The 55,582-nt window shown below is 73.8% G+C and carries 55 protein-coding genes and 2 riboswitches (2 of these 57 running past the window's edge); of the genes, 26 read left to right on the forward strand and 29 right to left on the reverse strand.

Annotated features, from left to right (window positions below):
• Together ABD297_RS08925 and ABD297_RS08930 are read right to left on the reverse strand one after the other, a co-directional pair.
• Positions 1-343 carry the 5' end (the start) of an alkaline phosphatase D family protein gene (locus tag ABD297_RS08925; protein WP_344254531.1) on the reverse strand. Its footprint begins 1,415 nt before the window's first position, so the window shows 343 of its 1,758 coding nt (coding positions 1-343); it begins with the start codon at positions 341-343; the stop codon falls past the left edge of the window.
• Positions 343-1,083 (reverse strand): dienelactone hydrolase family protein, encoded by a 741-nt coding sequence (locus ABD297_RS08930; RefSeq protein ID WP_344254533.1) that lies wholly within the window; start codon positions 1,081-1,083, stop codon positions 343-345. The genes ABD297_RS08925 and ABD297_RS08930 overlap by 1 nt, the downstream gene beginning before the upstream one ends.
• Before the next feature lie 52 nt (positions 1,084-1,135).
• Between ABD297_RS08930 and ABD297_RS08935 the strand changes: the two genes are divergently transcribed.
• A complete protein-coding gene (locus ABD297_RS08935; RefSeq protein ID WP_344254534.1) occupies positions 1,136-2,059 on the forward strand; it encodes a DUF3626 domain-containing protein in 924 nt (307 codons plus the stop codon).
• Here ABD297_RS08935 and ABD297_RS08940 read toward each other — a convergent pair.
• Entirely contained in the window at positions 2,037-2,639 is a 603-nt protein-coding gene (locus tag ABD297_RS08940) for a hypothetical protein (RefSeq protein WP_344254535.1), read from the reverse strand. The genes ABD297_RS08935 and ABD297_RS08940 overlap by 23 nt on opposite strands.
• Positions 2,640-2,653: 14 nt before the next feature.
• Positions 2,654-4,354 (reverse strand): alpha/beta hydrolase, encoded by a 1,701-nt coding sequence (locus tag ABD297_RS08945; protein ID WP_344254536.1) that lies wholly within the window; start codon positions 4,352-4,354, stop codon positions 2,654-2,656.
• A 103-nt stretch (positions 4,355-4,457) separates the two neighbouring features.
• Here ABD297_RS08945 and ABD297_RS08950 point away from each other — a divergent pair, with 103 nt between their 5' ends.
• The 5 genes from ABD297_RS08950 to ABD297_RS08970 all read left to right on the forward strand — a co-directional run bounded on the left by ABD297_RS08950 (position 4,458) and on the right by ABD297_RS08970 (position 8,282).
• A complete protein-coding gene (locus ABD297_RS08950; RefSeq protein ID WP_344254537.1) occupies positions 4,458-5,297 on the forward strand; it encodes an alpha/beta hydrolase in 840 nt (279 codons plus the stop codon).
• Positions 5,298-5,382: 85 nt separating this feature from the next.
• Positions 5,383-6,099 carry a DsbA family oxidoreductase gene (locus ABD297_RS08955; RefSeq protein ID WP_344254538.1) on the forward strand — a complete coding sequence of 239 codons (717 nt, stop codon included), beginning with the start codon at positions 5,383-5,385 and terminating at the stop codon, positions 6,097-6,099.
• 60 nt (positions 6,100-6,159) lie between these two features.
• On the forward strand, positions 6,160-6,567 hold the full coding sequence (locus tag ABD297_RS08960) for an MmcQ/YjbR family DNA-binding protein (RefSeq protein WP_344254539.1): 408 nt from the start codon (positions 6,160-6,162) through the stop codon (positions 6,565-6,567).
• A 75-nt stretch (positions 6,568-6,642) separates the two neighbouring features.
• Positions 6,643-7,431 carry a CAP domain-containing protein gene (locus tag ABD297_RS08965; protein ID WP_344254540.1) on the forward strand — a complete coding sequence of 263 codons (789 nt, stop codon included), beginning with the start codon at positions 6,643-6,645 and terminating at the stop codon, positions 7,429-7,431.
• A 20-nt stretch (positions 7,432-7,451) separates the two neighbouring features.
• Positions 7,452-8,282: a 2-phosphosulfolactate phosphatase gene (locus tag ABD297_RS08970; RefSeq protein WP_344254541.1), complete on the forward strand. Its 831-nt coding sequence runs from the start codon at positions 7,452-7,454 to the stop codon at positions 8,280-8,282.
• 39 nt (positions 8,283-8,321) lie between these two features.
• Here the strand turns inward: ABD297_RS08970 and ABD297_RS08975 are convergent, their stop codons facing one another.
• The 4 genes from ABD297_RS08975 to ABD297_RS08990 form a co-directional block, all read right to left on the reverse strand.
• Positions 8,322-8,735, reverse strand: a complete 414-nt coding sequence (locus ABD297_RS08975; protein ID WP_344254542.1) for an NUDIX domain-containing protein — start codon at positions 8,733-8,735, stop codon at positions 8,322-8,324.
• A 29-nt stretch (positions 8,736-8,764) separates the two neighbouring features.
• A complete protein-coding gene (locus ABD297_RS08980) occupies positions 8,765-8,971 on the reverse strand; it encodes a mycothiol transferase (RefSeq protein ID WP_344254543.1) in 207 nt (68 codons plus the stop codon).
• Positions 8,972-9,174: 203 nt separating this feature from the next.
• On the reverse strand, positions 9,175-9,873 hold the full coding sequence (locus ABD297_RS08985) for a Type 1 glutamine amidotransferase-like domain-containing protein (protein WP_344254544.1): 699 nt from the start codon (positions 9,871-9,873) through the stop codon (positions 9,175-9,177).
• Between the two features lie 222 nt (positions 9,874-10,095).
• On the reverse strand, positions 10,096-11,478 hold the full coding sequence (locus tag ABD297_RS08990) for an NAD(P)/FAD-dependent oxidoreductase (RefSeq protein ID WP_344254545.1): 1,383 nt from the start codon (positions 11,476-11,478) through the stop codon (positions 10,096-10,098).
• 152 nt (positions 11,479-11,630) lie between these two features.
• Here ABD297_RS08990 and ABD297_RS08995 point away from each other — a divergent pair, with 152 nt between their 5' ends.
• Complete coding sequence (locus ABD297_RS08995; RefSeq protein WP_344254546.1) at positions 11,631-12,986, forward strand: aspartate aminotransferase family protein; 1,356 nt, start codon at positions 11,631-11,633, stop codon at positions 12,984-12,986.
• Between the two features lie 124 nt (positions 12,987-13,110).
• On the opposite strand, the gene ABD297_RS09000 is transcribed toward ABD297_RS08995, so the two are convergent.
• Entirely contained in the window at positions 13,111-13,869 is a 759-nt protein-coding gene (locus ABD297_RS09000) for a YqjF family protein (protein ID WP_344254547.1), read from the reverse strand.
• Between the two features lie 95 nt (positions 13,870-13,964).
• Between ABD297_RS09000 and ABD297_RS09005 the strand changes: the two genes are divergently transcribed.
• From ABD297_RS09005 to ABD297_RS09020, 4 genes are all read left to right on the forward strand, one after another.
• Positions 13,965-14,948 (forward strand): L-lactate dehydrogenase, encoded by a 984-nt coding sequence (locus tag ABD297_RS09005; protein WP_344254548.1) that lies wholly within the window; start codon positions 13,965-13,967, stop codon positions 14,946-14,948.
• Positions 14,949-15,013: 65 nt separating this feature from the next.
• Positions 15,014-15,808, forward strand: coding sequence for a TetR/AcrR family transcriptional regulator (locus tag ABD297_RS09010; protein ID WP_344254550.1), 795 nt, complete (start codon positions 15,014-15,016; stop codon positions 15,806-15,808).
• Positions 15,809-15,812: 4 nt separating this feature from the next.
• Entirely contained in the window at positions 15,813-16,637 is an 825-nt protein-coding gene (locus ABD297_RS09015) for a thioesterase family protein (RefSeq protein WP_344254552.1), read from the forward strand.
• Positions 16,638-16,840: 203 nt separating this feature from the next.
• Positions 16,841-18,247, forward strand: coding sequence for a L,D-transpeptidase family protein (locus ABD297_RS09020; RefSeq protein WP_344254553.1), 1,407 nt, complete (start codon positions 16,841-16,843; stop codon positions 18,245-18,247).
• Positions 18,248-18,351: 104 nt separating this feature from the next.
• Here ABD297_RS09020 and ABD297_RS09025 read toward each other — a convergent pair whose 3' ends face one another.
• The 6 genes from ABD297_RS09025 to ABD297_RS09050 form a co-directional block, all read right to left on the reverse strand.
• A complete protein-coding gene (locus tag ABD297_RS09025; protein ID WP_344254554.1) occupies positions 18,352-18,804 on the reverse strand; it encodes an OsmC family protein in 453 nt (150 codons plus the stop codon).
• Positions 18,805-18,853: 49 nt separating this feature from the next.
• Complete coding sequence (locus ABD297_RS09030; RefSeq protein WP_344254555.1) at positions 18,854-19,867, reverse strand: LLM class flavin-dependent oxidoreductase; 1,014 nt, start codon at positions 19,865-19,867, stop codon at positions 18,854-18,856.
• A 94-nt stretch (positions 19,868-19,961) separates the two neighbouring features.
• On the reverse strand, positions 19,962-20,342 hold the full coding sequence (locus ABD297_RS09035) for a fluoride efflux transporter FluC (RefSeq protein ID WP_344254556.1): 381 nt from the start codon (positions 20,340-20,342) through the stop codon (positions 19,962-19,964).
• Entirely contained in the window at positions 20,339-20,848 is a 510-nt protein-coding gene (locus ABD297_RS09040) for a CrcB family protein (protein ID WP_344254557.1), read from the reverse strand. Before ABD297_RS09040 ends, ABD297_RS09035 begins: the two co-directional genes overlap by 4 nt.
• A complete protein-coding gene (locus ABD297_RS09045; protein WP_344254558.1) occupies positions 20,839-21,381 on the reverse strand; it encodes a universal stress protein in 543 nt (180 codons plus the stop codon). Before ABD297_RS09045 ends, ABD297_RS09040 begins: the two co-directional genes overlap by 10 nt.
• A gap of 69 nt (positions 21,382-21,450) precedes the next feature.
• A riboswitch (Fluoride riboswitch) is annotated at positions 21,451-21,527 on the reverse strand.
• A gap of 75 nt (positions 21,528-21,602) precedes the next feature.
• Positions 21,603-22,049 (reverse strand): hypothetical protein, encoded by a 447-nt coding sequence (locus ABD297_RS09050; protein WP_344254559.1) that lies wholly within the window; start codon positions 22,047-22,049, stop codon positions 21,603-21,605.
• A gap of 15 nt (positions 22,050-22,064) precedes the next feature.
• Between ABD297_RS09050 and ABD297_RS09055 the strand changes: the two genes are divergently transcribed.
• Positions 22,065-22,349, forward strand: coding sequence for a hypothetical protein (locus ABD297_RS09055; RefSeq protein WP_344254560.1), 285 nt, complete (start codon positions 22,065-22,067; stop codon positions 22,347-22,349).
• A 13-nt stretch (positions 22,350-22,362) separates the two neighbouring features.
• On the opposite strand, the gene ABD297_RS09060 is transcribed toward ABD297_RS09055, so the two are convergent.
• The 7 genes from ABD297_RS09060 to ABD297_RS09090 form a co-directional block, all read right to left on the reverse strand.
• The gene (locus tag ABD297_RS09060; protein ID WP_344254716.1) at positions 22,363-23,577 is read right to left on the reverse strand and encodes a pyridoxal phosphate-dependent aminotransferase; all 1,215 of its coding nucleotides are present in this window, start codon (positions 23,575-23,577) and stop codon (positions 22,363-22,365) included.
• Positions 23,578-23,719: 142 nt separating this feature from the next.
• Positions 23,720-24,298, reverse strand: a complete 579-nt coding sequence (locus ABD297_RS09065; protein WP_344254561.1) for a hypothetical protein — start codon at positions 24,296-24,298, stop codon at positions 23,720-23,722.
• A gap of 117 nt (positions 24,299-24,415) precedes the next feature.
• Positions 24,416-26,029 carry a polyprenol phosphomannose-dependent alpha 1,6 mannosyltransferase MptB gene (gene mptB / locus ABD297_RS09070; RefSeq protein WP_344254562.1) on the reverse strand — a complete coding sequence of 538 codons (1,614 nt, stop codon included), beginning with the start codon at positions 26,027-26,029 and terminating at the stop codon, positions 24,416-24,418.
• Positions 26,022-26,654 (reverse strand): histidine phosphatase family protein, encoded by a 633-nt coding sequence (locus tag ABD297_RS09075; protein WP_344254563.1) that lies wholly within the window; start codon positions 26,652-26,654, stop codon positions 26,022-26,024. Before ABD297_RS09075 ends, mptB begins: the two co-directional genes overlap by 8 nt.
• Entirely contained in the window at positions 26,621-27,154 is a 534-nt protein-coding gene (locus tag ABD297_RS09080) for a hypothetical protein (RefSeq protein ID WP_344254564.1), read from the reverse strand. Before ABD297_RS09080 ends, ABD297_RS09075 begins: the two co-directional genes overlap by 34 nt.
• Before the next feature lie 55 nt (positions 27,155-27,209).
• Entirely contained in the window at positions 27,210-29,585 is a 2,376-nt protein-coding gene (locus ABD297_RS09085) for an ATP-binding cassette domain-containing protein (RefSeq protein WP_344254565.1), read from the reverse strand.
• A gap of 28 nt (positions 29,586-29,613) precedes the next feature.
• The gene (locus tag ABD297_RS09090) at positions 29,614-30,240 is read right to left on the reverse strand and encodes an ECF transporter S component (protein WP_344254566.1); all 627 of its coding nucleotides are present in this window, start codon (positions 30,238-30,240) and stop codon (positions 29,614-29,616) included.
• A gap of 97 nt (positions 30,241-30,337) precedes the next feature.
• Positions 30,338-30,454: riboswitch (TPP riboswitch) on the reverse strand.
• Positions 30,455-30,528: 74 nt separating this feature from the next.
• On the opposite strand from ABD297_RS09090, the gene ABD297_RS09095 reads away from it, so the two are divergent.
• Positions 30,529-30,993 (forward strand): DUF4235 domain-containing protein, encoded by a 465-nt coding sequence (locus tag ABD297_RS09095; protein ID WP_344254567.1) that lies wholly within the window; start codon positions 30,529-30,531, stop codon positions 30,991-30,993.
• 59 nt (positions 30,994-31,052) lie between these two features.
• Here ABD297_RS09095 and ABD297_RS09100 read toward each other — a convergent pair whose 3' ends face one another.
• The gene (locus ABD297_RS09100; RefSeq protein ID WP_344254568.1) at positions 31,053-33,755 is read right to left on the reverse strand and encodes a cation-translocating P-type ATPase; all 2,703 of its coding nucleotides are present in this window, start codon (positions 33,753-33,755) and stop codon (positions 31,053-31,055) included.
• A gap of 196 nt (positions 33,756-33,951) precedes the next feature.
• Between ABD297_RS09100 and ppdK the strand changes: the two genes are divergently transcribed.
• Positions 33,952-36,678, forward strand: a complete 2,727-nt coding sequence (gene ppdK / locus ABD297_RS09105; RefSeq protein ID WP_344254569.1) for a pyruvate, phosphate dikinase — start codon at positions 33,952-33,954, stop codon at positions 36,676-36,678.
• Positions 36,679-36,846: 168 nt separating this feature from the next.
• On the opposite strand, the gene ABD297_RS09110 is transcribed toward ppdK, so the two are convergent.
• Positions 36,847-37,857 (reverse strand): zinc-dependent alcohol dehydrogenase family protein, encoded by a 1,011-nt coding sequence (locus ABD297_RS09110; protein ID WP_344254570.1) that lies wholly within the window; start codon positions 37,855-37,857, stop codon positions 36,847-36,849.
• Between the two features lie 190 nt (positions 37,858-38,047).
• Between ABD297_RS09110 and ABD297_RS09115 the strand changes: the two genes are divergently transcribed.
• The 3 genes from ABD297_RS09115 to ABD297_RS09125 all read left to right on the forward strand — a co-directional run bounded on the left by ABD297_RS09115 (position 38,048) and on the right by ABD297_RS09125 (position 40,427).
• A complete protein-coding gene (locus tag ABD297_RS09115) occupies positions 38,048-38,566 on the forward strand; it encodes a DUF1918 domain-containing protein (protein WP_344254571.1) in 519 nt (172 codons plus the stop codon).
• Positions 38,567-38,667: 101 nt separating this feature from the next.
• Positions 38,668-40,125 carry an MBL fold metallo-hydrolase RNA specificity domain-containing protein gene (locus ABD297_RS09120; RefSeq protein WP_344254572.1) on the forward strand — a complete coding sequence of 486 codons (1,458 nt, stop codon included), beginning with the start codon at positions 38,668-38,670 and terminating at the stop codon, positions 40,123-40,125.
• 92 nt (positions 40,126-40,217) lie between these two features.
• The gene (locus ABD297_RS09125; RefSeq protein ID WP_344254574.1) at positions 40,218-40,427 is read left to right on the forward strand and encodes a DUF1918 domain-containing protein; all 210 of its coding nucleotides are present in this window, start codon (positions 40,218-40,220) and stop codon (positions 40,425-40,427) included.
• On the opposite strand, the gene hutI is transcribed toward ABD297_RS09125, so the two are convergent.
• From hutI to ABD297_RS09140, 3 genes are read right to left on the reverse strand one after another with little or no spacing between them, the layout of a single operon-like run.
• Positions 40,424-41,620, reverse strand: coding sequence for an imidazolonepropionase (hutI, locus tag ABD297_RS09130; protein ID WP_344254575.1), 1,197 nt, complete (start codon positions 41,618-41,620; stop codon positions 40,424-40,426). The genes ABD297_RS09125 and hutI overlap by 4 nt on opposite strands.
• A complete protein-coding gene (locus ABD297_RS09135) occupies positions 41,617-42,951 on the reverse strand; it encodes a formimidoylglutamate deiminase (RefSeq protein ID WP_344254576.1) in 1,335 nt (444 codons plus the stop codon). The genes hutI and ABD297_RS09135 overlap by 4 nt, the downstream gene beginning before the upstream one ends.
• Complete coding sequence (locus ABD297_RS09140) at positions 42,948-44,210, reverse strand: allantoate amidohydrolase (RefSeq protein ID WP_425581151.1); 1,263 nt, start codon at positions 44,208-44,210, stop codon at positions 42,948-42,950. Before ABD297_RS09140 ends, ABD297_RS09135 begins: the two co-directional genes overlap by 4 nt.
• 53 nt (positions 44,211-44,263) lie before the next feature.
• Between ABD297_RS09140 and ABD297_RS09145 the strand changes: the two genes are divergently transcribed.
• Positions 44,264-44,788 carry an aminoacyl-tRNA deacylase gene (locus tag ABD297_RS09145; protein ID WP_344254577.1) on the forward strand — a complete coding sequence of 175 codons (525 nt, stop codon included), beginning with the start codon at positions 44,264-44,266 and terminating at the stop codon, positions 44,786-44,788.
• Positions 44,789-44,951: 163 nt separating this feature from the next.
• Positions 44,952-45,329, forward strand: coding sequence for a DUF3253 domain-containing protein (locus tag ABD297_RS09150; protein ID WP_344254578.1), 378 nt, complete (start codon positions 44,952-44,954; stop codon positions 45,327-45,329).
• Positions 45,330-45,450: 121 nt separating this feature from the next.
• Here ABD297_RS09150 and hutU read toward each other — a convergent pair whose 3' ends face one another.
• Entirely contained in the window at positions 45,451-47,106 is a 1,656-nt protein-coding gene (gene hutU / locus ABD297_RS09155) for a urocanate hydratase (RefSeq protein WP_344254579.1), read from the reverse strand.
• A gap of 186 nt (positions 47,107-47,292) precedes the next feature.
• On the reverse strand, positions 47,293-48,882 hold the full coding sequence (gene hutH / locus ABD297_RS09160) for a histidine ammonia-lyase (protein WP_344254580.1): 1,590 nt from the start codon (positions 48,880-48,882) through the stop codon (positions 47,293-47,295).
• A 102-nt stretch (positions 48,883-48,984) separates the two neighbouring features.
• On the opposite strand from hutH, the gene ABD297_RS09165 reads away from it, so the two are divergent.
• The 7 genes from ABD297_RS09165 to ABD297_RS09195 all read left to right on the forward strand — a co-directional run.
• A complete protein-coding gene (locus tag ABD297_RS09165) occupies positions 48,985-49,755 on the forward strand; it encodes an IclR family transcriptional regulator (protein WP_344254581.1) in 771 nt (256 codons plus the stop codon).
• 37 nt (positions 49,756-49,792) lie between these two features.
• On the forward strand, positions 49,793-50,509 hold the full coding sequence (locus ABD297_RS09170) for a Type 1 glutamine amidotransferase-like domain-containing protein (protein WP_344254583.1): 717 nt from the start codon (positions 49,793-49,795) through the stop codon (positions 50,507-50,509).
• A 9-nt stretch (positions 50,510-50,518) separates the two neighbouring features.
• Entirely contained in the window at positions 50,519-51,502 is a 984-nt protein-coding gene (locus ABD297_RS09175) for an NAD(P)H-quinone oxidoreductase (RefSeq protein WP_344254584.1), read from the forward strand.
• A 228-nt stretch (positions 51,503-51,730) separates the two neighbouring features.
• Entirely contained in the window at positions 51,731-52,342 is a 612-nt protein-coding gene (locus ABD297_RS09180) for a hypothetical protein (protein WP_344254586.1), read from the forward strand.
• An 86-nt stretch (positions 52,343-52,428) separates the two neighbouring features.
• Positions 52,429-53,055 (forward strand): PadR family transcriptional regulator, encoded by a 627-nt coding sequence (locus tag ABD297_RS09185; RefSeq protein ID WP_344254587.1) that lies wholly within the window; start codon positions 52,429-52,431, stop codon positions 53,053-53,055.
• Complete coding sequence (locus tag ABD297_RS09190; RefSeq protein ID WP_425581152.1) at positions 53,052-53,789, forward strand: ABC transporter ATP-binding protein; 738 nt, start codon at positions 53,052-53,054, stop codon at positions 53,787-53,789. The genes ABD297_RS09185 and ABD297_RS09190 overlap by 4 nt, the downstream gene beginning before the upstream one ends.
• 1 nt (position 53,790) lies before the next feature.
• Positions 53,791-55,582, forward strand: the 5' portion of a protein-coding gene (locus tag ABD297_RS09195; RefSeq protein WP_344254589.1) for an FtsX-like permease family protein. 1,091 nt of this gene lie beyond the right edge of the window; 1,792 of the gene's 2,883 nt are visible here — the first part of the coding sequence; the start codon lies at positions 53,791-53,793; the stop codon falls past the right edge of the window.

Consider the following 55,582-nt stretch of genomic DNA (forward strand, 5'->3'; position numbering starts at 1 on the left):
GGGGCGGCGGGAACGCGCTGTCCGGCTCGGGCCACACCTGCACGCCGTCGATGCTGACGGCATAGTCCCAGGCGCCGCCCGGCTCGAGCCCGTCGACGACGACGAGCGCGTAGTGGTGGCCCTTCACGGCGAAGGTCGGCGCCGTCCAGTCGCGCCCGTCCACGTGGACGGTGACGGCGGCGGACGCTGCGGCCTCGACCCACACGGTCGCGTCGGTCTCGCCGATGTAGCGCAGCATCGGGCCCAGCACGAGCGGCCCGATGGCGTCGGGCGGGGAGTCCTGCGCCGACTCCACCACCGACTCCGGCGCCGACTCCTGCGCGGACTGCTGGGCCGGATCCATCAGCGCACCAGGTGCTCGTCAAAGAACGCCAACGTCCGGTCCCAGGCGTCGGCCGCGACCTCGGCGTTGTACTTCGAGGGCGAGGTGTCGTTGAAGAAGGCGTGACCGACGCCGTGGTAGACCCGGGCCGAGAAGTCGACGCCGGCCTGCTCCATGCGCGACTCGAGCTCGGGGACGCCGTCGGTGATGCCGTGGTCCTCCTCGCCGTAGAAGGCGAGCACGGGGCAGGCGATGGTTGCAAGGTCGGCGTTCTCGGGGAAGTTGCCGTAGAAGGGGACGGCCGCACGCACCCGTGGGTCGGCGGCGGCGAGGGCGAACGCATACGTCCCCCCGAAGCAGAAGCCGACGGCGCCCACGCGACCGTCGACGCCCTCCTCCTCGACGAGCGCGTCGACGACGGCCCGCAGGGCCGGGACCGCCCACGAGGCGAACTCGGGCTGGCGCGCTGGCGTCGTGGCCGCGCGCATCTGCGGCTGCGCCGCGAGCCGGTCCTCCTCGGACGCGCTGAACATCAGCTCGAAGATGCGGGCGCCGACCTCGGGGGTGAGTCCGACGTGGCCGAGCAGGTCGGGCGCCACGGCGACGTAGCCCTGGGCCGCGATGCGGTCGGTGACGTCCTTGATGTGGTCGGCCAGGCCCCAGATCTCCTGGATGACGATGACCGCGCCGCGCGGCTCTCCGGTCGGGTCGGCGCGGTACGCGGTGAGGTCGTGCTCGGGGAAGTCGATCATCGTGCCCATTCCCCTTTCCTACCCCCTCCGGCTGGGCGCCCGACGATGTGAGGATGTGCCCATGGGCCACGGACCGTCACCAGCCGCTCCGCGTCGACGTGCCGCCCCGCTCCCGTATGCCGTCCGCCGCGCTCTCGCACACGTGCGTGCCCTCTCGGTGGGGCCGCCGCTCGACCCGACGCTGCGGGTCACGCTGAACTTCCACCCCGACCGGCTCGTGCGCGGCGAGCCGATCCTCGCGGTCATGGCCCGGGACGGGCTCTACCGGTCCCAGTTCGAGACCGGCACGAGCAACGGCGGGCTGACGGCACGTCCGGGCGGTGACCGGTGGCGGTGGGAGAGTCGGATCTTCGGGGGCGCCTACGACGACGCCGAGCCCGGGCTGCGACCGAAGTACGGCGCGCTCGACCTGCACCGTCGTCCGCACGGCGCGGCGCCGCGCTTCGGCTCGGCCCACGTGCGGCTCGCGGCGCACACGCTGGAGCGGACGACGTTCTGCTTCCCCGACAGCGTCTTCGAGCCTGAGCACTTCGGCAGCTCAACGGGATTCGCGCTCGCCGAGCTCGCAGCCGCCACCGACCACGACCTGCTCGACGACTACGTCGAGGCCCACGTGCACGGCGAGCTGCACCTCGTCGACGACGTGGAGGCCCTCGTCCTCGATCCCGGCTACCGAGGCACCGACGTCGAGGGCGACGCGCTGCGGCTGGGGGTCCCGGTCGAGTGGCACGCGGGCTACCGCCTCGACGTGGCGACGCTGCGGGCGCACCCGGACTACCGCGGACCCGAGTTCGTCGCCCTCGGTGAGTCGCTGGCCGTCGACGGCGTCGTGACCCCGCAGGTCATCGGCGCGGCCGCCCGCGCGGGCCGGCACGACGAGCAGTCGCTCAAGCGGGTCTGGCACCACGTCGCACGCTTCGGGGCCCTCGGAGGCACGACGCCTCCCGTCCCCGAGGCTGCGGTCAGGCGGTCACCACCGTCGTGACCACCGTGGTCACGGAGGGGCGCGCGGGTGTCGAGGAGAACCCGAACCGGCAGGGCGGGTCGACGGCGGCCAACGCCCCGAGCGGTGCACCCTCGAAGGCGCCGTCCAGCGACGTCACCGCATGCAGGTCGGTGGCGCCGTAGTACTCCCTCCGGCCGGCCAACGCCGTGCCGCGAGTTCGCACGCCCCGCAAGGCGACTCGCGCCACCGGGTCGACCATGGTCGCCCACGCCGGGCTCGACGCGACGCGCGCGGGGACGGCGCGCAGGAGCCGGCCGAGCGGCAGACGGCCACCGACCCGCAGGTCGAGCTCGAGGGACGGCGACTCGACGTGCCACCGGTAGCGGCCTGAGGACACCGTGACCGGCTCGAGCCGGACCTCGTCGAAGGCGTAGGTCGCCTCGATGAAGGCGGCCACCTCGGCGGTCGGCGCGAGGAGCACGCGGTGCCCGTCCGCCGTCTCGACCATGGCGTCGCCGAACGACCCGAGCGGCGTGCGCTCCCACGAGCCGACGACGACCCGCATGCCAGAGGCGGAGCCGACGCCGGCGATCTGTCCGTGGAAACGCTGTGCTGGCACGGCTCGAGCGTAGGTCAGGCGACCCGGTTGACCGTCTTCTCGATGCCGGCGACGACCTTGGTGTAGTCGTCGGTCGGCGAGCCCCCGAGCACCGACCCCCAGGCGGGCACGAGCTCGGGACCGTAGCGGTGGCCGTAGCCGTCGGGCGGGTCGTGCCCGACGGCCATGTCGGTGGTCAGCTGCCAGAACGTCACGAACGGGATCCACGTGACGTCGGGGTTGACGTCGTGGCCGCGCGGCTCGCGCAGCCAGTCCGGCTCGGCACCGAGCAGCGCCGGGTTCCACCACACGACAGGGTCGGACGCGTGCTGGGCGTAGACGAAGCGGGGGAAGTCCCAGGTGCCGTAGTCGCGGCCGTAGTAGTCGTGGGTGAGCTGGTCGCCGCTCGCCGCGAACCGGATGTGGAGGCCGGCGTCGACGACCGGCACGATCTCGGGCGAGCCCTCGTTGCGCCGCGCCGTCAGCGACTGCCAGATGCCGGTGAAGCTCGGGGTGCCGACCCACACCCCGCCCTGGGCGCGGGCGACCATGTCGTCGGCGTCGGCGAACGCGGCCTGGCCGCCGTAGGACCCGAGCGACTCGCCCCCGACGACGAGCTGCGGACGGTGGTCGGCCGGCAGCGTGCGCCACACGGCATACACCTTGTCGAAGAGCGCCTTGCCCGCCTCGCGGGGGGTGTCGCGGTCGGTCATCATCGACATCGCGCTCGGCAGGTAGGAGTACTGCATGGCGGCGATGGCGCTGTCGCCGTTGCTGAGGTACTCGACCGACTGCGCCGACCAGTCGTCGACCCAGCCGGTGCCCGTGGTCGTGAAGACGGCGAGGACGCGGCGCTGGAAGGCGTTGGTGCGCTTGAGCTCCGCGACGACGGCGTCGGCGACGTCGTCGACCGACCGGTCCGGCGTGCGACCGGCATAGACCCGGATCGGCTCGATGGCGCCGCGGTCGGTGGCGGCGGTGATCTGCGCGGGCGTCGGGGCGCTCGTGACGAACATCTGACCCTGGTAGCCGAGGCTGTCCCACGACTCGAGCGACCCCGGGCCGCCCGAGCGCAGCGGCGACGTCGGCGCCGCGCGACCCGTCGGCGCGGTGTTGACCTGGGCGGCGACACCGGCGAAGGCCTGCATGCCGCGGTGGAAGAGCACGCTGTCGGTGACCCACGCCGTCGCCAGCGCGACGACGAGGACGGCGATGACAGTCGCGATCGTCTTGGGCAGCACGTGGCCCGCGGCCTGGGCCAGCTGGTGCGTCGCGCCGCGCAGTCCCCGTGCGATGGCGAGGAAGAGCACCGCGATGAGGGCGGCGAGCGCCAGCGCCAGCGCCCAGTCGACGGGGTCGAGCGGCGCGAGCCGGACGACGGCGGCGGTGCGCGCCTGGGCCCGCACGTTGGCGACGGTCAGGCCGAGCACGGCGACCGCACCGAAGACGGGCGCGGCGACGAGCAGCCAGTGCCTCGCCTCGCCGCTGACCGTGACGTTGAGGTCGATGAGCCGGGAGACGCGACGCACGACCCAGGCGACGAGGACACCGAGCCCGTAGCCGACCGCGGCGCACAGCCCGCTGATGAGGCCCTGGTAGTACCACGTGCGCGGCAGCAGGCTCGGCGCCATCGACGTGAGGAAGTAGGCGGCGCCGAAGAAGAGACCGGTCCGCGACAGGTGCCACCACGCGCGGCCCGTGCCGGGGTGGCCGGGCGGGGCGGACGCGTCGGACATGCTCCCAACCCTAGGTCGGCGTGCCGGGGCCGCGCGTCCGGACGACCCCCTACGGGTCCTCCCTGACCCGACCGGGTGCCCGGGGCGGGGCAGGATGGGACCCATGGCACCGCTCGACGAACGGATCACGACCTTCAGCCGCGACGGACTGCGCTTCGACGTGACCGACGAGGGGCCGCTCGGCGGCGACGTCGTCGTGCTGCTGCACGGCTTCCCCACCGACCGGACGAGCTGGGACCGCGTCGCGGCCCGGCTGCACGAGGCAGGGCTGCGCACGCTGGCACCCGACCAGCGGGGCTACTCCCCCGGAGCCCGCCCGTCCGGCGAGGACGCCTACCGCCTCGACGAGCTCGTCGCCGACGTTGTCGCGCTCGTCGACGCGTCCGGACGCGACCGGGTCCACCTCGTCGGGCACGACTGGGGCGGCGCGCTCGCCTGGCTCGTCGCGGGCAACCACCCGGAGCGCATCGCCTCGCTGACCGTCCTGTCCACGCCGCACCCGGCCGCGATGTCGCGCGCCTGGCGCACGGGCCTCGACCAGAAGCGCCGGTCCTGGTACATGGCGGCCTTCCAGCTGCCGTGGGTGCCCGAGCACGCCGTCGCGGCCGGCTTCCACTCGCTCATGGCACGCTCCGGCCTCCCCGCCGAGGACAGCAGGAGGTATGCCGACCGCCTGGCCCGCGCGGACGCCCTCACCGGGCCGGTCAACTGGTACCGCGCCGCCCGGCACTCCAGGGTCGGGGCGCACCGGGTCGAGGTGCCCACGACGTACGTGTGGGGCTCGAAGGACCCGTTCCTCGGCCGCACCGCCGCCGAGCTGACCCGCGAGCACGTCGGCGCCGACTACGAGCTCGTCGAGCTCGACGCAGGCCACTGGCTCCCCGAGACCCGCGACGCGGAGTCCGCCGCCGCGATCCTGCACCGGGTCGCCCGAGCGCGCTGAACGGCATACGCCCTCTCACCCGGAGGGTGACGGACGCCTCGCCCGATGCGGGGAACACGACCACGCGCCGGTAGGTTGCACGACCGTGAAGATCGACATCTGGTCCGACATCGTGTGCCCGTTCTGCTACCTCGGCAAGCGTCGCCTCGAGGCTGCCCTGGCTCAGTTCGAGCACGCCGACGAGGTCGAGGTGCAGTGGCACAGCTTCGAGCTGGACCGCGGCGCCGCTCCCGTGGCGGACCGCGACCTCGTCGACCTCGTCGCCGCGAAGTACGGCACGACGCGCGAGCAGGCCGTCGCGCAGCACCGCTCGATGGCGGCAGCGGCCGCCGAGCTGGGCCTGACCTTCAACTGGGAGCAGGCGCGCTACGGCAACACCTTCGACGCGCACCGCGTCGTGCACCTCGCCGCCGAGCAGGGCCTGGCCGACGCCGCCCACGAGCGGCTGATGCGCGCCTACTTCACCGACGGCCTCGCGGTCGGCGACCGCGACGTGCTCGTCCGGCTCGCCGTCGAGATCGGCCTCGACGAGGGCGCCGTGCGCGACATGCTCGAGTCCGACGACTACGGCAACCACGTGCGCAGCGACGAGGCCACTGCCAAGATGCTCGGCATCGAGTCCGTGCCCTTCTTCGTGCTCGACCGCAAGTACGGCGTGTCCGGGGCCCAGCCGGTCGAGGTCTTCACCCAGGCGCTCGAGACGGCGTGGGAGCACCGCCACGAGGTGCTCGAGCCGGTCGCCGCGGGCGGCTGCGGCGGTGGCTGCGGCGCCGGCGGCTGCGGAGGGGCCTGCGGCGCCTGATCCGCACGACCACCGCTCTACGGGTCTGACCGGGCCCCGCTGGGCCTAGCGTGGGTGGGCATGTCCCACCCCCAGATGTTCGACACCGGCGACCCCTACCTCCGGCGCCTGCGCGAGATCTGTCTCGCGCTGCCCGGCGCCGACGAGAAGGTCTCGCACGGCCGCCCCAACTTCTTCACCCGGAAGGTCTTCGCCATCTACGGCGGCGTCGTCAAGGGCGACCACGACCCGGAGCCCTACCGCCACGCCCTCATCGTGCAGCCCGACGAGGCCGACCGCGCGGCGCTGCTCGAGGACCCGCGGTTCGTCGTGCCCGGCTACTACGGCCCGTACGGCTGGCTCATGCTCGACCTGCGCAACGACCGGGCCGCCGACGGGATCGACTGGGACGAGGTGGCCGAGCTCGTCGACGCGTCGTACCGCCGCACGGCACCCGTCCGTCTCGTGCGCGGGCTCGACGCGCACTGATCGGTCCACGCTCATCCGGCCCCTGACCCGTCGGGGCGCGTAAGGTACCGGTCGCTGGGTCGACGAAAGGCGTACATGGGACGGCACACCGATCCCGCGATCATCGGGTCGCGGCGGGCCGCGGTCGTGACGCTGGTGGTGTCGGCGCTGCTCGTGATCGGCGGTTTCGCGATCCTCAACCAGGCCGGCGACCTGCGGCTCCGCCCGACCCAACCCCCGACGAGCCCTGCGTCCGTCTCGCCGACGGGCCGTGTCGACGGCGTCGAGCAGCCGGGCCCGACGGCGTCCACCTCGGTGACCGGCGTCCCGTCGCCGACGACCGCCCCGCCGAGCCTCACCGGCTCGCCCTCGCCCAGCCCGTCGCTCACCACCCGGGCGCCGGCCCCTCTCCGGACGGCCGTCCCGGCGGGCACCCCGAGCGTGACGCCCGACGCCTCCCCGTCCACGACGGGTCCGGCCGCGCCCTCCGCCGCACCGCCTCGCGCCGGGGTGGCCCACCAGGTGCTGGCCCTCGTCAACGTCGAGCGCAACCGCGCCGGCTGCGGTCCCGTGTCCGCGAACGCCGCGCTGCAGAGTGCGGCCCAGGGACACAGTGACGACATGGCCGCCCGCGACTACTTCTCCCACACGAGCCCCGACGGGTCGACCTTCGCCGACCGCATCCGCGCCGCCGGCTACCGCGGTGGAGCGATCGCCGAGAACATCGCCGCCGGGCAGGCGAGCGCCAAGGACGTCATGCGGGCCTGGATGGCCAGCCCCGGCCACCGGGCCAACATCCTCAACTGCACCTACCGCGACATCGGCGTGGGCTACGCGACCGGCGGCAGCTACGGCACGTACTGGACCCAGACGTTCGGCGGCTGAGCGACCGTAGGTTGGGGACCATGGAGCCAGCGGCAGCGGTGCACTCGCAGGACCGTCACGTCGTCCGCCTCGACTGGGGACCCGTCGCGGCCGAGGCACTGACGCGGTATGCCGTCGCGTCCGGTGCGCCCGTGTGCGCCGTCGTCGTCGACGTGCTCAGCTTCACCACGTGCGTCTCGGTGGCCGTCGACACCGGCATCCGGGTGCACCCCTACCGCTGGCAGGACGAGTCGGCGCAGGCCTACGCCGACGAGCGGGGCGCGGTGCTCGCCGGGCCGAGGTCGGCCACACGAGCCGAGGGCGCGGTCAGCCTGTCCCCGGCCTCGATCCGGTCCGCGGGCGAACGCGGTGGCCTCGACGACCTCGTGCTCCCGTCACCGAACGGCTCGACGATCAGCGCCCTGCTGGCTGACGCGGGTGCCGACGTCGTGGCGGCCTCGCTGCGCAACAGCGGTGCGGTCGCGGCCTGGCTCGTCGACTGGCTCCAGGCGTCGAGCGGCTCGCGGGCGCAGCCCGCCGTGGTCGTCGTGCCGGGCGGCGAGCGGTGGCCCGACGGGTCGCTGCGCCCGGCGGTCGAGGACCTCTGGGGCGCCGGCGCCGTGGTCGCGGCGCTGGCCGCCCGGCTCGAGCACCGCGGCGGTCCGCTGCTGCTGAGCCCGGAGGCGGAGGCGGCCGGTGCGGCGTGGCTCGCGGTCGAGGACCGGCCCGTCGAGGCGCTGGTCGCCTGCTCGAGCGGGCGGGAGCTGGTCGAGCAGGGATGGCCCGACGACGTGACGATCGCGGCCGAGGTGAACTCCTCGGACGTGGTGCCGGTGCTGACCGACGGCGTCTACACACGGCATACGGCCTAGGCCCGTCGGCGAGGGAGCTGCTCGGCGAGCGCGCCGCGGTCAGCCGGTGGTGGCGAGCCGCACGGCGTCCATGATGCTGGACCTTGCCGCGGGGTGCGCCAGCTGGAGGTCCCCGAGCTCGCTCGGCCGGAACCAGCGGAAGTCGTCGTGCTCCTCGGGTGCGGCGTTGGCGGGCTCGCCGTCCCAGCGCGTGACGAGGAAGGCGTGCAGCTCGAGGGTCGGGTCGCTGATCGTCATCGGGAACGGCACGGGGTCGTGGACGTGGACCCCGAGCTCCTCGAGACACTCGCGCCGGACCGCCTGCCGTGGCAGCTCGCCCGGCTCGACGTGACCGCCGACGAGGTCCCAGCAGTCGGGGTACCACCGACGCGAGGGATGGCGGTGCACCAGGAGCACGAGGCCGTCGCGGACGAGGGCCGCGACCGCGATCGGGGTCGGAGTCCTGGTGGCCATGGCAGCACCCTAGGCGTGTGGCCTCCGGGCTACTGGCCCGTCCGGCCGTCGACGCACTCGCGCAGCAGGTCGCCATGCCCGCAGTGGCGGGCGTACTCCTCGATGAGGTGGACGACGACGCCGCGCACCGCACACGGCTCGCCCGGGACGAAGCCCTCACCCGGGTCGTCGTAACGGGCGTAGACCTCGCGCGTGTGCGCCACCTCGTGGCGCCACGACGCCCACGCCTCGGCCACGCAGCTCTCGGTGCCCGTCGCACTTCATCTCGAAGGTCGTCCGGTAGTGCTCGAGGTAGTGGGCCAGCGTCTCGGTCTCGCCCACAGGGTTCTCGGCGAGGTTGCGCGGGTCGACGTCGGGGTCGACCCAGAAGGCGCGGCGGGCGGCGGTGAGGTTCGACGCGCTCACCCCAGCCTGCCCAGCGGAAGACTCCGCGATGCCGTCACTCACGGGCGGCCGTGGCGGTCCGGTCGCCGTTCATGAGGTGCCACGTCCCCTCGGAGACGACCTCGACGGCGCCGTCGACGACGGCGATGGCCGTCTGCCCGTCGATCAGGTAGGCCGGGCGGTTGATGCCCTCGAGCCAGCTCTCCGCCTCGGCCATGGAGTTGCCGGGCATGCCGTCGGGAGCGAGGTGCGGGAAGATCGAGAAGTCGACGAGGCCCAGGGTGCTGACGTCGCCGATCGGCGGCCGCCACTGGATGAAGTCCTCTCCGACCTCGGGCGTCATCACCATGCTGCCGGCGCTCAGCCCCACCCAGACCGTGTCGTCCAGCGACGGCAGCAGGTCGGCCAGCCCCGACTCCCGCATCCAGTGCGCGAGGTAGAGCACGTCCCCGCCGGCGACGAGCAGGACGTCCGCCTCCTCGACGAGGGGCACCCAGCGCTCCGCATCGATGCTGGGGAGGGCGGTGAGCTCGAGCACGCCCACGGACTCCCAGCCCAGCCCCACCATGGGGTTCTGGGAGGTCCCGCTGATGAACTGCCACGCCTTGGTGCCCGGGCCGCCCATGGGGTGCCCGTACATCGCGGTCGGGATGCACAGGGCCCGCGACTCGGCGATCGGCTTGCCGAGCATCCCGACGAGTGCTGCCTGGATGCTCGGGTTGGTGATGCCGCTGTCCGTGAGCAAGAGCTTCATGGGTCCGGTCCTCTGGGTCTCGGTGGTGCGTGGTCACTGGGACCACGAACGGCAACGGGCGAATACGACACGTTCCCGACCAAGGATGGGACATCACGGCGCGCAGTGGGGGCCGGCGGCCGCCCGCGACCCGCATGACCCGCGTGACCCGCCCAGGAGGACACCGCGGCCAGGGTGACGGGCCGGACGGCATACGCCATCGGTGCCCGAGCGCGGGGACGCCTACTGGCCCAGGGCCGCCCAGAAGGCGGAGGCGGCACGGGAGGGCCTGCCCGAGCGACGTTCGGACCAGTCGGCCGACGTCATGAGGGCGGTGACGGCGTTGACGCCCAGCCAGCGCAGCGGCTCGGGCTCCCAGTCCCGGGAGGTGCGCCCCGCCCACGGCAGCGAGGCGAGGTCGTCGGGGTCGTCGCCGCGGATCATGGCCGCGAGCGTGCGCCCGGCCAGCGCCGACGTGGCGACGCCGTCGCCGACGTAGCCTCCGGCGAAGGCGAGCCCGGTGTGGCGGTCGTGGCGCACCGAGGGGAACCAGTCGCGCGGGACACCGAGGTTGCCGCCCCAGGCGTGGGTGAAGGTGACCCCGTCGAGGACGGGGAAGAGCTCGACGAGGATCCGGCGCAGGGCCGCGTGGACCCGGTCGTCGCGGTCGTAGATCGGCGAGACCTTGGAGGCGTAGTGGTAGGGAGCACCCCTGCCACCGAAGGCGATCCGTCCGTCGCGGGTGCGCTGGCCGTAGATCGTCAGGTGGCGGTTGTCGGCGAACGTCGTGCGGTTCTCGAGGCCGATCTGCGCCCACAGGTCGTCGGACAGGGGCTCGGTCGCCGTCATGAGCGAGTAGATGGGCGCGATGGCCCGACGCCGGCCGGCGACGGTGGGCGTGTAGCCCTCGGTGGCGAGCACGACGTGGTCGGCACGCACGGTGCCGTGCGCCGTGACGACCCGGTGGCTGCGCACGTCGACGGCTGCGGTGCGCTCGTGGATGACGACGCCGCGCCGCTCGACGGCCTCGGCGAGGCCGCGCACGAGCCGGGCGGGGTGGATCGCCGCGCAGTGCGGCGTGAACGAGCCGCCGAGGGCCTCGCTCACCCCGGCGACGGCCGTGACCTCGTGGGCGTCGAGGAGACGGTGGTCCTCCTCGCCGAAACCCCACTCACGGTGCTCGGCGACCTCGTCGCGCACCCGCTCGAGCTGGGCGGGGTTGCGCGCGACCGAGAGGTAGCCGCCCTGGTCGAAGTGGCAGTCGATGCCCTCCGCGTCGGCGATCCGGCCGACGTCGGCCACCGTGTCGTGAAGCAGGTGCTGCATCCGCACCGCGGCGTCGCGACCGCGCTCGGAGGCCATCCGGCGCAGGGAGGCGGGGAAGAGCGCCGAGCACCAGCCGCCGTTGCGGCCCGAGGCGCCGTAGCCGGCGACCTCCTTCTCGATGACCGCCACCCGGATCGAGGGGTCGGCCGTGACGAGGTGGTATGCCGTCCACAGCCCCGTGTAGCCGGCCCCCACGATCGCGACGTCGACCTCGAGGTCGGTGATGAGGGAGGGGCGCGGCTCGATGTCGTCGATCGTGTCGTGCCAGAGGCTGAGGCCGCGGTAACCGCTGGAGGGCATGGCCGGGATCATGCCACCTCCAGAGCCCTCGAAACGGACATGGAACCTGTGCCTTTTCGCTTGAATCCCCTTCCAACACCTACGGAATCCGTGGTGTGACGCAGGGTGGGCCATGACTTCCGCCGTCGGCGGCCTCACGGCATGATGCGGGCATGAGCACCCTCGACCGCTCCCGCCTCGCCGACCTGCACGCCCGTGAGCGCGCCGCCTTCTCCGATGCCCGCCCGAGGTCGCGCGCCCTCGCCGACCGGGCGGCCGCGCACATGCCCGGCGGCGTGCCGATGAGCTGGATGGTCAAGTGGCCCGGCACCTTCCCGGTCTTCGTCGAGCACGCCGAAGGTGCCCACTTCACGTGCGTCGACGGCATCGACCACGTCGACCTGTGCCTCGGCGACACGGGCGCCATGATGGGCCACTCCCCTGCCCCGACGATCGAGGCCGTGACCCGCCAGCTGTCGCGCGGCATCACGACGATGCTGCCCACAGAGGACGCGATCGCGGTCTCCACCGGCCTCGCCGAGCGCTTCGGCCTGCCCTCCTGGCAGTTCACGCTCACGGCCACCGACGCCAACCGCCACGCGATCCGCTACGCCCGCCACCTCACCGGCCGGAGCAAGGTCGTCGTGCACAACTGGTGCTACCACGGGTCCGTCGACGAGGCCTTCGCGACGCTGGGCACCGACGGCTCGACGGTCAACCGGCGCAGCAACATCGGCGCCCCCGTCGACACCGCCGAGACGACCCGCGTCGTCGAGTTCAACGACCTCGAGGCGCTCGAGCGGGCGCTGGCCCACGGCGACGTCGCCGCGATCCTCGTCGAGCCGGCCCTGACCAACATCGGCATCGTCCTGCCCGACCCCGGGTACAACGAGGGCGTGCGTGAGCTGGCGACCCGCTACGGCGCCCTGCTCATCAACGACGAGACCCACACCATCTGCGCCGGCCCCGGCGGCTACACCGGCACGCACGGCCTCCAGCCCGACATGCTCGTCATCGGCAAGTCCATCGGCGGCGGGATCCCGTGCGGCACCTTCGGATTCAGTCAGGACATCGCCGACCGCATCGCGCGCTCCATCGAGCTCGAGGACATCGACGTGGGCGGCATCGGCGGCACCCTCGCCGGCAACGGGCTGTCCATGGCGGCGATGAAGGCGACGCTCGAGCAAGTCATGACGACCGAGGCCTTCGAGCACATGGTGCCGCTCGCCGACGCCTGGGCCGACGGCGTGCAGGCCGGCATCGACGCGGTCGGCGCCGACTGGCACGTGACCCGGCTCGGCGCCCGGGCGGAGTACAACTTCTCCGGTCGCCCCTCGCACGACGGCCAGGAGGCCCACGACGCGGACGACTTCGAGCTGCAGCAGTACCTCCACCTCTACGCCCTCAACCGCGGCATCCTGCTGACGCCGTTCCACAACATGGCGCTGATGAGCCCGGCCACGACGGCCGCCGACGTCGACGCCCACACGACGATGTTCGGGGAGTGCCTGCGCGAGCTCTACGCCTGACCCCGCCCGCACGACCCTGCCCGCCTGCCTGCCCGAGCCGACGGGGCGACGTGACGACCGGCTGGCAGGCCACGACCCGGCATACGCCCGCTGTGCGGTGGGCGCGCCTGCTGCCAGCCGGTCGTCACGCCACGCGGGAAGGACGGCCGAAGCGGGTGGCCACCCCCGGTGACCACAGCGCCCGCAGCCGCGGCCCGGCGACCGTGACCCCGCTCGCCCCGAGGAGGTCGTCGGCCAGCTCGACGACGTCGGCGGAGTGCAGCGGCCACGGCTCGTGCTCGTTGGGCACCCAGAGCGTGCGACCGGCGACGCGCGTGTGGGCGCCCCAGCGCGCCGTCAGCCACGTCTCGAGAGGCGTCGGCTCGACCCTCTCGCCGACGCGCACGGTCAGCAGGCTCCGCAGCCCGCGGGACGGGGCACGCCGCCGGCTCTCGTACGTCACGAGGTCACCGTCGCGGCGAAGGCGCATGCGGGCCCACGTGTAGGGGATCCCGAGCCCGGCGCGCGCCGCCGCCACGACGAGCGCGCGCTCGGTCTCGAGCGACCGGAAGAGCACGCCGTGACGACCCGCGTCGTCGACCGAGTAGAGACGGATGTTCGTCTCGAGGAAGCTGCCCACCCACGGCAGCCGGGGTGAGGGCGCCCGACCGAGCCGTATGCCGTCCATGACGAAGGGGACGAGGGCGACGTAGGTCAGTCCGTCCGCGAAGACGTCGGGCCGCGTGCCGACGGGGAAGAGGTGGCGCACCGACTCCGCCTCGACCGGCCAGTGCACGAAGGTCAGGTCACGCCACACCTGGTCGAAGACGACGGGCGGGCGCAGGGGCGGCGGCGTCACCGGGTAGGCGCGCAGCAGGTCGCGAGCGTCGACGGACCGGTCCACCACCCCATCGTCACACGATCCCGCGGAGCAACCTTCGACACCGCCCGCCCCCGCTAGCGTGGTGCCAGCACCCGACGAGCCGAGGAGCACCGACCATGACCGCGCAGGCACCCGGAGACGGCGCGCGTCGACGCCGCACGACCAAGCTGGGCATCGTCGGTGCCGGCGCCGTCGGCGCCACGCTGGCGTATGCCGCGTTGATGCGTGGCGTCGCCCAGAACGTCGCGCTCTTCGACGTCAACGCCGCCAAGGTGCACGCCGAGGCCCTCGACCTCAGCCACGGGATCCAGTTCGTCCCCATGGCACACGTCGACGGCTCCGACGACATCGAGGTCCTCGCCGACAGCGACGTCATCGTCTTCACGGCCGGCGCCAAGCAGAAGCCCGGTCAGTCGCGGCTCGACCTCGCCGAGTCGACGATCGGGATCATGCGGGCGATCCTGCCGCGCCTCGTCGAGGTCGCGCCCGACGCCGTGCACGTCATGGTGACCAACCCCGTCGACGTCGTGACGTATGCCGCGCTCCAGGTCTCGGGCCTGCCGCCGGAGCGCCTCTTCGGGTCGGGCACCGTGCTCGACTCGTCGCGGCTGCGCTTCCTGCTCGCCGAGCACACCGGGGTCGCGGCCCAGAGCGTGCACGCCTACGTCATCGGCGAGCACGGCGACTCCGAGCTGCCGCTGTGGTCGTCGGCCTCCATCGGCTCCGTGCCGCTGCTCCAGTGGCGCACCCCGGACGGGCGCATCGCCCTCGACGAGGAGGCCCGCGACCGCATCGCGACCGACGTCGTGCAGTCGGCCTACCGCGTCATCGAGGGCAAGGGCGCGACGAACTACGCCATCGGCCTCGCCGCCACCCGCATCATCGAGGCGGTGCTCTACGACGAGCGGCGCATCCTGCCCGTCTCCTCGCTGCTCGAGGACTACTACGGCATCAGCGACGTCTGCCTGTCGGTGCCGGCGATCCTGCACGCCGGGGGCGTCGGCGGCCGGGTCGAGGTGCCGATGACCGACGCCGAGCTCGCCGGGCTGCGGGCCTCCGCCGAGGCCGTCCGGCAGACGGCGCGGCGCTTCGGGTTCTGAGGCCTCGGGCGTCCATCCCTTCGACGGGTGACGCCTGCCGGGACGCGCCGGAGCATGATGGGGCCGTGAGCCCGTCCGCCGCCTTCGACGCCGACCCGTCGGCGAGCCCTGCCTCCGGGGGGCCGCAGGGTTCCCGGCAGGCGCGGGCGTCTCGGGAGTCCCCGGACGCCGGCGCACCCGCTGCGCGCGCGACCTACCACCACGGCGACCTGCGGCGGGCGCTGCTCGACGCCGGCACCGACCTCGCCCGCGAGGGCGGCCCCGACAAGGTCGTCCTGCGCGAGGCGACGCGCCGCGTCGGGGTCTCGGCCAACGCCGCATACCGCCACTTCGCGGACCGCGACGCCCTCCTCGGCGAGGTCGTCTCGCGGGCGCAGGCCAGGGCCGCCGACGTCATCAGCGCGACCATGGACGCGGTCCCCACCGGGCTCGACGCGGGCCGGCGGGCCAGGGCGCGCTTCCGGGCCGTCGGCGTCGGCTACCTGCGCTTCGCCATGGACGAGCCGGGACTCTTCCGCGCCGCCTTCGCCGTGCCCGTCGACCTCAGCCGCGCCGCCTCCTCCGACGCCGCGGGCGCCGCGGGCCGGACCCCCTTCCAGCTGCTCTCCGACTCGCTCGACGCCATGGTCGACGCCGGCGTGATGTCGGACGACGAGCGACCCGGCGCCGAGCTGCTCGCCTGGTCGGCCGTGCACGGCATGGCGATGCTCGCCCTCGAGGGGCCGCTGCGCGACCTGCCGCGCGGGGCTGTCGACGAGCTCGCCCCGCGCCTGGTCCGGATGGTCGACCTCGGCCTCGGCCTGTCGGACGGCGTCGCCCCGGACCCCTCGGAGGACGGCGCCGACGCCCGCCTAGGGTGAACGGGTGACCAGCGAGACCCGCGACAGCGCCAGCTTCGAGCTCGACCGGGAGACGCCGGCCTTCTACCGCCGGCTCGGCCCCGGGCTCTACGCGCCGACCGTCCACGTGCAGGGTGCGTGGCGCGACGACGAGCAGCACATGGCGCCGGTCAGCGGCATCCTCGCCCACGAGATCGACCTGCACGAGCCGCGCGAGGGCATGCAGCTCGCCCGCATCTCCTTCGACATCCTCGGCATGATCCCGGCCCTCCCGAGCCGCGTCGAGGTGCGCACGACGCGGCCCGGCCGCACCATCGAGCTCGTCGAGGCCACGATGCTCGTCGACGACCGGGCCGTGGTGCGCGCACACGCGTGGCGCCTCGCGGCCCACGACTCCGAGCCGGTGGCCGGGGTCGAGCTCGAGCCGATCCCGGGACCCGACGCGATGCAGCCCTGGACCGGCGCCGACACGTGGGAGGGCGGCTACATCCAGGGCCTCGAGTTCCGCGTCGACCCGGAGCGTCGCCCGGGCCGCACCCGTGCCTGGATCAGAGCCACCAACCCTCTCGTCGACGGTGAGTCCTGTTCTCCCACAGCCGATCTCGTGCGACTGGCCGACACGGCCAACGGCATCGCCGTCCGGGTGTCACCGCGCGAGTGGATGTTTCCCAACGTCGACCTCAGCGTGCACCTCTTCCGCGAGCCCGTCCGAGGCTGGGTCGGTTTCGACACCCGCGTGACCATGGGGCCCACCGGCCTCGGCCTCACCTCCACCACCCTCCACGACGAGCGCGGCCCCGTCGGCCGCGCCGAGCAGATCCTCACCGTCCGACGCATGCCGGAGGCCTGAGCCCGGCACGCGGCGGTCCGACCAGACGGGCCGTCGCAGACCGGCTCCGGGACGCCGCTCGCACTCGGACCACCTTTCCGCCCGGCAGCGCGTCGAGAGGGTGACGGCATACCACCCCAAACGGGGCGCGGCCTGCCACAATGAGGGGCGCGACCGCGCCGACTCACACCCGCCGCCACGCGGTCAGGACACAGGGGAACACCATGAGGACCATCCGCATGGACAGGAAGCGCGCCACGGGCACCGTCGCCGCCGCACTCGCTGTCGTCGCGCTCACCGCCACCGCACCGGCCGCCCTCGCCGACGGCCTGACGGGCACGCCCACGCCCACGGGCTCGTCGAGCACGACGGGAGCGACCGGGAGCACGGTGGCCGACACGACGACGACCACCGACACCACCACGACGACCACCACGACGACCACGACCTCGGCGACCTCGGCGACCTCGGCGACCACGGGCGCCACCGGCACCGCCACGTCGACGACCACGACTCCGGCCGCGACCACGACGACCACGGCCCCCGCCCCGGCAGCCCCGGCCGTCATCAGCCGCACGTCCCCGGTCGCCGTGGTCAAGGACCTCCAGGTCCGCCTCAAGCTCGTCGGTCGCTTCGCCTACGCGATCACCGGCGTCTACTGGTCGGCCGTCGACCAGTCGGTGCTCGGTTTCCAGCAGGCCCAGGGCCTCCCGCAGAGCGGCGTCGTCGACCAGGGCACGTGGGACCGGCTCCGTGCCCTGACCGTCAGCCCGACCGCGATCCCCCGCACCGCCCCGGCCACCACCGTCAAGGACCTGCAGGCCCGTCTCAAGCTCGCGGGCCGCTTCGCCTACGCCGTCACCGGCGTCTACTGGTCGGCCGTCGACCGTTCGGTGCTGTCGTTCCAGCAGGTCCAGAACCTCCCGCAGAGCGGCGTCGTCGACCAGCGCACGTGGGACCGCCTGCGGGCCGTGACCGCGAGCCCGACGGCCATCGGCCGCACCGCCTCGGCAGCCCAGGTGCGCGAGGTGCAGCTGCGCCTGCGGGCCGTGGGAAGCTGGCCGTATGCCGTGAGCGGCGTCTACTGGTCGGCGCTCGACCGCGCCGTGCTGGGCTTCCAGCAGTCGCGCGGCCTCCCGCAGTCGGGCGTCCTCGACGTGCGCACGTGGAGCCGGCTGGTGTCCGACACCTACCGCCCGGGCACCTTCGACACCTACCGTTTCACGGCCGCCCTGCAGCCGGTCATGCCGAAGGCGGCCTCCCTCGACAGGCGCTGCCTCACCGGTCGGGTCATGTGTGTCGACAAGGGCACCCGCACCCTGACGTGGGTCGTCGACGGCAAGCCGCTCATGGTGATGTGGGCCCGTTTCGGCGGGCCGGGCCGTGAGACCCGCGAGGGCACCTTCAGCGTGTCCCGCAAGTACGAGTACGTCATCTCGAACCTCTACTTCACGCCGATGCCCTACTCGATGTTCTTCTCGGGCGGCCAGGCCGTGCACTACTCGTCGAACTTCGCGCGGCTCGGCTACGCCAGCTCGAGCCACGGCTGCGTCAACATCGCCGACCACGACCAGGTCAAGGCGCTCTTCTTCAAGGTGCGCGTCGGCGACAAGGTCGTCGTCTACCCCTGACCCGGCCAAGCCGAAATCGCGGTCACGGCCGGGCGACCTCGTCGCCCGGCCGAACCCATGTCCTCAGACTGGAGCGGACCCGCCGCCAAAGGTCGGCAGGCGGGTCACTCGACGGTCGTCGTGACCTTCTGGCCGAGCTCGACCGTGCGGCTGACCGTGCACCACTCGTCGTGCGAGCGCCGCACGAGCTTGGGCAGCATCTCGCGGGCGGCGTCGCCGGCCTCACCGCCGGGGAAGCGGACGCGGAAGCGCACCTCGATGTCCTGCAGGTGGTTGCCGTGCTCGTCCTTGACCTTGTCGGCGGTCACCTCGATCTCGAACTGCTCCGGCTCGGCGCGTCGCGTCGTCACGGTGTCGACGTCGACGGCGGTGCAGCCGGCGATCCCGGCCAGGAGCAGCTCGACCGGCGAGAGCTCGTCGGTGCCGGAGCTCAGGCTGATCGAGCCGCCCCGGTCGTTGCGGGCCGTGTAGCGCCCGACGCTGTCGCGGGTCAGGGTGACGCGGCGCAGGTCCTTCGGGTCCCGCTCGGGGGTGCTTGCGGTCGTGCTCTCGCTCATGGGTGCAGCCTCTCAGAGGTCGGGGTCCGGCCGGCGGCAGGTCCGTGGGTCAGCTCCACGCGTCGGCGAGCAGCTCGTAGGAGCGCAGCCGGTCCTCGTGGTCGTGGGCGCCGCACGTGACGATGACCTCGTCGACGCCCGTCGCCTCGACGAAGCCGGCCAGCCCGTCACGGACCTCGTCCGGGGTGCCGACGAGCGACACTCGCGTCATCTCGCTCACGGCCTGGCGCTCCGCCGGCGACCACGTGCCCATGAGGCTCGCGATGTCGCCCTGCGGCTCGGGCAGGCCGGCGCGGCGCCCGGTGACGATGCCGTGGAAGCGCTGGAGCACGCTCGTGAAGAGGCGCTCGGCCTCAGCGGTCGTGTCGGCGACCATGACGTTGACGCCGGCCATCGTGCGCGGGGCGTCGAGTCCGCCGGGCTCGGTGGAAGGGGTGAAGCGCGACCGGTAGACCTCGAGCGCGCTCATGAGCGCGGCCGGGGCGAAGTGCGAGGCGAAGGAGTAGGGCAGGCCGAGCGCGGCCGCGACCTGCGCCCCGCCGTGGCTGGAGCCGAGGATCCAGATCGGCACGTGCGTGCCCTCGCCCGGGATGGCGCGCACCTTGGCGTCGGGGTCCGGGTCGCCGAGGTAGCCGATGAGCTCCTCGACCTCGCCCGCGAAGTTCATCGCGGCGGCCTCGTTGCGCCGCAGCGCCCGGGTCGTGAAGGGGTCGGTGCCGGGGGCGCGGCCGAGACCGAGGTCGATGCGGCCCGGGTGGATCGTGGCGAGCGTGCCGAACTGCTCGGCCACGACATAGGGCGCGTGGTTGGGCAGCATGATGCCGCCGGCGCCGACCCGGATCGTCTCCGTCTGGTCGGCCACGTGGCCGATGAGGACCGCCGTCGAGCTCGAGGCCACGCCGCGCATGTTGTGGTGCTCGGCCATCCAGTAGCGCTGGTAGCCCCACTTCTCCGCGTGGCGGGCGATGTCGACCGTCGAGGCGATCGCCTCACCGGCCGTGCCGCCGTCGAGGACGGGCACGAGGTCGAGGATGTTCAGCTGGGCTTTCGGGGCAGGACTCACGTGGGTGGCAACAGGCCGTGTGGGGCGCGGTATTCCGAGGCCGTGCGCAGGGTGCGTCCCTGCCGCTGCCACGGCAGGGCGGGCCGCCGCGGCCTCACCCGAGCAGTCGGCCGATCCACATCCCGGCGGCGGCTGCCGCGACGCCGAGCACGAGAGTGGTCGCGGCGTAGCCGATGCCGGCGCCCCGTCCCTCGGCGAGCCAGAGACGCATCGACTCGACCGACGCCGTGCTGAAGGTCGTGTAACCCCCGCAGAAGCCGGTGCCGACGACCGCCTTGACCATGGCGCCGGAGGAGTCGGCCGACGACAGCGCGAAGAGTCCGGTCAGCAGCCCGAGCAGGAACGAGCCCGTCACGTTGATGACGACGGTGCCGACCGGCATACGCAGGCGGTTGCGGCGGGCGATGGCACCGTCCGTGAGGAAGCGGGTCAGGGCGCCGGCGCCACCGGCGAGGGCGACCAGCAGCGTCGTCATCGGGTCGGCTCCCCTGCGCCGTGGCCGAAGACGCGGCGCGCTAGGCGGTAGCCGACCGCGGCGGCCGCCACGCCGAGCACGACGCTGCCCACGGCATACGACAGCCCGACGACGAGGCTCTGCAGGCCGAGCCGGTCGACCGTCTCGACCGCGAAGGTGCTGTAGGTGGTGAAGCCGCCGAGGACGCCGGTGCCGAGGCCCAGGCGGGCGACGCGTCGGTTGCCCTCGTCCGGGCCGGTGCGGGTGAGCGACTCGAGCAGCAGCCCGAGCAGGAAGGACCCGACGACGTTGATGACCAGGGTCGTCCACGGCACCTCCCCCGGACGTGCCGGCGCGGCCTGCTCGAGCAGCGAGCGCACCGACGTGCCGATGGCGCCACCGACGAAGATGACCACCCCGAGCAGCGGCGAGCGGCGCAGCGCTCCCCCGCCGGGGCGCACGGGCGGCCTTGCGCCAGAGGGCGACCCGGGGTGAGGGTCGAGGTCGCGGTCGTCACTCACTCCCACGGCGCCCGGCCCTCCCAGTCCACGACCTCGACCGGCACGACGAGCACCGGCCGGTGCTGGTGGTGCGAGAGGTGCAGGGCGGTCGAGCCGTTGACGAAGTCCTTGAGGCGACGGTGTCGCCCGACGTGGCTCCCGACGACGAAGCCGGCCGCGTCGACGGCCCGGGCCAGGTGCGTCAGTGCCCGGTCGACCCGCCCTGCTAGGTAGCGGAAGTGCCACGGGACGTCCTGACCCTCCATCCACCCGGCCACGAGACGGGTCAGCTCCTCCTCGCGCCGCGGCCACGTCTCGTCGTCGATGTCCGGGTCGATCGACAGGTGCCGCACGGTGCCGTCGGGGTGCTCCTCGTCGGCGTAGCGCGAGGTGTCGACGTAGGCGAAGTACAGCGCCGAGGAGCCGGTGGCGCGCGCCAGGTTGACCGCGGTCAGCGCGACGAGGGCCGGCTGCTCCGGCAGCACGGCGACCACGAGCGGGTGACCGGCGAAGTCGGTGATGCGCGACGGGTGCGGCTGCGGTGGGACTCTCTCGCCCATCGGTGACTCCCTGGGACTCGTCGACGGGCCGGCACGCGCCTGCCCATCGCAGCGGTCCCGAAGGCCCGCCGATGAACAGGAACCATCAGCCGGCCGGCGGTTCGGGTGTCGGTGACGCCCGGGCGGGATCCATCGCCCACGGTCACCCTACCGACAACCCGGGCGTCCGGGACGGCGCGGTCGGCGCGCGTCGAGGCGCGTCGAGGCGCTTCCGCGCTGCGTCAGGGCAGCTTGAGCTGGGGCACCTGGTTGTCGTAGTCGGGGCAGAAGGTCTGCACCCCGGCCGCCATGAGCTGCTTGGTGCGCAGCGCGTCGCCGGTGTCGGGCAGCGGCTTGCCGTTGTCGTCGACGGCGATCTGCGCGAGGTCGACGCCGCCGTTCTTCAGGGCCCAGCACGTCGTCGTGCCCGTCTGGAGGTCGTCGTCGACGGTGTCGCCCGTGATGCTGGCGCCGAGCTTCTCGGCAGCGAGGACGAAGCTCGCCTCCTCGGCGGAGATGCTCGGGCGCGCGCTCGCCACGTCCGCGGGCAGGTCCGCGAGGGTCGGCTCGGACGCGCTGCACGCACCGAGCGCCAGCAGGGCGGCGACGCCGACCACACCGACCAGGCCCGCGCGCACGGCGAGCCGGCGCCGCGGAGGCCGGCGGACGGCATACGTGCTCTCGTTCATCGTTACCCTGAACGCGTGAGCGAGCCCGATCGTCCCCGCGACGCCGCTTCGGCCCGGCTGGCCGCAGAGGCCCCGCTCGCCCGCGGCGCGCTCGTCGCGTCGGTGTCGGCGGTGGTGTTCGGCTTCGTCCTCTTCCTGCCCCAGCTGCTCGGCCTCGCCCTCGCCGGGCTGAGCCTCGCCCGCCGGGAGCCCGGTGGGCGCCGGCCCGCGCTGCTCGCCATCGGAGCCAGCCTGCTGCTCACCGTGGTCTGGGGCGTCGTGCTCGGCCTGCTGCTCAAGTGGTGGGCCACCTCTCGCTGAGCGCCCGAGCCTGCTACTGCGAGTAGGTCGAGAGGAACTTCTCGAGCCGGCCGACGGCGTCCTCGAGGTCCTCGACGCGCGGGAGGAAGACGAGGCGGAAGTGGTCGGGGCTCGCCCAGTTGAAGCCCGTGCCGTGCACGACGAGCATCTTCTGGTCACGCAGCAGGTCGAGGGCGAAGCGCTCGTCGTCGCGGATGTCGTGGACCTTGGGGTCGAGGCGCGGGAAGAGGTAGAGCGCACCCTCCGGCCTGGTGACCGAGACGCCCGGGATCTGGTTGAGCATCTCCCACGCGACGTTGCGCTGCTCGAGCAGCCGGCCGCCGGGAAGGATCAGCTCGTTGATCGACTGGTAGCCCCCGAGCGCGACCTGGATCGCGTGCTGCGCCGGCACGTTGGCGCACAGGCGCATGTTGGCGAGGATGTCGAGGCCCTCGAGGTAGTTGCGCGCGTGCTCCTTGGGCCCGGTGATGACGAGCCAGCCGGAGCGGAAGCCGGCCACGCGGTAGGCCTTGGACAGGCCGTTGAAGGTCAGGCACAGCAGGTCCGGCGCGAGCGAGGCGATCGAGGTGTGCGTTGCGCCGTCGTAGAGGATCTTGTCGTAGATCTCGTCGGCCATGATGATCAGCTCGTGCTCGCGGGCGAGCTGGGCGATGCCCTCGAGCACCTCACGCGGGTAGACGGCGCCGGTCGGGTTGTTGGGGTTGATGACGACGATGGCGCGCGTGCGGTCGGTGATCTTGCTGCGGATGTCGTCGAGGTCGGGTGCCCAGCCGGCCTGCTCGTCGCAGACGTAGTGCACGGCCGTGCCGCCGGCGAGGCTCGCGGCCGCCGTCCACAGGGGGTAGTCGGGGGCGGGGATGAGCACCTCGTCGCCGTTGTCGAGCAGCCCCTGCATCGCCATGACGATGAGCTCGCTGACGCCGTTGCCGAGGTAGATGTCCTCGACCCCGACGGGCGGGAAGTCGCGCACCTCGTAGTGCTGCTTGACGGCGCGGCGTGCCGACAGGATGCCCTTGCTGTCGCTGTAGCCCTGCGCGGTCGGCAGCTCCTGGATGACGTCGACGAGGATGTCCTCGGGCGCCTCGAAGCCGAACGGGGCCGGGTTGCCGATGTTGAGCTTGAGGATGCGGTGCCCCTCGTCCTCGAGCCGCTTGGCCTCGGCGAGCACGGGTCCCCGGATCTCGTAACAGACGTTCTGCAGCTTCTTGCTCTGGGTGACCGCGCGCATGTGGTCCAGCGTCCCACCGGCGTATGCCGTGGGCCGCGTCATTCCCACGATGTGGCCCATGTCGTGGCTCACTCGCGGGCAGACCCGCCCGGGACGCGGGTGACGACGGGGCCAACCGAGGGTGGGGGCGGGGTTGGGACGGTCAGTGCAGGAGGCAGCCGAAGCTGCTGCCCGGGCTGCGGGCGCTCAGCGACCCCACGAACGAGGTGTCGCTGGGAACGAGCACGTCGGCCGTGAGCACGTGGTCCCCGACCGTGCGGGTCAGGTGGGCATAGACGGGGAGGTCCGAGTCCTGCCGCACCCAGCCGGCCTGCACGAGGTAGGTGACGAGCTGCTCCGCGTCCGGCCCCGTCGACGGCGGGTAGCTGCGCGTGACGGCGCCGTCCGGCGCCTCCCGGCAGGGCGGGACCTCGCTGTGCCCGAGCGGCGTCAGGTTGCGGTCGAGCAGCTCGACCTCGCGCGCCAGCGACTCGTAGGCCGCGACGTCACCGGCGTGCACCCGGCTCGACCACGCCCAGGCACCGAAGGCGAGGAGACCGACGACGAGCGCGACGAAGCCGGCCGTCCCGAAGCCGGGACGTGGCCGGCGCCGTGCTCGGGCAGCGGGTTCGGGAGGCGCCGACGGTTCGGCGTGCCGGTCCGTGTGCCGCGGCACGCGCCCGGGGCGTGACGGCCGCCCGCCGCCGGAGGGGGCCTCGTCGACGAAGCCGGAGTCGCTCACCGGGACAGTGTGGGACACCCGCACGGGCCCCGGGAGCCGGAGCGCCAAGTGTCGCCGATCCGTGACCGCCACGGCTGCCGGTTCGAGGTGGTGCCGGCAGACACGGGGGCGGCGCGATCACCTCGACCGGGAGGCGGGGCCCGTGGTGGCGGCGCTGCCGGGCCGCAGGACCAGGGGACGGTCGAGGTCGAGCAGGTGGCGCCAGTCGGTGCGACGGGCGGTGCGCAGCCCCCGCCGGAGGAGCAGCACGAGGACGACGAGCGCGATCGGCACGCCGACGACGGTCGTGGTGAGTCCGAGACTGTAGCCCTCGGGGAGCGTGGCGAAGCAGACGACGGTGGCGACGACGGCGAGCGGCCGCTCGAGCCGTGCCTGCCAGAGGTCCCCGAGGGAGACCGCGAAGAGCGGCAGCATCCAGAGGAAGTACCAGCCGAGGAAGACCGGCGCGAGCGAGACGACGGCGAGCATGGCCCAGGCGATGCCCCGGACCGGCCGCAGCCGCGCCTCGGACGCCACGGACGGATCGTCCGCGTCGGCGCCCGGGCTGTCGGCGGGCTTCACCGCGGCGACCCAGACGAGCACGAGCAGCAGCGCCAGGACGACGAGGGCGACGGCCCGGGCGGTCGCGATGCCGATCTCGCGCCAGTCGTCGTGCCCGAGCACGTGCCCCACCGCTCCCACGGCGATGCCGACCGCGGTCGGGAGCGAGGTCCACTGCTCGTTCTTGCCGGGAGTGCCGGTGGGGTTGAGCCACGAGAATCCGAGGCCGGTCACGACCCCGCCGAGGGCCATGGGCACCCCTGCGCCGAGCAACGTGAGCGCGCCCGCCCGCACCACGTCACCCCAGCGGACGTATGCCGTCCCGTCCGTCCCCGCCCTGCGCGCGGCGCCGAGGTGGCGGGCCCAGAGGATCGCGAGGAACGGCAGGGCGATGACGGCGGTGACCTTGACCATCGCGCCGAGCGCGATGACCACGCAGGCGAGGACGAACCGCCGGCGCAGCGCGAGGGCGAGGCCGGCGAGGACCGCCCCCACCATGAGCGCGTCGTTGTGGGCGCCGCCGACGAAGTGGGCGCCGACGAGCGGCACGGCGACCCCGAGCCACGTCGCCCGCACCGGCGACCAGCCGAGCCGGCCGGCCACGTCGGGCACGGCCCACGCCATGACGACGATGCCCATCACGGCGAGGAGGCGGAGCAGCAGCAGGGCCACCCACAGCTCGCCCGAGACCGAGGCGACGGCGCGGGCCAGGAGCAGCCAGACGGGGCCGTACGGGGTCGTGCTGTCGAGCCACGTCGGGGCCGTCGACGCCCGCCACGGCGAGTCGAGCTCACGGACGACGTGCTCGTAGGGGCTGAGCCCCTGGTCCCAGAGCAGGCCCTGGGCGGCATACGAGTAGAGGTCCCGGCTGTAGAGCGGCATGGCCGCGACGAGCGGGGCGAACCACAGCGCGACGGTGACCCACCACCACCGCACCGAGACGTCCGCATCGCGCAGGCGCCACCAGGCGAGCACGAGCAGCGCCATCGCCAGCACCGAGACCGTCGCGAGCGCCGGCGACCCGCCGCTGGGCGACCACGCGGCCACCCCGGGCCACAGCACGTGGCGGTTGGGGTGCGGCAGCGCGGCCGCGCCCCACGAGGCGGCCGCGAGGACGACCCCGGCCAGGCAGCCGGCCCAACGTGCCTGCGACACCCGGGTCGGCGCGCCGGCGGACCGGGGCTCAGCCATGCGTGACCGGTTCGTCACCCCATGCGAGCAGGCGCCAGCCGGACCGGGGGTCGCCCTCCATCGTGACGACGTGGGCGTTGTCGAGTCGGCGTCCGTCGAAGAAGTCGGCCTCGAGCCCGAGCGACGCCGAGCACCAGACCCGCATGGCCGCACCGTGGCTCACGGCGACCGCCGACTCGTGCCCGTCGGACGCGATGCTGGCGATCGCCTCGTCGTAGCGCTCCATGAAGGCGGCGCCGCTGTCGCCGCCGGGGATCGTGTGCCCCGGGTCGTGGCGCCAGCGGACCACCGCGTCGATGTAGGGCTGCCAATCGGTCGACATCTCGTAGTCGCCGGCCTGGATCTCGCGCAGGCCCGGCAGCACGACCAGGTCGAGACCGAGCAGCTCGGCGAGAGGCGCAGCGGTCTGCTGGGTGCGCACGAGGTCGGAGGTGTAGATGGCGCCGAGGTCCTCACCGCCCAGCCGGTCGGCGAGCGCCCGCGCCTGCGCCCGGCCCTCGTCGGTGAGGTCGAGGCCCGGCACCGCCGTGTCGAGCTGGCGGGCGACGTTGGCGTGGGTCTGGCCGTGCCGCACGAGGAAGAGGCGCACCGTCAGGAGCCCTTCACCGTGACGCCGCTCAGGCACTCGACACCCTTGGTCGGCCCGGTGTGGAAGTTCTTGATCGACACCGGCGTCGCCGCGCCGGCGGCGAGCTTGATGTCGACCTCCTTGCCGGCCACGTCGGAGCTGTCGGAGGTCTTGACGATGAAGACGGCCACGGTGAACGTGTGCTCCTGGGAGTCGGAGTTGGTCAGCGTGCCGGTGAAGCTCCACGACTCGCCGTTCGCCGCGCAGTTCGCGCTCGTCAGACTCGATGCCGCGTCGAAGAGGCCACCGTCGCTCGCCGCGGTCGTGGAACCGGGATCGGGCACGTCGTCGCTCGGGGTGTCGGCCGTGATCGTCGGCTGCACCGGGACGCTGACCGTCGGGGCCACGGAGTCGGGTGACGGGGTCGGCTGTCCGCAGGCGGCGAGGGCCAGCACGAGCGACGCGGAGAGGCCCAGCGCGACGGTCGGCACGGCATACGCCCGCGGTGCACCGAGGCGTCCACTCGTGGTCGGGCGGGGTCGGCGGGGCATGGGCACGTGCGGCCCCTTCCTGTCGGGAGGTCTGCGCCGCCCATTGTGCCCCGCGCGACGCTCAGGGCAGCAGCAGCCGGGCCGTGACGGCGGCGACGATGACGAGAAGCCCGGCCCCGAGCGCGAGCGTGTCGGGCAGGCGCCAGGGCGCCGGGCCCGCCCACGTGCGCCGGCGAGCCTCGGCGAAGCCGCGGGCATCCATCGCGAGAGCCAGGGCCGACGCCTGCCCGAGGGCACCGACGAGCAGGCCGCCCGTGACGACGACCGCCTCGCGACCGCGGGCGAGCGGCCCGCGGTCCGAGCGGATGCCGCGCACCCGGCGGGTCGTCATGAGCTCGCCCCAGAGGGCGTCGAAGGACTGGAGGCGCTGGAGGGCGGCCGTCGCAGCCACGACGGGCCGCGCGGGCAGCCGGAGCCGCTGGGCGAGGTGGTCGCCGAGGGACTCGGGGTCGATGAAGCCGACGACGACCGCCGACGGCACGAGGAGGCAGAGCACCCGCAGCGCCGCTCCCGACGCGACCTCGAGGTCACGGCCACCGAGCAACCACGCCGACCAGGCGACCCCGACGACCGCGACCGCTGCCGGCGCGAGCCGCGCGAGGACGCCCCGCAGGCGGCCGTGCGGGGCGCGACCCGGACCGGGCGCCGGCAGCCCGACGAGGCCGAGCACGACCTCGACGGCAAGCACGGCGAGGCCCTGGCGCCACGTGTCGAGCAGGGCGGGCAGCGGCAGCACGCACAGGGCCGCCGCGAGCAGCGAGAGCGGACCGGCACGGGCGACGAGCGGACGTCGCTCCGGCTCCGGGTCTGGCGCCGGCTGGACCGGTGCCTCGAGGCGGACCACCCGGTCCGCGTCGTCGACGACGCCCGGGTCGTGCGTGGTGACGACGACGGCGGACCCCTCCTCACGCGCCGCTGCGAGCACCCCGGAGACGGCTGCCCACGTGAGCCGGTCCTGCCCGACGGTCGGCTCGTCGGCGAGCACGAGGGCAGGCCCGTGCGCCACGGCCGACGCCATGGCCAGCCGGCGCTGCTCCCCGCCGGAGAGCTGACGCGGGTCGGCGCCGGCGAGGTGGGCGAGACCGAGCGAGGCGAGGAGGGCGTCGGCGCGCCGGCCGGCCACCTCGGGGTCGTGCCCGAGGGCGAGCGGCGTGGTCAGCACGTCGTCGCGCACGGTGCGACCCACGAGCGCGGTCGCGGCGCGCTGCGGCACCCAGGCGACGACCCGCGCGAGGTCGGGCGAGGACCACTCGTCCGGTGGCGTCAGGCGGTCGCGCGCGGAAGCGCCGTCACGGGATCCTGCCCCGGAGCCTGACGCGGAGCCTGCTCCCGACTCGGCCGGGGTGAGCTGGAGGGCGACGTCGACGGTGCCCCGGGCCGGCTCCAGGAGGCCGCCGAGGGTGGCCATGAGCGAGGACTTGCCGGCGCCGCTGGGACCGACGAGGGCGACCGTCCGACCGGCCCGCGCCTCCAGGTCGGTGCCGTCGACGGCGAGCGTGGTGCGCGAGCTCCCGCCGAGCCGGCGGCTGACGTGCTCGACCCGCACGCCGGCTGCCGACGAGACCACCCGACCCTGCGACACCCGGCCGGCCGCAGCCGTCGGGGCCGGCTCGAGGACGAGAGGGAGCGGATCCGGGTCGGGGACTCCGGGCACCCAGATGCCCTGGGCCGCAAGGGACTTCCCGTGCTCGTCGAGGACCCGTCGGGGGTCGCCGTCGGCCACGACCGCCCCGGTCGCGTCGAGGACGACGAGACGGTCGACGTGGTCGAGCCAGCCGTCGAGCCGGTGCTCGACGACGACGAGGGTGAGGCCGCGGCGCGCAACCACGTCGGCGACGACAGCACGCACGTCACCGGCCGTGGCTGCGTCGAGCATGGCCGTGGGCTCGTCGAGCAGGAGCACCGACGGCTCCATGACGAGAGCCCCGGCCAGCGCGAGCCGCTGGGACTCACCACCGCTGAGGGTCGCCGCCGAGCTCTCGGCCGCCATCGTCAGCCCCACCTCGCGCAACGCGGCGGTGACGCGCGAGGGCATCTCGGCCCGCGGCAGCGAGACGTTCTCGAGGCCGAAGGCCACGTCGCGGCCGATGCTCGACGCCACGACGCCGGCGCCGGGATCCTGGAGGACGAGACCCACCGAACCCGGAACATCCTGCGGTGCATGGCCGCCCACCGTCACCGTGCCCGAGAGGTCGCCGGAGTCCGCCGTGAGCAGCAGGCCCGCGAGGGCCCGCAGCAGCGTCGACTTGCCCGAACCGCTCGGCCCGGCGAGCAGCACGCGCTCGCCGGGACCGACGGTGAGGTCGAGCCCGTCGAGGACCGGGCGCGCGCGACCGAAGGGTCGCCACGTCAGGCCCTCGACGCTGATCTCCGCGCCGACGCGGTCGGCCGGCCCCGGGTCGAGGTGATCGGCCGGTGGTCCCACCGGCGCGTTCACGGGGGCCGGGTCAGCCGGACGGGCCGGGTCAGACCGCACGCTGCTCGCGGACCTCCTGGCCCGGAGGGAACGGGTTCAGCGCACCCGCGGCCGCGAGCAGCCGGGTCAGACCGACCGCGACGAGCGAGCCGAAGACGGCCACCGAGGCACCGAGCAGGAACAGGTAGGCGATCTTGTAGTCCCAGCCCCAGTCGGTCCAGTAGGAGTACCACTCGTAGACGGCCTCGAACGCGCCGCCGAGGAACCCGCCGAGCAGCAGCGGCGCCCAGCGGTACACGGCATACCCGAACGCGGCGAAGCCGAGCTCGACGCCGAGCCCCTGCACGAGGCCGGAGACGAGCGTGGTCAGGCCCCACTGCGTGCCGATGAGAGCCGACACGACGGCTGCGAGCAGCTCGGTGAAGACGGCCGCACCCGGGCGGCGGATGATGAGCATGCCGACGATCCCGGCGACGAGCCAGGGCCAGTTGAAGAGCGCGCCGAGCGGCGGGAAGACCGCCGAGACGGCGTTCGACGGCACGGAGTAGACGAGCCCCCAGGCCCAGTAGGCGACGCCGAAGGCGACCCCGAGGAAGGCGCAGGTGAGCAGGTCGATGGTGCGCCAGCGGGTCAGCGGCCCGCTCGCGGTGATGGTCGAGCTGGTGGATCTGGACATGGTGTGTCTCCCGAATTCCAGTGGATACGTGTGTCTACGAATGGATTCCGGGGGAAGCCGACCGAACGGACACGTCGAGGACGTATGCCGTGCGGTGGCCTGAGAAATACCGACTTCCTTCGCCGGTGCTAACCGGAGCAGGTTCGAGGGTCTGCGGCTCGGCCCAACGGGCTGCCGCACTCTCAGCGCGTGACGCGCTCCCCTGTCGTGATGGGTGGGTGGTGCTATTCAGTTGTCGGGGGTGACTCTACTCGTCCGGCGTCCGGGCCTCGTGGGTACAGTCACGTCATGGGTTCCAAGGACACGAAGAAGGCCGTCTCCCGGGCTGCCGAGAAGGCGAAGGCCAAGGCGGAGACGCCCCAGCACACCCCCGTCAGCGGCCCGGTCTGGAAGATCCTCAGCATCGGGTCGACGATCGTCGCGACGAAGCTCGCGACCGACGCGGCGCAGAAGGGCTGGAAGCTCGCCACCGGCCGCAACGTGCCGGTCAAGGGCGACTTCGAGCGTGAGCGCACCCGCGACGTCGTCCTCTTCACCGCCCTGTCCTCGATGGCCGTCGCGGCGGCGCGCGTCGCCGCCGAGCGTGGTGCGGCGTCGTACTACCGCCGCTCGACCGGCCACCTGCCGAAGGCCCTCGAGAACGAGAAGGTCTCGCCCACCGACAAGAAGGCCTCGCGCAAGCTCGCCAAGGGCAAGGCCAAGGCCGAGCGGGCCACCCAGAAGGCCATCGACAAGGCGACCGGGCGCCCCTAGCCCGAGACCGCTGCCTCGGCTCCGGCCCTCCGATGCCCACGGCGGCCGAGGGGCGGGGATCATCCGGTACCGGGACTCGCGCGTCGGCTCCGTCCCGCTGCGCGCACGCCCTTGTGGAGCCGGTCGACGACCACGACGGCCGGCACGGCCAGGGCCGCCACGACCCAGCCGGAGGCCGGCGGTGACGCGCCGCCGAGCAGCCCTGCGACGGCGGGCCAGCCGAGGATGACGAGCAGGAAGACGAGCTCGACCCCGACCGCGAGCAGCAGCAGCCGGTTGCCACGCAGGGAGTGACGGCCGACCGGCCGGGTCGCGCTCCGGCAGGCGAAGGCGTTGCCGAGCTGCCCGAGCACGACCGCGGCGAAGGCTGCACCCGAGGCCAGGGCGAGCAGCGGCGCCGGTGGGCTCTGCCCGAAGGCCCAGCCGCCGAGCGTGAGGACGGTGACGAAGGCCGCCATCTCCACCGCCGCCTCCGTCGGGCCGAGCACGAGCAGGGCCCGGCGCATCAGGCCCGGGTCGACGAGCGGGCCCGACCGCATCGGCTCGGTCATGACGCGCCGGCTCGCCGGCTCGGCGCCGAGCGCGAGCGCCGGCAGCAGGTCGGTGCCGATGTCGAGGGCGAGGACCTGCAGCACGGACAGGGCGAGCGGGAGGTGCCCGGCCGTCAGGGACCACAGCACGAAGGGCGTCAGCTCCGCGACGTTGTCGGTCAGGTGGTAGGTGAGGAAACGGCGCACGTTCGACCACGTCGCACGACCGAGCTCGATGGCGGCCACGATCGTCTCGAAGCGGTCGTCGAGCAGGACGACGTCGGCCGCCTCACGGGCGACCTCGGTGCCCGAGGCCCCCATCGCCACACCGATGTCGGCCTTGCGCAGGGCGGGACCGTCGTTGACGCCGTCACCGGTCATGGCCACGACGTGGCCGCGAGACTGCAGCGCGTCGGCGATGCGCAGCTTGTCCTCGGGCGTGGCCCGCGCGACGACCGTCCCGTCGACGTCGAGCAGCTCGGCGAGCGCCACCGGATCGTCGGGGAGCCGGTCGGCCGTCAGGGCCGTGCCGCCCGGCCTCATCAGGCCGACCTCCCGGGCGACGGCCGCGGCCGTGCCGGGGTGGTCGCCGGTGATCATCATGAGGCGTATGCCGGCACGTCGGCAGGTCGCGACCGCGTCGGCCACGCCGGCGCGGGGTGGGTCCTCCAGGGCCACGAGGCCGAGCAGGTCGAGGCCGTGCTCGAGCGCTGCCTGGTGGCCGGCGGGGTCGCGTCGCTCGGCCCCGTCGGAGCCGGACAGCCGGCGCCGGGCGACGCCGAGCACCCGCAGGCCCTGCACGCTGAGGCGCTCGACCTCCGCGGCGGCGTCGCCCACGTCGCGACAGTCGCGCAGCAGCGAGTCTGGAGCCCCGATGACGTGCAGCCACCCGTCCGAGACGGCAGCCGAGCGCCGCAGCCCCGGCTCGAAGGGGTAGGCCCGGTCGACGACGACCGTCGCCGCGTCACCGACCCCGACGCGCATCGCGAGGGCGTGCACCGCCGCCTCCATGGGGTCCCCGCGGGCGACCCACCGCTCCGCCCCCTCCGGCCCGGGACCCTCGTCGCGTGCAGCCGCGGCGGGGACCGCTCGGCCCTGCACGCACTCGACGGCGGAACGGGCGAGGACCCGCGAGGCCTCCAACGCCTCGAGCGAACCGGTGCACAGGGCCTCCGGGCCGTAGCCCTCGCCCGCGACGTCGATCGGGCCGCGGGGGGTCCACACCGACACGACGTTCATCTCGTTGCGCGTCAGGGTGCCCGTCTTGTCGGTGCACACGAAGGTCGCGGACCCGAGGGTCTCGACCGACTCGAGCCGCCGCACGAGGGCGTGCCGGCCGGCCATCAGCTGGGCCGCCCGTGCGAGGGACAGGGTGACGGTCGGGAGCAGTCCCTCAGGGACGAGCGCGACCGTCACGCCCACCGCGAAGAGGAAGCCGATCGTCGCGCTCACGCCGAGCAGCAGCGCAGCGCCGAAGGCGAGGCAGCCCGTCGTGACGGCGAGGACCGCGACGATCGTGACCAGCCGGTTCAGCTGTCGCGCAAGGGGACTCGTGGGACGCCGAGCTGACCGGGTCAGGGCGGCGATCTCGGCGAGCCGGGTGCGACCACCTGTCGCGACGACCCTGCCGCGACCGACACCCTCGACGACGAACGTGCCCGCGCGCAGCACCTCACCGACTTCGGGACGGCTCGTGACGCTCTCGCCCGTGAGCATCGACTCGTCGACCGCGACCCCGACGGCCCGGTCGAGCTCGAGGTCGGCACTGACCCGGTCGCCCGCGTCGAGCAGCACGACGTCCTCGACGACGAGCTCGTCGGCGCCCACCTCCACGACGGCACCGTCGCGCAGCACCCGTGCCCGCGGCGGCAGCAGCTCGGCCAGCCGCGCCCCCGCACGCTCGGCGCGGTACTCCTGCACGAAGGCAAAGACCCCGTTGAGCACGACGACCACGGCGATCGCGACGGCCAGCTGCGGCATACCCCCGACGAGGGCCATGCCGGCGGCCACCCACAGGGTCAGGGCGAAGAAGTGGGTCATCTGCCGGAGCAGCTGGAGCGCCGCCGGCTCGGACCGCGCGGCGGGGATGACGTTGGGTCCGTCGCGGTCCCGGTGGACACGCACCTGCTCGGCGGTCAGGCCCCGAGGACCGGCCCGGGCGTCGGACGCGACCTCGGACGAGGCGCCCGGGTCCGCCGAACGCACTGCTGCCGCAGGGTCCGTCGCGTCCATGGCGTCACCTCCGAGCGTGCCCTTCCACGCTACGCGCGGGCCGCCGGGCGCGGATGGGACCAAAGCCCCTGTCGGTCCGCCCGAGCGCCGACGGACGATGCAGGAGAGGCGTGTGCCGCGCGCTGGGACGAGCCGTGGCCGCCCGGGACCGCGTCGCGCACCCTCCGGCAGGCGAGCATCGAGCATCGGAGGAGCCATGACGACCACACCGGAGCGCACCGCACGACGACCCTTCGTGCTGGAGCTGCACGAGGGGGACCGCACCATGGCGGGCCTGCTGGGTGGCAAGGGCGCGGGTCTGGCGGAGATGTCGCGGCTCGGGCTGCCCGTGCCACCGGGCTTCATCGTCACGACCGAGGCGTGCAGGGCGTGGCTCTCGGGTGGCGGTGAGCCCGACGGCCTGTGGGGGCAGATCGAGGACGCCATGGTCGAGCTCGAGCAGCGGGCGGGGCTCCGTTTCGGCGACCCCTCGGCGCCGCTCCTCGTGTCGGTGCGGTCGGGGGCCCGCTTCTCCATGCCCGGGATGATGGAGACGGTGCTCGACGTCGGGATGACCGACGCCGTGGCTGCCGCCCTCGTCGCACGGGGTGAGGGTCGCTTCGCCTGGGACAGCTACCGCCGGCTCGTGCAGATGTACGGGCGCACCGTCCTGGGTGTCGACGGTGTGCTGTTCGACGACCAGCTGACGCTGCTCCGTCAGGAGACCGGGGCCGCGACCGACGCGGACCTCGACGCGGCCGCCCTCGAGCGGCTGACCGCCGGGTTCCGCCGGCTCGTGCGGGAGCGCACCGGCGAGGACCTGCCGCAGGACCCGCGCGAGCAGCTGCACCGGGCCGTCATCGCGGTCTTCGCGTCGTGGAACGGCGAGCGGGCCCGGCTCTACCGCGCCCACGAGGGCATCCCCGACGACCTCGGGACGGCCGTCAACGTCGTCCAGATGGTCTTCGGCAACCGCGGCGAGCGGTCCGGCAGCGGCGTCTGCTTCACCCGCGACCCCGTGAGCGGTGCGCCCGGGGTGTTCGGGGACTACCTGCCGGACGCGCAGGGCGAGGACGTCGTCAGCGGTAGCCGCAGCCCCATGGACCTCTCCGAGCTCGGGCGGCGCGAGCCGGCGCTGCACGCCGAGCTGAGCACCCACCTGCGCACGCTCGAGGAGCACTACCGCGACCTCTGCGACGTCGAGTTCACCGTCGAGCGGGGACGACTCTGGATCCTGCAGACCCGGCTCGGCAAGCGCAGCCCCGCCGCGGCGTTCCGGATCGCCGTCGAGCTCGTCGACGAGGGCGTCATCGACCTCGACGAGGCCCTGACCCGCGTCGACGGGACGCAGCTGCAGACGTTGCTGCACCCGACCTTCGCGAGCGCCGAAGGCTTGACCCCGCTCGCCCGCGGTCTCGCTGCCAGCCCCGGCGCGGCCTACGGCCAGCTCGTCTTCGACGCGGAGACGGCGATGGCGTGGACGGCCCTCGGTCGTGCGGTCGTGCTGGCCCGGCCCGAGACGAGCCCTGACGACTTCGGTGGCCTCCTCGCGGCGCGCGCCGTCATCACCTCGCGAGGCGGGCTCACCTCCCACGCGGCGGTCGTGGCCCGCGGCCTCGGCCGCACCTGCGTCACCGGTGTCGAGGGCCTCGTCGTCGACCCCGACGCCCGAGTGGCCACCCTCCCCGGCGGGGTGACCCTGCCCGAGGGCACCGTCGTGTCGGTCGACGGCACCGCAGGTGAGCTGTATGCCGGTCAGCGGGACGTCGAGCCGAGTGCCGTGGCGACGGCCGTGAGCCAGGGCGCGGCACCCGGCGAGCACGGCGGCGACAGCACCGTGCGCGCCGTGCTGACCCTCCTGGCGCACGCGGACCTGCGTCGCCGGCTCGGGGTGATGGCCAACGCCGAGACACCCGAGGAGGCCCGGGACGCAAGGCGTTTCGGCGCCGAGGGGATCGGCCTGTGCCGCACGGAGCACATGCTCCTCGGCGATCGCCGCGTCCTCGTCGAGCGCCTCGTCACCGACGAGGACCGCGAGGGCGCGCTGGCCGAGATCGAGCAGCTCGCCCACGCCGAGTTCACCGCCCTTCTCGAGACGATGGAGGGCCTCCCGGTCGTCGTACGCCTCCTCGACCCGCCGCTGCACGAGTTCCTCCCCGACCTCGTCGAGCTCTCCGTCGAGGTCGCGCGTGCCGAGGAACGGGGCACCGTCGAGCCGGCGCTCGAGCGCCGGCTGGCGACGACGCGACGGTGGCACGAGTCGAACCCGATGCTCGGGCTGCGCGGCGTGCGGCTGCTGACCGTGCTCCCGCAGATCATCGACGCCCAGGTGCGTGCCCTGGCAGAGGCGACCGTCGAGCTGCGCGACCGCGGCCACGACGTGCGTCCCGAGCTCATGGTGCCCCTCGTCGCGGACGTCGCGGAGCTCGTCGCGGCCCGGACCCGGATGGAGGCCATCGTCGGCGACGTGGCGCGGGCCCACGACACGTCGCTGCACCTGCCGATCGGGGTCATGGTCGAGCTGGCCCGTGCCGCGCTGACGGCCTCCGAGCTGGCGCAGCACGCCGACTTCTTCTCGTTCGGCACCAACGACCTGACCCAGACGACGTGGGGCATCTCGCGCGACGACGCCGAGGCCAACTTCCTCGCCGCCTACCGGGACGCCGGGATCGTCGCCACCGACCCGTTCAAGACCATCGACGAAGCCGGTGTCGGCGCCCTGGTCGAGCTCGCCGCGCGAGACGGTCGCCGGACCTGCCCGGCCCTCGGGCTCGGCGCGTGCGGGGAGCACGCCGGCGACCCGGCGTCGATCGCCTTCTTCGCCCGCGTCGGCGTGGACTACCTGTCGTGCTCGCCGCCGCGGATCCCGGTCGTGCGCCTCGAGGCCGGCCGGCAGGCGGTGCTGCTCGCCGGCGCATCCCGCTCGACGTCGGACACCCGCTGAGCAGGGCCCGGGCACTGCTGCCGCCCTCCGACCGGCCTCCGAACGGGCCCTCGAACGGGCACCACCCGGTGTGCTCCCGCCGGGTGGTGCCCCTGCGCGTCAGCCGGTGACAGGGTGACCGGGTGACCGGTCCGTGGGCGGGAGCGGGACGTCCGCAGGTCGGGAGCGTCAGGTGGCCCGGTCGGGGACGAGCACGGCTGCGCCGTGGATGCGCCCGGCCTCGAGATCGGCCAGGGCGAGGTCGGCCTCACCCAACGGCACCGGCGTCGTGGCCACCCGCAGCCTCAGGCGCTCGGCCAGCAGGAGGAACTCCTCGCCGTCCTGCCTCGTGTTGCTCGTGACGCTGCGCACCGAACGCTCCCGGAAGAGGTGGCGCTGGTAGTCGAGCACGGGGATGTCGCTCAGGTGGATGCCGGCGAGCGCGAGCGTCCCGCCGGGTGCCAGCGCCTCGAGGGCCACCGGGACCAGCTCGCCGACCGGCGCGAAGAGGATCGCGGCGTCGAGCGGCACCGGGGGCGCGTCGTAGGCCCCGCCGACCGACGCCGCACCGAGGTCGGTGGCGAGCTGCTGGGCACCGGCGCCACGGGTCAGCACGTGGACCTCGGCTCCCTGGGCGACCGCGACCTGCGCGGTCAGGTGCGCGCTCGCGCCGAAGCCGTAGATGCCGAGCCGTCCGCCGGGCGGCAGCTCGGCCCGGCGGAGGGAGCGGTAGCCGATGATGCCCGCGCACAGCAGGGGCGCCGCGTCGACGTCGGAGAACGACGTGGGCACCCGGTAGGCGTACGCCTCCGGCACGACCGTCCACTCCGCATAGCCGCCGTCGGCGTCCCAGCCGGTGTAGCGCGAGGCCGCGCAGAGGTTCTCGCGCCCCGACCGGCACCACCGGCACGAGCCGCACGTGGTCCGGAGCCACGCGACCCCGATGCGGTCCCCCGGCACGAAGCGGTGGGCGCCCTCGCCGACGAGCGCCACCTCGCCCACCACCTCGTGGCCCGGCACGACACGGTGCCGGTGCCGGGGCAGGTCGCCCGTGACGACGTGCAGGTCGGTGCGGCACACCCCACAGGCCCGCACCCTGACCAGCACGTCGCCGGGGCCGGGCTCCGGGATCGGCAGCTCGGCCCTCGCGAGCGGGTGCCGCCGCAGCGGCCCCGGCTCGTCGACGACCCACGCCTGCATGGTGCTGATGGCGCCTCCCTCGGGTCGTCGTCCACACGTCGGTCGCACGGGCGCGCGGCCTCCCCCGATCCCACGCCGTGGCCGTGGGTGCCGCCTAGGGCCGAAGGTCCCGTGGGCCGGAGCCCTTCGCCCCTGAGCAGCCTCGCACGCCGGGTGCTCTCCTGAGAGGGGAGCGATCGAGGAGGCCATCGTGAGAGCACACGTCGGAGACCGCATCGTGCTGGCGGCAGAGCACGTCGACGAACCCACGCGGGACGGGGAGGTGCTCGAGGTCCGCGGCGCCGACGGCGGACCACCCTTCGTCGTGCGGTGGGCCGACGGGCACACCGGCCTGATCTACCCCGGCCCGGGAGCGGTGCTGCGCATCGGCGTTCCCGGCGACGAGCACACGGCCGCGACTCCCACCCCGGCCCCCACCGAGGCCGAGCACGCGCCGACGCAGCACCTGCGCGAGTGGCAGGTCCGCGTCTCCCTGCTCGAGTCCGGCGACGACACCAGGGCGACGGTGGTCCTCGTCGCCGATCCTCCGGACCGCCTGAGCGCCAAGGGCGCGAGCCACCGCTCGTCCGACGACCCGGCCTCGCGCCAGATCGGCGACGAGATCGCCGTCGCCCGCGCCCTGCGCCACCTGGCCGACCGGCTCATCGTCGACGCCGAGCGCGACATCGAGCAGCGCACCGGCGAGGAGGCCCGCGTCCGCACGACCTGAGGCGCGCGACCACTCCTCGTCTGTCTCGAGGATCACGCCGCCGGCCCGGTCCGGCGGCGTGCGCGCGGGAGGACGATGGAGATGGATCCGAGGAGTGGGCCATGGGCAGTCACGCAAGACACGGGAGGGCCGGACGGGCGCCGGCATTGACGTTCCTCGGGGCGGCCGGGACCGTCACCGGCAGCAAGTTCCTGCTGGAGGGCGCGGGCGCGAGGCTCATGGTCGACTGCGGGCTCTACCAGGGCGAGCGCCGCTGGCGGTCGCTCAACTGGGAGGCCCCACCCGTCGACCCGTCCTCGATCGACGCCGTGGCCCTGACCCACGCCCATCTGGACCACTGCGGCTACCTGCCCGCGCTCGTCCGGGCCGGCCTCACGGGTCCGGTGCACGCGACGGCGGGCACCGCCGCCCTCGCCGCCGTCATCCTGCGTGACAGCGCGCACCTGCAGGAGGAGGAGGCCGAGGGGGCCCGCCGGGGCGGCTGGTCCAAGCACGACCCGCCTCTCCCGCTCTACACCGTGGCCGACGCCGACGTGGCCGTCGCGGCCCTGCGCACCGTGGGCCGGGACGCGGTCGTCCGCGTGGGTGCGGACCGGGCGCCGGACGCCCTTGAGGCCGCGGCCTCGGAGCGACAAGCTGCCGGCGCCACGGTGACGTTCGTGCCGGCGGGGCACATCCTCGGCTCCTCGAGCGTGCTCGTCGAGGTCGACGGCTCGAGCGTGCTCTTCTCGGGCGACCTCGGACGACCGGACCACCCGGTGCTGCTCCCCCGCACCCGGCCCCCGGCCGCCCGCACCGTCGTCGTCGAGTCGACCTACGGCGACCGGGCCCACCCCGAGGTCGACCCGGGGCACCGGGTCATGGCCGAGGCGATCCGGCGCACGATCCGCCGCGGTGGCAGCGTCGTCGTGCCGGCCTTCGCCGTCGACCGCACCGAGATCGTCCTGCTCGCCATCGCCGACCTCGTCGAGTCGGGCGCGATCCCCGACGTGCCGGTCTGGGTCGACAGCCCGATGGCGCTCGCGGCTCTCGAGATCTACCGCGACCCGGCCCACGCGGCCGAGGTCCGGCCGGAGGCGCTGGACCGGCTGCAGCGGCTCGCGGGCCTGCGGACCGCGCACAGCGCCGAGGAGTCGATGCGCCTCAACACCCCTGGCACGCCGTGCATCATCGTGTCGGCCTCCGGCATGGCCACCGGCGGCCGGGTCGTCCACCACCTGCGCCACCTGCTCCCGCAGGCGCGCAACACCGTGCTGCTCACCGGCTACCAGGCCATCGGCACGCGCGGCCGCGACCTGCAGGAGGGCGTGCGGGAGCTGAAGATGGCGGGCCGCTACGTCCCGGTGCGCGCCGAGGTGGTGACGCTCGACGACTTCTCGGTGCACGCCGACGCCGACGAGCTGCTGGCCTGGATCGGCGAGCTGCCGCAACCGCCGGAGACCGTCCACGTCGTCCACGGGGAGCCTGCGGCCGCACGGGCGCTCGCGGACGGCATACGCGATCGGTTCGACTGTGCCGTCTCGGTGCCGCGCTACGGCGAGCGCGTCCTGCTCGACTGAGGTCTCCTCGCCCACTCGTCCCGGCAAGACCTTCCGGCGCGGGCCGTGAGGTGGTCTCCTAGGAGGGGATCCCCAGCGCGAGGAGGTGTGCCATGGAGGCACGGGTCGGTGACCGCATCACGATGGCCGCGGAGCACGTCGGTCAGAGCACTCGCGAGGGCGTCATCCGCGAGGTCAAGGGCGAGGGCGGCGCGCCTCCCTACGTCGTGGAGTGGGCCGACGGGCACACCGGCCTCATCCACCCGGGACCCGGCTCGGTGCTGCGCTGCCAGCACCCCGACGACGAGCCCGCGGCCGGCTAGAGCTCGAGCGCGCGGGCGATCGGCACCCCGGCGCGGTAGGCCAGGTGCAGGTGGCTCGGCGCGTCGAGGACGGCCAGCTCGGCCGGCTGCCCCGGCGCGACGCGTCGGTCCAGCCCGAGCGAGCGGGCCGACACGGCGGTCGCGGCGTGCAGCGCCTCGGCCGGCGTCAGCCCCATCTCGCGCACGGCGAGCGCGATCGCGAACGGGATCGACGAGGAGTAGCAGGTGCCGGGGTTGCAGTCGCTGGCGAGCGCCACGTCGACCCCGGCGTCGATGAGCGCCCGGCCGTCGGGGTAGGGCGAGCGGGTCGAGAACTCGACCCCGGGCAGCAGCGTCGCGACCGTGGTCCCGCGGGCGGCGACGAGCGCGTCGACGTCGTCGGCGTCGAGGAAGGTGCAGTGGTCGACGCTGCGCGCCCCGAGCTCGCAGGCGAGCCGGACGCCGGGCCCGTGGCCCAGCTGGTTGCCGTGGACCCGGAGCGACAGCCCTGCGGCCCGGCCGGCCTCGAGGATCGTGCGGGCCTCGTCGCCGTCGAAGGCGTGCGCCGAGTGGGGCTCGCAGAAGACGTCGATGCTCTCGGCGAGGGTGCCCGGGCCGTCGGCGACGACCGCGTCGAGCATCGGTCCCGTCACGAGGTCGACGTATGCCGCCCGCTGCGTCGCGTACTCGCGTGGCACGACGTGGGCGCCGAGGAAGGTCGTGTGCGGGGTCAGCTCCCGGGCGATGCGCAGGCTGCGGAGCTCGTCGTCGAGGGTCAGGCCGTAGCCGCTCTTGATCTCGACGGTCGTCGTGCCCTGGGCGCGCATCTCGGCGACGCGGGCGGCCACGAGGGCGCGGAGCTCGTCGTCGCTCGCGGCTCGGGTCGCCGCGACGGACACCGCGATGCCGCCCCCGTCGTAGGGCGTGCCGGTCATGCGCGCGGCGAACTCCGCCGACCGGTCACCGGCGAAGACGAGGTGGCTGTGCGAGTCGACGAAGCCGGGGACGACGGCGCGACCGCCGAGGTCACGCCGCTCGTCCGCGTCCGGGGCGTCGCGCTCCGGCCCGACCCACTCGACGTCTCCGTCGTCCGAGACGACGAGGGCGGCATCGCGGACGATGCCGAGGAGGGCGTCACCGGGGTCGGTCTGCCCGTCGCCGCGGGCGGGGTCGTTCGTCGTCAGCTCGGCGATGCCCGTGAGGAGCAGGCTCACGCGGGGACGCCTCCGGCCACGCGGTCGATGGCGCCGACGAGCATCCGGCCGACGTCGCCCATCCGGTGGTGGCCGTCGCTGACCACGATGTCGCCGCCGACGACGACGGTCGAGACGTCGGAGGCCACGCACGCGTAGATGATCTGGTCGTGGGCGGCGCCCGCCGTGTTGACGGTGTCGGTGCGCACCGTGACGAAGTCGGCGAGGGCGCCCTTGCTCAGGTGGCCGCCGTCGGACCAGCCCAGGGAGCGATAGCCGTTGAACGAGGCCGCGAGCAGCAGGTCGTTGGCCGAGAAGCGGTCGCGCTCGTTGGTGACGAGCCGCTCGTGCATCTCGAGGCCACGCAGCTCCTCGAAGGGGTCGATGATGACGTGCTGGTCGGACCCGAGCGAGAGCGGGCTGCCGGCGTCGTGCAGGGCGCGGGCCGGGCCGATGCCGTCGGCGAGGTCGCGCTCGGTCGTCGGGCAGAAGCAGGCGCCGGTGCCGGTGCCGCCGATGAGCTCGATGTCGCGGTCCTCGAGGTGGGTGGCGTGCACCGCGGTCGCGTGGGCGCCGAGGGCACCGGCCTCGTCGAGCAGCTGGGTCGGGCTCGCGCCGTAGAACATCTGGCACGCGAGGTTCTCGCCGTGCTGCTCCGAGAGGTGGACGTGGAGCGGCAGGTCGCCCGCCGCCTCGACGACCCGGGGCAGGTCCTCGCGCCGCACCGCGCGCACCGAGTGGATCGCCGCGCCGAGGCGCACCCGGTCGGTCTCGGGGCGCCGCGCCGACATGCGCTCGGCCCAGGCGTCGACCGAGCCGTCGCTGAAGCGCAGCTGGCCGGGGTGCAGCTCGATGTGGCCGCCGCCGTTGAGGCCACCCTCGAGGTAGCAGGTGTCGAGCAGCGTCAGGCGGATGCCGGCCTCGTCGGCGGCCTGTCGCACGGCGAGCCCCATGGCGTTGGGGTCGCGGTAGGGGTGGCCGCCCGGACGGTGGTGGACGTAGTGGAACTCCCCCACGACCGTGATGCCGGCCTGGACCATCTCGGCGAAGACGGCCCGCGCGAGCACGAAGTACGTGTCGGGGTTGAGCTGCTCCGCGGCGGCATACATCTGCTCGCGCCAGCTCCAGAAGTTGCCGCCGCCGCCGTTGACCCGTCCGCGCAGGGCGCGGTGGAAGGCGTGGCTGTGGGCGTTGGCCATGCCGGGCAGCGTCACGCCGGCGAGGCGCACGTCGTCGGGCTGCGGGTCGGCGTCGACGAGGACGTCCTTGAGCAGGCCGTCCTGCGTGACGAGGCGCACGCGGTGCGCCAGCCCACCTGTCAGCCAAGCACTCTCGCACCAGAAAGCAGTCATCGGGCCACGCTCATCGACTCGGGGTCCTTCCCTGTGCACAGCTCGGTCACGACGGCGGTGAGGGCCGTGACCCCATGGTGGCAGTCCTCGGTGCTCGCGGACTCGCTGGGCGAGTGTGAAACACCTGTGGGGTTGCGCACGAAGAGCATCGCGCTCGGCACCCCGTGCGTCGCGAGGATGCCGGCGTCGTGCCCCGCGCCCGTGCCGAGCAGCGGCGCGTCGGGGAGTATGCCGTGCAGCCGGTCGACGAGCCGCGTGTCGAAGGCCGTCGTCGGGGTCCACGACTCCTCGGTCGTCGTCGCGCCGAGCCGGGCGGCCTCGGACGACACGGCGTCGACCACCGCGTGGACGACGTGCTCGCTCTGCCCGCGCGCGTCGAGCCAGGCGGTGACGTGGCTCGGGATGGCGTTGACCCCGCCCGGGACGACGTCGACCTTGCCCACGGTGGCCACGCAGCCGAGCCCCACGGCATACGACCGCGCGGCCTGCACGACCTCGGCGAGGCCGAGCATCGCGTCGCGACGGTCCTCGATGCGGGTGGTGCCGGCGTGGTTGGCCTCGCCGGGGATGTCGATGCGCCAGCGGCCGTGCGGCCAGATGTCGGTGCCGACGGCGACGGCGCGGGCCGGGTCGGTGAGGTCGTCGCCGCCGTCGGGGGCGATCGCGAGGGCCTTGCCCTGCTCGACGTGGAGCTCGACGAACCGGCCGATGCGGCGCACGGTCTCGTCGTCGCGGCCGAGCGTCTCGGGGTCGCGGCCGGCGCTGCGCCAGGCCTCGGCCATGGTGACGCCGTCGGCGTCGGTGAGCGAGCGGGCGCGGTCGGCGTCGAGGGCGCCGGTGATGATGCGGGAGCCCGCGCAGGCGATGCCGAAGCGGGCACCCTCCTCGTCGACGAAGTTGACGACGCCGAGCGGCACGTCGGGAGCCATGCCAGCCTCGCGCAGCGCGTCGACGGTCGCGAGGGCGCTGACGACCCCGAGCGGGCCGTCGAACGCCCCGCCGTCCGGGACGGAGTCGAGGTGCGACCCGATGACGACACCGGGCGCGGCGTCCGGGTCACCCCACCAGCCCCACTGGTTGCCGGCGCGGTCCTCGACGAGGTCGAGGCCACGGGCCGCGCACTCGGCGGCGAACCACTCGCGCAGGTCGTGGTCGGTCCGCGTCCACGCGTAGCGGCGGTAGCCGCCCGTCCCCGCGTGGCGGCCGACCGGCTCGAGGTCGCCCCACATCCGGTCGAAGCTCGTCGTCACGTCGTTCACCGCTCCTCGTCGGGCCGGCACCTGCGTGCGGCCGGGTAACTAGGCTCTGACTCATGGCCCCTGACCGTGATGACACCGCCGAGCGTAGTGAGTCCGAGCAGGTCCGCACGCCGGCGGTCGACGCCGTCGTCGCGGCCGGCATCGAGCACACCGTGACCCGGCACGGCCGCGTCTCGAGCCTCGAGGAGGCGGCCGCGGCCCGCGGCATCGAGCCGCGCGACCTCATCAAGACCCTCGTCGTGCGTCGCGCCGAGGACGACCACGTCTTCGTCCTCGTGCCCGGTGACCGCACCTTCTCGTGGGCCAAGGTGCGGGCGCTGCTCGGCACGAACCGCATCTCGATGCCCGACGCCGAGGCCGCCAAGGCCGTCACGGGCTACGAGCGCGGCACGATCACGCCGTTCGGCTCGGCCACCCGGCTGCCGGTCATCGCCGACAGCCACCTCGTGGGCCGACGCATCTCGATCGGCGGCGGCGCTCACGGGGTCGGCCTCACGGTGCAGGGCGACGACGTCATCCGCCTCTTCGAGGCGACGGTCGCGGACATCTCCGACGAGGAGACCCGCAAGACCCCCTGACCGTCGAAAGGCCACGTGTGGCCGCCCCTCGACCGTCGAAAGGCCACGTGTGGCCGCCCCTCGACCGTCGAAAGGCCACGTCTGGCCCCCTCTGCACCGTCGAGAGGCCATGGTTTGCCCCTCGTGGCGCGTCGAGAGGTCACGATGCCGGACACTGGTCACCATGTCCCGCACCCCGCTGCCCACCAAACCGTGCGCCCGCTGCGGCCGCACCATCACGTGGCGCAAGGCCTGGGAGCGCGACTGGGCGACCGTGCGCTGGTGCTCCGACAGCTGCCGCAAGCGCGGCCTGACCCTCGTCGACCTCGAGCTCGAGGACACGTTGGCCAAGCTCGTCAGGGCGCACGCCGCCTCGGCCACGGTCGACCCGTCTGATGCGGCCCGGGCCGTCGGCGGCGCCGACTGGGAGACGCTCGTCGAGCCCGCCCGCAACGCTGCCCGCCGGCTCGTCGCCGCCGGGCGCGCCCAGATCGTCCAGGGCGGCCGGGTCATCGACCCCGACCACGCCAAGGGCCCGATCACGGTCCGCCGCCCCCGCTGACCGCTCCGATCCCACACCGCGCGCCCTCCCGGCGTCCCTCGGTTCGATGTGTCCCCGCGGCCCAGAGGCCGCGGTGACACATCGAACGCGGAGACGGGAGCGCTGAACGGCATACGGCGCCTCAGCCCTCCTGCATGGGGATGCGGACGCCGCGCTCGTGCGCGACCCGGTCGGCGATGTCATAGCCCGCGTCGACGTGGCGGATGACGCCCATGCCGGGGTCGTTGGTCAGCACGCGGGCGAGCTTCTGCGCCGCGAGGTCGGTGCCGTCGGCGAGGGAGACCTGGCCGGCGTGCAGGCTGCGGCCGATGCCGACGCCGCCACCGTGGTGGATCGAGACCCAGCTCGCGCCCGAGCTCGTGTTGACGAGCGCGTTGAGCAGCGGCCAGTCGGCGATCGCGTCGGAGCCGTCGGCCATGGCCTCGGTCTCGCGGTAGGGGCTGGCGACCGAGCCCGAGTCGAGGTGGTCGCGGCCGATGACGATCGGGGCACTCACCTCGCCGGTGCGGACGAGCTCGTTGAAGGCCAGGCCCGCCTTGTCGCGCTCGCCGTAGCCGAGCCAGCAGATGCGGGCAGGCAGGCCCTGGAAGGCGATCCGGTCCTGAGCGCCGCGGATCCACTTGTGCAGGCGGTCGTTGTCGGGGAAGAGGTCGAGCACGGCCTTGTCGGTCGCGGCGATGTCGCGCGGGTCGCCGGAGAGCGCGGCCCAGCGGAACGGGCCCTTGCCCTCGCAGAACAGCGGACGGATGTAGGCCGGCACGAAGCCGGGGAACTCGAAGGCCCGGTCGTAGCCGCCCTGCCGGGCCTCGTCGCGGATCGAGTTGCCGTAGTCGAAGACCTCGGCGCCGGCGTCCTGGAACTCGACCATCGCCTTGACGTGCTTGGCCATCGAGGCGCGGGCACGGTCGGTGAAGTCCTCGGGCTTCTTCTCGGCGTGCTCGGCCCAGTCCTCGAGGGCGACGCCCTCGGGGAGGTAGCTGAGGGGGTCGTGGGCCGAGGTCTGGTCGGTGACGATGTCGATCTCGACGCCGCGGCGGAGCAGCTCGGGGAAGATCTCGGCCGCGTTGCCGACGACGCCGACCGACCAGCCGCGACGCTCGCGCTTGGCCGCGAGCGCCTTGTCGATGGCGTCGTCGAGGTCCTTGGCGACCTCGTCGAGGTAGCGGTGCTCGACGCGGCGGTGCAGGCGGGCCGGGTCGACGTCGACGATGAGGCACGCGCCGTCGTTCATCGTGACGGCGAGCGGCTGCGCGCCGCCCATGCCGCCGCAGCCACCGGTCAGGGTGAGCGTGCCGGCGAGCGTGCCGTTGAAGCGCTTCTCGGCGACGGCGGCGAACGTCTCGTAGGTGCCCTGGACGATGCCCTGCGTGCCGATGTAGATCCATGAGCCGGCCGTCATCTGGCCGTACATCGTCAGGCCGAGGTGCTCGAGGCGTCGGAACTCGGGCCAGGTGGCCCAGTCGCCGACGAGGTTGGAGTTGGCGATGAGCACGCGCGGCGCCCACTCGTGGGTCTGCATGACGCCGACGGGGCGGCCGCTCTGGACGAGCATCGTCTCGTCCTGCTTGAGCGTGGTCAGCGTGCGCACCATCGCGTCGAACGACTTCCAGTCGCGCGCCGCACGCCCGGTGCCGCCGTAGACGACGAGGTCGTCGGGGCGCTCGGCCACCTCGGGGTCGAGGTTGTTCATCAGCATGCGGAGGGGGGCCTCGGTGGCCCACGACTGCGCGGTCAGCTGCGTGCCGCGAGCCGCGCGGACGGGTCGTGCACCTTCCATGTCACTCTCCTTCGAGCGGGAAATTCGTTGGTATGCCGTGTGGTTCACCCGTCGAGAGGCCATTCCTTGCGGGTCCGTGCCCGTCGAGAGGCCAGTGCTTGTCGCACACTTCGGCCACTCGACTCGTCAGGACCGACAAACTCTGGCCTTTCGACGGTTGGGGGTGGGTGGGTCAGCCGCGGGCGGTCAGCGGAGGGGGCCGGTGACGGACTCGGCGGCCGCGAGGACGGCGCCGTCGGCCACGGCTGCACTGGCGCCCTCGATGTCGGGCGCGAGGAAGCGGTCGGGTCCCGGGGCTGCGTTGGTCCGCGCCGACAGGGCGGCGATGACCGCACCGGTCGCGGGGGCCGGCTCGAGCGGTGCGCGCAGCTGGATGCCGCGGGCGGCCGTGAGCACCTCGATCGACAGGACCCGGCCGAGCGCGTCGACCGACCGGCGCAGCTTGCGCGCTCCGGACCAGCCCATCGACACGTGGTCCTCCTGCATCGCCGAGCTCGGGATCGAGTCGACCGACGCGGGCACGGCGAGGCGCTTCATCTCCGAGACCATCGCGGCCTGGGTGTACTGCGCGATCATCAGGCCGGAGTCGACGCCGGGGTCGTCGGCGAGGAAGGGCGGCAGGCCGTGGTTGCGGGCCTGGTCGAGGAAGCGGTCGGTCCGGCGCTCCGACATGGAGGCGACGTCCGCGGCGACGATGGCGAGGAAGTCGAGGACGTAGGCGACGGGCGCCCCGTGGAAGTTGCCGTTGGACTCGACCCGGCCGTCCGGCGTGACGACGGGGTTGTCGACGGCGGAGGCGAGCTCGGCCGCTGCGACGCGGGCCGCGTGCTCGACCGTGTCACGCGCACCGCCGTGCACCTGGGGGGCGCAGCGGAGGGAGTAGGCGTCCTGGACGCGGGTGCACTCCTCGGTGCGGTGCGACTCCCGCATCGGCGAGCTGGCCATGACGGCAAGGATGTTCGCCGCCGAGTCGCCCTGCCCCACCTGCGGACGCAGCGCGTGCAGGTCGGGCGCGAAGACGCTGTCGGAGCCGAGCAGGCCCTCGACGCTCATCGCGGCCGACACGTCGGCGACCTTGAGCAGGTGGCGCAGGTCGTGGATGGCGAGGACGAGCATGCCGAGCATGCCGTCGGTGCCGTTGATGAGGGCGAGGCCCTCCTTCTCCGCGAGGACGACAGGCTCGATCCCGTTGTCGCGCAGGGCGGTCGCAGCGTCCGTGAGGGTGCCGTCGGCGAGACGCACCGGCCCCTCGCCCATCGCGGCGAGCGCGCAGTGCGACAGGGGCGCGAGGTCGCCGGAGCAGCCGAGGGAACCGTACTCGTGCACGACCGGGGTGATCCCGGCACTCAGCAGGGCCGCATACGTCCTCGCGGTCTGCAGGCGCACGCCGGTGCGTCCGGTCGCGAGGGTCGACAGGCGCAAGAGCATGAGGGCGCGCACGACCTCTCGCTCGACCTCGGGACCGGCGCCGGCGGCGTGCGAGCGCACGAGCGAGCGCTGCAGCTGGGCCCGCAGCTCCGTCGGGATGTGCCGGGTCGCGAGGGCGCCGAAGCCGGTCGAGACGCCGTAGTGCGGCACGGTGTCGTGGGCGAGGTCCTCGATGACGGCGCGGCTGCGCGAGATCTCGGCCTCGGCCTCGGCGGACAGCTCGACCCGGGCGCCGTGACGGGCGACCGCGACGACGTCGTCGGGCGAGAGCGGACCGGTGCCGACGGTGACCGTGCCGGCGGAGCCGAGGGGGGCGTGGAGGCCGGCGGTGGCGGGTGCAGCGTTCATGGTTCCCATCGAACCGCCGAACGGGTGGCGCGACCGCCACCGATGGAGGACAATTGTCTCGGATGCGAGACGTCGTCGATCGCGGACAGGAGGTGGGCCCACGTGTCCAACGCCCCGGCCGCCGCCAACGCGCTCGACGTCCTTGAGCACCTCTCCCGCCACGCAGAGCCGGTGCCGGCGGCGTCGATCGCGCGCGACCTGGGCCTGCCCCGCAGCTCGGTCTACCACCTGCTCAAGGTGCTGCACGGGCGGGGCTACGTCACCCACTACGTCGAGGAGCGGCGCTTCGGACTCGGCCAGGCGGCATACGAGCTCGGCTCCGCCTACCAGCGACAGGCCCCCCTCGCCCGCGTGGCACGAGCCGCGATGCGCCGGCTCGTCGACCAGTGCGGGCGCAACGCCCACTTCGCGACGCTCGACGGGCGTGACGTCATCTACCTCCTCGAGGAGCGGGCGCCCGGGCAGCCGATGCTCGTCACCGACGTCGGCGTGCGCCTGCCCGCCCACCTCACCGCGAGCGGGCTCGCCATGCTGTCGGCGCTGCCGGCGACCCAGGTGCGCGCCCTCTACCCCGACCGCTCCTCGTTCGTCGAGCGCAGCGGCGGAGGCCCGCGGTCGCTGGCCGAGCTGCGCAGCGTCCTCGCCCGGACCCGCACCGACGGCTACGCCCGCGAGGAGGGCACGGTCACGGCCGACCTCTCCTCGGTCGCCGTGCCCGTGCTCGACCGCGCCGGGCGTCCACTCGCGGCCATCGCGCTGACGATGCGCACGGCGGACGCCACCCCCGAGCACGTGACCGAGCTCGTCACCCGCGCTCGCCTCGCCGCCGACGACATCGCACGACGCCTGAGCCCCAACGCCGCCCGTCGCTGAGCCCCCGCGCAGGTCCCACCTCTCCTAGGGTGCCGACATGGACGTCCACCTCATCGGCGGCGGCTGGGACGACGACCTCGCCCCCGCCCTCTACGGCGACTTCGTCGAGGCCGCGGCCCGTCGCGCAGGTGCGACTCCGCGCATCCTCCTCGTCGTCATGGGCACCGACCCCGAGTCCCGCGAGTACCACGAGAGGTACGTCCACACGCTCGGGCTCGTCGGTGGCCACGAGCTCGTCGTCGAGCGGGTGCCCGAGGGCTCGCCGTTCGACGAGGCCGCGCTCGACGGGGTCGACGGGCTCTTCGTCGGCGGCGGCCCGACGCCGGAGTACCACGCGTCCCTCGTTGGTGCCTACGGCCACATCCGCACGCTCGTCGGGTCGGGCATGCCGTATGCCGGGTTCTCCGCGGGCGCTGCCATCGCGGGCTCCCACGCGGTGATCGGCGGCTGGCGCCTCGACGGTCGAGCCGTCTGCCCGGAGGACAGCAACGAGGACCTCGACGCCGTCGCGGTCGTCGAGGGGATCGGCCTGGTGCCGGGGTCCGTCGACGTCCATGCCGCCCAGTGGGGCAACGTGTCACGGCTCGTCGCCGTCGTGGCGGTAGGGCTGGCGCCGAGCGGCGTCGCCATCGACGAGGGCACCCGTCTCGGACCGGACGGGCGGGTCGTGGGTGCCGGCCGGGTGTGGCACGTCACCGCAGACACGTCGGCCCCGGGCGGGGCGCTCCTTCGTGCGGAGGCCGCGGGTCAATAGGCTCGGGCCATGCGCGCCATCACGATCCCTCAGCCCGGAGACGCCGACAGCCTCGTCCTGGACGAGGTGCCCGACCCCGTGGCGGGTCCGGGGCAGGTGCTCGTCGACGTCGTCGCCGCCGGGGTCAACCGGGCCGACGTCATGCAGCGCCTGGGGCACTACCCGCCGCCTCCCGGGGCATCGGAGTACCCCGGCCTCGAGGTGAGCGGTCGCATCGCGGCGCTCGGCGAGGGCGTCGAGGGCTGGCAGGTCGGCGACGAGGTGTGCGCCCTCATCGACGGCGGCGGCTACGCCGAGCGCGTCGTGGCGCCCGCCGAGCAGCTGCTCCCCGTGCCGCGCGGTGTCTCGCTGGTGGACGCCGCGGGCCTGCCCGAGGTGACGTGCACCGTCTGGTCCAACGTCTTCCTCGTCGCCAACATCCAGCCCGGTCAGGTGCTCCTCGTCCACGGCGGCAGCTCCGGCATCGGCACCATGGCCATCCAGCTCGCCAAGGCGGTCGGCGCCCACGTGGCCGTGACCGCGGGGAGCCAGGCCAAGCTCGACGTCTGCCGCGACCTCGGTGCGGAGTTCCTCGTCAACTACCGCGAGGAGGACTTCGTCGAGCGCGTGCGCGAGCTGACGAAGGGCCACGGCGCCGACGTCATCCTCGACAACATGGGAGCGAAGTACCTCGCCCGCAACGTCGAGGCCCTCGCCATCAGCGGCCGGCTCGTCACGATCGGGCTCATGGGCGGCCGCAAGGGCGAGCTCGACATGGGCATGCTCCTGGCCAAGCGCGCCGCCGTCATCGCGACGTCGCTGCGCGCCCGGCCCGCGACCGAGAAGGCCGCCATCGTCGCGGCCGTGCGTGAGCACGTGTGGCCGCTCATCGAGTCCGGGGCCGTGCGTCCCGTCATCCACTCGCGCCACCCGCTGGAGCAGGCGGCGCAGGCCCACCGCGAGATGGAGGCCTCGGGCCACATCGGCAAGATCCTCCTCACCACCGGGCGCTGACCGAGCCCTCGGGCACCTGACCCCGCCGATCCCCCGATCCCGCCGATTCCCCCGATCCCCCCGATCCCCCCGATCCCCGGTCCGGCCGGAGGGCGTGAGCGGCACTGTGGGACGGGATGATCCGGCCGTGTCGGACTCGTCCGGTGACGGGTCGACCCCGACCGGCGTACCGTCGGTCGATGGACCTCTTCGCCCTGAAGCGGCCCCCGATCCCACGGGAGGTTCACGGTGTTCATCCAGGTCATCCAGGGTCGGTGCACTGACGCCGACGCCCTCCACCGGCAGATGGACCGGTGGACCACGGAGCTCGAGCCGGGTGCCACCGGCTGGCTCGGCGGGACGTACGGCCTCACCGACGACGGCGAGTTCGTCGGGGTCGTGCGCTTCGACTCCCGCGCCTCGGCCGAGGCCAACTCCGCCCGCCCCGAGCAGGGCATCTGGTGGGAGGAGACGGCGCGGCTGTTCGACGGCGACGCGAGCTTCCACGACTGCGACGACGTGACGATGATGCTCGACGGCGGCAGCGACGACGCCGGCTTCGTCCAGGTCATCCAGGGCCGCCTCAGCGACCCGGAGCAGTTCCGTCACCTGATGGAGCGGCCGATGGACATGCTCCACGAGGCACGCCCCGAGATCATCGGCGGCACCGTGGCGATCGACGCCGACGGCTTCTTCACCCAGACGATGGCGTTCCGCACCGAGGCCGAGGCCCGCGAGGGCGAGCAGAAGAGCCCGCCGCCGGAGGCCCGCGAGGACATGGACGCGATGGGCTCGATGATGCAGGACGTCAGCTACCACGACCTGCACCACCCGTGGTTCGCCACGGCCGGGGCGCACTGACCGCGCGACCTCGCTTGCCAGCCCTCGGCATACTCGGTATACATGTCCTCACCTGAGAGAATACCGAGTATGCAGGGGGTTCGCGAATGTCCGTCAAGCAGGGGTTGCTCGCACTGCTCGCCGAGGAGCCGATGTACGGCGCCCGGCTGCGCAGCGAGTTCGAGGCACGCACCGGCGGCACGTGGCCGCTCAACGTCGGGCAGGTCTACACGACCCTCGCCCGGCTCGAGCGCGACGGCCTCGTCGAACCGGTCGGCGGCAGCGACGACGAGGGGCGCATCGCCTACCGCCTCACCGCGGCGGGGCAGACCGAGATCGAGTCGTGGTGGCTCACGCCCGTCGACCGCGACTCGACGCCGCGCGACGAGCTCGTCATCAAGCTCGCCCTCGCGGTCACGGCGCCCGAGGTCGACGTCCAGCGCGTCGTGCAGACCCAGCGCACGGCGACCCTGAAGCACCTGCGCGACCTGACGCGCCTCAAGAGCCGCGCGAGCGACGAGCCGACGGCCCACGACCTCGCCTGGCTCCTCGTCCTCGAGAACCTCCTCTTCGCCGCCGAGGCCGAGGTGCGCTGGCTCGACCACGTCGAGTCCACCCTGAGCCGTATGCCGTCAGCGACCCTCCGTGGGGCGCGCCCGGGCGGCGCCGCGACCGAGCCTGACCAGGAGGACGCCCGGCGGGCGGCCGCCGCGTCGAAGGGCGGCCGGTCGTGAGCGCCTCCGGTCCGGACAGCCCGGTCCTGGTCCTCGACGACGTCTCACGCGTCCACGGCGAGCGCGAGACCGAGGTCGTGGCCCTCAGCCACGCGTCGCTGACCGTCGCCCGCGGCGAGCTCGTGGCCGTCATGGGCCCGTCCGGCTCGGGCAAGTCGAGCCTGCTCAACCTCGCCGGCGGCCTCGACCGCGCGACGAGCGGCCGGGTCGTCGTCGAGGGCGTGGACGTCTCGTCCCTCGACGCCAAGGGTCTCGCGGCGCTGCGCCGTCGCTCGATCGGCTTCGTCTTCCAGGACCTCAACCTCATCCCCAGCCTGACGGCCGCCGAGAACATCGGCCTGCCGCTCGAGCTCGACGGCTGGTCGGTCCGCCGGGCCCGTTCGCAGGCCCTCGACGCACTCGACCGCCTGAAGCTGCGCGAGCTCGCCGACCGCTACCCCGACCAGATGTCGGGCGGGCAGCAGCAGCGGGTCGCCATCGCCCGTGCCCTGGTCGGCGAGCGCACGCTCGTGCTGGCGGACGAGCCGACCGGAGCCCTCGACTCGCACACGGGCGAGGGCGTGCTCAAGATCCTGCGCCAGCGCTGCGACGCTGGGGCCGCTGGGCTGCTCGTCACGCACGAGGCCCGGCACGCGGCCTGGGCCGACCGGGTCGTCTTCCTGCGCGACGGTGTCATCGTCGACGAGACCGGCGCCGCATCGACCGCGGACTCCCTTCTCGCAGAGACCCGCTGACGTGAGCGACACGAACACCTCGGTGCCCGCGTCACGCCTCGCGCAGTGGCGGGCCGGCTGGCGCGTCTCCCTGCGGATGGCCCGCCGCGACGTCCGCCGCCACCGCGGCCGCAGCCTCCTCGTCGTCATCATGGTCGGCCTGCCCGTCCTGCTCCTCACAGCAGCGACGACGCTGTGGTTCACCGACGACCTCGACGCCTCCGAGCGGCTGCCCTTCCAACTCGGACAGAGCCAGGGCTACGTCATCCCGCCACAGGCGCTGCAGCTGCGCCAGCTGCTCGACCCGATGGAGCAGCAGGAGTGGCCCGGCAAGACCGAGCCCCCTGCCGCCAGGGCCGTCCCCGGCCTCGTCGCCGGCAGCGAGGCTGCTGCCCTCTCGACCCTGCTCCACGCGCGGCTCGTCGAGGTCACCTCGGTGCCCGCGACGATCCGCGTCGGTGACCACTACCTCTCCGGCAACGCGCTCGGGGTCGACAGCCGCGACCCGGCGGTGCTCGCACCGCGGGTCACGCTCGACTCCGGTCGCTGGCCCGCCGGCCCCGGCGAGGCGCTCGTCACCGCCGCAGGCATCGAGAACGGCCTGCCGCGCAGCGGCACGGTCGGGCTGCGGGTGCTCGGCTCCGCCGGCGAGGCTCCCGAACGAGCCCTCACCATCGTCGGAGTCGGTCGCGGGTTCGACGCGCAGGGCGGCCAGTACGTCAGGCAGTCCGACCTCGTGACGACTCCCCTGCCGTCGGACTACGCGCAGCGCCAGTGGCTCGTCGACCGCGGCGACCCGATCACCTGGGGTGAGGTCGAGCGCCTCAACAGCTACGGCGTGGGGGCCTTCAGCCGGTTCGTCGCCGAGCACCCGGAGACGATGACGCGTCACTCGGGGGACGCCTCGTCCGACAACACCGTGGCCCTCGTCATCGCGCTGGCAGCCCTCGGGCTGGTCCTGCTCACGACGCTCCTCGCGGGGCCGGCCTTCGCCGTCGGAGCGGCCCGCCAGCGGCGCACGCTCGCGCTCGCGGCGTCGAACGGCGCCACGACCCGACAGCTGCGGCGCACCGTCCTCGCCCAGGCACTGGTCCTCGGGGTGCTGTCCGCCGTCGTCGGTGCGGTCGTGGGCGTGTCCGGCGGCGTCGGATCCGTGCTCGTGGCGCGCCTCGCGCGACCCGACCTCTTCGTCGGCCCGGTGCAGGTGCCGTGGCCGGCGGTCGCCGCGGCCGCGGCAGCCGCCGTGCTCAGCTCGGTCGTGGCCGCCGTCGTGCCGAGCCGCGGGCTCGGACGGCTGGACGTCGTCTCCGTGCTGCGCGGCCAGAGCGTGTCGCCGACGCTGCGACGCCGCGTCCCGGTCGTCGGTGCCGTGCTCGTGGCGGCCGGGGCCGTCGCCGTCACGTGGGCCTCGTTCCGCGATCCCTCCTCGGCGGTCACCGCCTTCGTCGGCGGTTCCCTCGCGATCGTCGTCGGCTCGCTCCTCGTCGTCCCGCTCAGCCTCGCCCTCGTGGCCAGGGGCGCCGACCGGCTCCCCCTCGCGCTGCGGATGGCAGCGCGCGAGGCCGGGCGCCAGCGCGGACGGGCCACTCCGACCGTGGCCGCCATCATGGGTGGTGCCGCCGTGCTTTCCGTCGTCTGCATCGGCCTCGAAGCCGACACGACCCGAGCAGCCCGTGACCACGTCCCCGTGACGCGGCAGGGGCAGGCCGTCGTGCAGGGCGGACTCACACCTCTTCGCCTCCACGACCTGGCGCGGACCGTGAGGGCGACAGACCCCTCCCTGAGGCCACTCGTGCTCAGCGAGCTCGCGGACT

It is taken from the genome of Terrabacter carboxydivorans, from assembly GCF_039532035.1.
GTDB lineage: Bacteria > Actinomycetota > Actinomycetes > Actinomycetales > Dermatophilaceae > Terrabacter > Terrabacter carboxydivorans.

Excerpts from the sequence above, each read along its gene's own strand:
- ABD297_RS09050 (WP_344254559.1), bottom strand. The coding sequence starts at position 22,049 with ATGAACGAGAGCACGTATGCCGTCCGCCGGCCTCCGCGGCGCCGGCTC.
- ABD297_RS09045 (WP_344254558.1), bottom strand. The coding sequence starts at position 21,381 with ATGGGCGAGAGAGTCCCACCGCAGCCGCACCCGTCGCGCATCACCGAC.
- ABD297_RS09135 (WP_344254576.1), bottom strand. The coding sequence starts at position 42,951 with ATGACTGCTTTCTGGTGCGAGAGTGCTTGGCTGACAGGTGGGCTGGCG.
- ABD297_RS08975 (WP_344254542.1), bottom strand. The coding sequence starts at position 8,735 with ATGGCCACCAGGACTCCGACCCCGATCGCGGTCGCGGCCCTCGTCCGC.
- ABD297_RS09150 (WP_344254578.1), top strand. The coding sequence starts at position 44,952 with ATGTCCCGCACCCCGCTGCCCACCAAACCGTGCGCCCGCTGCGGCCGC.
- ABD297_RS09125 (WP_344254574.1), top strand. The coding sequence starts at position 40,218 with ATGGAGGCACGGGTCGGTGACCGCATCACGATGGCCGCGGAGCACGTC.
- ABD297_RS09035 (WP_344254556.1), bottom strand. The coding sequence starts at position 20,342 with ATGACGACGCTGCTGGTCGCCCTCGCCGGTGGCGCCGGCGCCCTGACC.
- ABD297_RS08950 (WP_344254537.1), top strand. The coding sequence starts at position 4,458 with ATGGCACCGCTCGACGAACGGATCACGACCTTCAGCCGCGACGGACTG.
- ABD297_RS09110 (WP_344254570.1), bottom strand. The coding sequence starts at position 37,857 with ATGCAGGCGTGGGTCGTCGACGAGCCGGGGCCGCTGCGGCGGCACCCG.
- ABD297_RS08970 (WP_344254541.1), top strand. The coding sequence starts at position 7,452 with ATGGAGCCAGCGGCAGCGGTGCACTCGCAGGACCGTCACGTCGTCCGC.
- ABD297_RS08935 (WP_344254534.1), top strand. The coding sequence starts at position 1,136 with ATGGGCCACGGACCGTCACCAGCCGCTCCGCGTCGACGTGCCGCCCCG.
- ABD297_RS08985 (WP_344254544.1), bottom strand. The coding sequence starts at position 9,873 with ATGAAGCTCTTGCTCACGGACAGCGGCATCACCAACCCGAGCATCCAG.
- ABD297_RS09020 (WP_344254553.1), top strand. The coding sequence starts at position 16,841 with ATGAGGACCATCCGCATGGACAGGAAGCGCGCCACGGGCACCGTCGCC.
- ppdK (WP_344254569.1), top strand. The coding sequence starts at position 33,952 with ATGACGACCACACCGGAGCGCACCGCACGACGACCCTTCGTGCTGGAG.
- ABD297_RS08945 (WP_344254536.1), bottom strand. The coding sequence starts at position 4,354 with ATGTCCGACGCGTCCGCCCCGCCCGGCCACCCCGGCACGGGCCGCGCG.
- ABD297_RS09120 (WP_344254572.1), top strand. The coding sequence starts at position 38,668 with ATGGGCAGTCACGCAAGACACGGGAGGGCCGGACGGGCGCCGGCATTG.
- ABD297_RS09170 (WP_344254583.1), top strand. The coding sequence starts at position 49,793 with ATGGACGTCCACCTCATCGGCGGCGGCTGGGACGACGACCTCGCCCCC.
- ABD297_RS08960 (WP_344254539.1), top strand. The coding sequence starts at position 6,160 with ATGTCCCACCCCCAGATGTTCGACACCGGCGACCCCTACCTCCGGCGC.
- hutH (WP_344254580.1), bottom strand. The coding sequence starts at position 48,882 with ATGAACGCTGCACCCGCCACCGCCGGCCTCCACGCCCCCCTCGGCTCC.
- ABD297_RS09100 (WP_344254568.1), bottom strand. The coding sequence starts at position 33,755 with ATGGACGCGACGGACCCTGCGGCAGCAGTGCGTTCGGCGGACCCGGGC.
- ABD297_RS09090 (WP_344254566.1), bottom strand. The coding sequence starts at position 30,240 with ATGTCCAGATCCACCAGCTCGACCATCACCGCGAGCGGGCCGCTGACC.
- ABD297_RS08965 (WP_344254540.1), top strand. The coding sequence starts at position 6,643 with ATGGGACGGCACACCGATCCCGCGATCATCGGGTCGCGGCGGGCCGCG.
- ABD297_RS09060 (WP_344254716.1), bottom strand. The coding sequence starts at position 23,577 with ATGCGCGCGGTCACCCAGAGCAAGAAGCTGCAGAACGTCTGTTACGAG.
- ABD297_RS08990 (WP_344254545.1), bottom strand. The coding sequence starts at position 11,478 with ATGCCCTCCAGCGGTTACCGCGGCCTCAGCCTCTGGCACGACACGATC.
- ABD297_RS08930 (WP_344254533.1), bottom strand. The coding sequence starts at position 1,083 with ATGGGCACGATGATCGACTTCCCCGAGCACGACCTCACCGCGTACCGC.
- ABD297_RS09175 (WP_344254584.1), top strand. The coding sequence starts at position 50,519 with ATGCGCGCCATCACGATCCCTCAGCCCGGAGACGCCGACAGCCTCGTC.
- ABD297_RS08995 (WP_344254546.1), top strand. The coding sequence starts at position 11,631 with ATGAGCACCCTCGACCGCTCCCGCCTCGCCGACCTGCACGCCCGTGAG.
- ABD297_RS09145 (WP_344254577.1), top strand. The coding sequence starts at position 44,264 with ATGGCCCCTGACCGTGATGACACCGCCGAGCGTAGTGAGTCCGAGCAG.
- ABD297_RS09025 (WP_344254554.1), bottom strand. The coding sequence starts at position 18,804 with ATGAGCGAGAGCACGACCGCAAGCACCCCCGAGCGGGACCCGAAGGAC.
- hutU (WP_344254579.1), bottom strand. The coding sequence starts at position 47,106 with ATGGAAGGTGCACGACCCGTCCGCGCGGCTCGCGGCACGCAGCTGACC.
- ABD297_RS09095 (WP_344254567.1), top strand. The coding sequence starts at position 30,529 with ATGGGTTCCAAGGACACGAAGAAGGCCGTCTCCCGGGCTGCCGAGAAG.
- ABD297_RS09005 (WP_344254548.1), top strand. The coding sequence starts at position 13,965 with ATGACCGCGCAGGCACCCGGAGACGGCGCGCGTCGACGCCGCACGACC.
- mptB (WP_344254562.1), bottom strand. The coding sequence starts at position 26,029 with ATGGCTGAGCCCCGGTCCGCCGGCGCGCCGACCCGGGTGTCGCAGGCA.
- ABD297_RS09185 (WP_344254587.1), top strand. The coding sequence starts at position 52,429 with ATGTCCGTCAAGCAGGGGTTGCTCGCACTGCTCGCCGAGGAGCCGATG.